Below are 55,426 nucleotides of genomic sequence, written 5' to 3' on the forward strand. Positions count from 1 at the left end.
CCGCCGGTATGTCCGCCTGCGAGGTGAATGGCGTCTGAGGCGAAAAGGGCGGCGATATCGTCGGCGGAATGCGGCTCATCGAGATCGAAGAACAGCCTGAGATCGAGGCCGAGCCTGCCGTAATAGACCTGGCCGGCGAAGAAGAAGCTGCGGTCCGGCTCCGGTCCGGAGCCGACATAGGCGATACGGTTTCCGGTCCCGCGGGCTTTCAACAGGTCCACGAGCCTGAGGTCGATTGCGGAACAGTCGGCGTAGGTCTGGTCGCTGTAGAGGATGAGGTTGAGCAATCTGGCCTCTCCGCGTGGTTTGCACGCCGATCCGCGCATCACTTAATTCAATCTGTTTTGTCGACCAGCAGGCAGGACGTGGTCAAGCTCCGCTTCGCAAGCAACTGGAGCGGGTGGGTTGAAGCCTGCGCGTCGATGTCGGAACCGTTGCCAGGCGGCTCCGCGTCATATAGCGGAGACCACACGTTCAAACTGCAGCAGCGTCGGCCGTTTCAATCCTAGCTTCAAAGTCCTGTGAGCCCGTTATGAATTTCGCCGCCGTCATGTTGGCCGTGCTTGCCATCTGCGCTTTGCTGGCCATAGCCGTCGTCGTCCTTTTCTTTCTCGGGCTGCGCCGCCTCTGGCGACGGACGGGGCCTGATCAGGTGGTTCGCCGACGGCTGATCCTCGCCTTTGGCCTGCTGGCAATCGTGGCACCTTACGTTGCCTCCAAAATTGCCGAGCGAAACCATGTTCTGTCACGCGTTCCCGAGCCGCTTGAAGTCGCGGAAATCGAATACCGCCTGGAAGAACTGTTTGGTGTCGGCTTCATGCCGGGCGACAATGAAACCGGCTTCGTCGTCTATCGCCTGACCGAAGACAGCGCAGATTGGGCACGGAAACAGGGGAGTCGGCTGGGCGATAGGCTTCCGGGAGCAAAGGGAGTGTGGCGGGCAACACCGGTCGAGGACCGCAGCGACGAAGCAACCGTGAGCCTGTGGCATCACTATGACGACAGACCGCAGATGATGGATGCTGAGCGTCCTGAGCGCCATCTTGCCAGCTTGGAGGAGTACCTAGAAAAATACGGATTCTCCATTCCGATTGAAAAAGGGCGGACCGACGAAGCAAACAAGGCGATCCAGTCAGGCGGGTCGTTCTATTCCTACGGAAAGGGTGGCAGCGTCACGGTCGTTGATCCCGCTCGTGGCAAAGTCTACTTCGCCTATGCCGGATGAAGACCCGTGTGGCCTTCGTCTGCCGCCTGACCGGCGGGGCGTCGCACCCGCCTAATCCGCACTCAGCGCCACCGCCGGCTGCAGGCGCGAGGCGTTGCGGGCGGGCAGGAAACCGAAGGCGAGACCGGTGAGGAAGGCGCAGGCGAAGGCGAGCGCGACGGGGCCGAGGGTGAAGGAGACGGGCATGCCGAACTGGCCGGCGAGTGCGCCGGTGCCAAGCCCGAGCAGCACGCCGAGCGTGCCGCCGATCAGCGAGACGACCAGCGCCTCGATGATGAACTGCAACAGGATATCGCGCTGGCGGGCGCCGGTTGCCATGCGCACGCCGATCTCGCGGGTGCGTTCGCTGACCGAGACGAGCATGATGTTCATGACGCCGATGCCGCCGACGAGCAGCGAGATCGCGGCGACCGAGCCCAGGAACAGCTTCAGCGTGTTCGAGGTCTCGGTGAAGGCCTCGCGCACGGAGGACATGTTGGTGATCTGGGTGTCCTGGCGCTTGTGGCGCTGGTCGAGCAGCGCCTGGATCGTCTGCTGGGTGATGTCGATCGCCGAGCCGTCCTTCACCTGCACGGTGATGGTGCGCACGTTGCGCTGGCCGAAGAGGCGGATGCTGCCCGTTGTCAGCGGCACCAGCACGACATCGTCCTGGTCGTTGCCGAAGGAGGTGGCGCCCATCTCGGCCATCACGCCGATCACCTGGAAGGGGATCTTGTTGACGAGCACATATTGGCCGATCGGGTTGTCGCCGTCGGGAAACAGCGTCTTGACGACCGTCTGGCCGAGGACTGCGACCGGTGCATAGGTGTCCATGTCGTTCTGGTTGATGAATTCGCCCTTGGCCATTTTCCAGGATTTTGCCGTGGTGAACTGAGGCACGGTGCCGTTGGCGGTCGTCTGGTAGTCGATATTGCCGTGGCGGAGCGTGACGGAACTCGTCATTTCCGGCACGGCGAAGGCGACGTTCGGCACGTCGAGGATTGCATCGGCGTCGGCCGGAATGAGCGTGACGTTGCTTCCCCCCGCACTGCCGCGGAAATTCGCCATGCTCGGCCGCACCACGAGCAGGTCAGAGCCCATGGACGATATGCGGCTTAACACCGAATTTTGCGCGCCCGTGCCGATCGCCAGCATCGCGACGACAGAGCCGACGCCGATGACGATGCCGAGCAGCGTGAGGATGGTGCGGAAGAGATTGGCCTTCAGGGCCCGAAACGCCATCTTCACCGCTTCGGTGACGTCGGCGATTGCGGCCGAGCCTTCGCTGACATGGCGGGCAAGAGCGGCTGCACCTTCGGCGTTCACACGGGCCTTCTTGGCGCGGTCGGCGACGATGCGGCCGTCATGGATCTCGATCAGCCGGTCGGCCTGTTCGGCGACCTCGCGCGAGTGGGTAATGACGATGACCGTGTGGCCCTGCGCGTTCATGTCACGCAACAGCGCCATCACGTCCGAGCCGCTCTGGCTGTCGAGCGCGCCGGTCGGCTCGTCGGCAAGGATCACCCGGCCGCCGTTCATCAAGGCGCGGGCAATGGAAACGCGTTGCTGCTGGCCGCCGGACAGCTGGTTCGGCCGGTGGTCGAGCCTTTCGCCGAGCTTCAGCGCTTCCAAGAGCGCCTCGGCGCGGTCGTGCCGGTCGCGGGCCGACATGCCGGCATAGACGGCCGGCACCTCGACGTTTTCCTTGGCGCTTGCCGTCGGGATGAGGTTGTAGCTCTGGAAGACGAAGCCGAAGGTGCGGCGGCGCAGCGCCGCCAGCTCGTCGGTATCGAAGTGGGCGACACTCTCGCCGTCGATCAGGTAGTCGCCGCCAGTCGGCTGGTCGAGGCAGCCGAGAATGTTCATCAGCGTCGACTTGCCGGAGCCGGACTGTCCGACGATCGCCACGAACTCACCCGCCTCGATATCGAGCGAAAGGCCATGCAGGACCTCGACGGCGAGATCGCCGTTGAAATAGGTCTTGCTGACGTTGCGGAGCGAGATGAGTGCGGACATGGCCAGTCTCTAACCGATCCTCAGAACATCGGCGGCATGCGCATGCCGCGCGGCAAGCCGGCGTTACGGCCGCTGCCTGTTGTGTTCGATCCTGTGCCGACGACGACGGTCTCTCCCACTTCGAGGCCGCTTTTGATCTCGGCGCTGACGCGGTTGCGGATGCCGACTTCGACGTCGCGGGTCTCAACCGCGCCGGAAGCGGTGACGACGGAGACCTGCGCCCTGCGCCCTTCGCCCCTTGCTTCAGACGTGGCACCGTCGCGCCGGCCGTTACCGTTGCCGCCCGCGTCACCCGTTCCCTTGCCCGGATAGGTGAGGGCGGACGCCGGCACGATCAGCACGTCCTTGGCCGCGTCTCTGACAAAGAACACCTGCGCGCTCATCGACATCATCAGCTCGCCGTCCGGATTGGGCACGTCGAAAAGCGCGTAGTAGAGCACGACGTTGTTGGTGGTGTCGGGCATCGGCTGGATCTGTCGCAGCTTGCCCGAGAAGCGTTTTCCGGGCTGGCCGAGCAAGGTGAAATAGGCGTCCATGCCAACCTTCAGCCTGGTAACATCGGCTTCCGACACCTGCGCCTTGACGGTCATGGTCGAGAGATCGGCAATGGTGACGATGGTCGGCGTCGTCTGGTTGGCGTTCAGCGTCTGGCCGGCCTTGGCCGGATTGGCGACGATGGTGCCTGAAATCGGCGCGTAGATCTTGGTGTAGCCGAGATCGACCTTGTCGCCGGCAAGCGTTGCCTGCTGCTTGCGGATCTGCGCCTCGATGGCGTTGACGTCGGCGCCTGCCGCCGCAAGGTCGGCGACGGCCTGGTCCAGCGTCGATTGCGGCACGCCCTTGGTCACGACCAGATTGCGCTGCCGGTCGATATTGGCCTGTTTCAGCACGAGCTGGGCCTTCTTGGAAATGAGCTGGGCCTGAAAATTGGCAAGCTCCGCCTGGTCGATCTCGATGCGGTTTTCGATGGTTGCCGGGTCGATCTCGGCAACCAGCTGGTTCTCGGTGACCTTATCTCCAATAGCGACGTGCAGTGCCTTCAGCTGGCCGGAGACCTGCGCACCGGCATCGACGGAGTTGACGGCGTCAAGCGTGCCGACGGCGGTGACGGCATTCTCGATATCGCCGCGCGCCACCATGTCGGTTACGACAGCCGCTGAGGCCGGGTTTTCGCCATAACGCGTCCAGCCGTACCAGGCAGCACCGGCGACCGCGAGAACCACCGGCACCCAGAGCCAGCGCCGCGTGCGGCGCCTGCGCTTCACCTTCTGCACCGCACCGGGAATGAAGGTGACATTGGGGGCCGCCTCGTTGCGAGGCGTGGTCTCGGCTCGCGCCGTCTTGATCGCCTTGTTCATCGCTTGCGCCTTGTCCGGCAAATTCCCTTCTCAAAATAGAAGCGAACGGGGCGGGCGAAAAGCATTGAGATCATTATATTTTCGTAATCTTTCTCATCCGCGCCGCGGCAACGGCGCCCACGATGGCGGGCACCCGACGGTTTCGCGCGCCATGACCGGCTTGTCAGCCGCGTGGGGCAACCAAAGCGGCGACGCGACGACGGCGCCGTTGATGCGACGGCCACTGCCGTCGGTTTGGCCGCAGACCCGGCGGTTGCGCGATGACGAAAACCGCCTTCTGGCTGAATTCGTCGCCCGCAGACGACAGATCGCTGTGGTCGTTGCGGTCTGTCGTTTGCGACCAGCCTTCGCTGTTCTCTTGATGTGTGGCGTCAACTGTCTGAGAGGCGACAAACATCGATTATCACCCGTTGTCGGTATTTATTCCGATTTTCTCGTCGTGTTATTCTGGCTGTACACGGTTCGTTGTTAGGATTGGAAGTTGTGCGATGGCCACGAAATCCCGGACGGACGAAGAGAAGAATGTCGTTACCGCCGGAATAGCCGTCCTGTCGGTGCTTCTGGCCATAACATCGCAATTTTCCTGCTCGTGGTGCGGACAGACAATTCAGTTGTTGCCGAATTTGTTAGCAATCGGCCGCATTACGGTGATTTGAAATTGAAGGGCCTGTTTTGCGTCTTCTTTGTCGCTTGGGGTTGTTTTGCTTATTCGCAATTATACTTTCAATTTGACTATCTGAAGAAAAGTTCGAATAGTATTGAAGCAAGTATGACGTTCGTCAATTTTCTCAGGTTGCTTACTGTCTGTCTCATTCTGATGATGACGACGGTGATTTCATTTCTGATGCCGTTTTTATATTTCCTATTGAGCTAGAGCCACGCAAAGCCGCCGTTGGCGGCTCCTGGCCAAGAGCCACAACACCTCAAGACAGAGGCCCAACGGATCCAGCGGCTGCGTCTATCCGCACCGCCGAAATTTCGCCCCCTTGTAAGAATCGTCTTGACGCTCAGATGACGCTTCACTAGAACAATGCGAACCGTACCGTACGGTACTGATCGGGAGCGAGGCGACGTGCAGATGACTGCGGCGATAAGGGAGGCGGATGCCGGGGAGGGGCTGACGGAACGTCAGGGCGCCGTTCTCGAGCAGGCGTTGCGTCTTCTGGTCGACGGCGGCGAAAAGGCGCTGACGACCGCCGGCATCGCGCGGGCCGCCAATTGCTCCAAGGAAAGCCTCTACAAGTGGTTTGGTGATCGCGACGGCCTGATCTCGGCGATGATCGGCTTTCAGGCGAGCAAGGTGCGCACCCAGGACGTTGCCGCCCGCGCGCTCGATGCCGAGAGCCTGCGCGGCAATCTCGTCACCTTCGCCAAGGATCTGCTGGAGGTGCTCGCCGGCGACGTGTCGCTGGCGCTCAATCGCCTGGCGATCGGCCAGGCGAGCCGCGATGGCTCCAAGCTCGGCCACATGCTGCAGGAGCGCGGGCGCCGGCAGATCGGCCGCCGCGCGGCCGCCCTGCTGGAAGCCGGGCGCAAGGCGGGGCTGCTTTCGTTCGATGATGCCGACGAGGCCTATGGCGCGCTCTATGGGCTCGTCGTCTCCGACTGGCATCTGAAGATGCTGCTCGGCGAAGAGGCCGGCGAAATGAAAAAGGGTTTCAGCCGCAAGGCGGAGCAGGCGGTTTCAGCCTTCCTTTCGCTTTACGGCACGAAAAGGTAACGGCCTGCAGCGGTCGCTGCGGCACCAAGAATTGCTGTATGGCTCCGGATCTCCAGGGCGATATAGCGGACACAACTGAAAACAACGGGAAGGACCACAAAAATGCGCGTCTATTACGATCGTGATGCTGACATCAACCTGATCAAGTCGAAGAAGGTCGCCATCGTCGGCTACGGCAGCCAGGGCCGTGCCCATGCGCTGAACCTGAAGGATTCCGGCGCCAAGGAAATCCGCATCGCGCTGAAGCCGGGTTCGGCAACGGCTGCCAAGGTCGAGGCCGATGGTCTCTCGGTTCTCTCGGTTGCGGAAGCCGCCAAGTGGGCCGACCTCATCATGATGGCGACGCCGGACGAACTGCAGGCCGAAATCTACAAGGCCGATATCGCTGGCAACATCCGTGACGGCGCTGCGATCGCCTTTGCCCACGGCCTCAACGTTCACTTCGGCCTGATCGAGCCGAAGGCTTCGCTCGACGTCGTCATGATCGCGCCGAAGGGGCCGGGCCACACGGTTCGCGGCGAATACCAGAAGGGCGGCGGCGTTCCCTGCCTCGTTGCCGTTCACCAGGACGCTTCGGGCAACGCCCTTGACCTCGCGCTCTCCTACGCCTGCGGCGTTGGCGGCGGCCGTTCGGGCATCATCGAAACCAACTTCAAGGAAGAGTGCGAAACCGACCTCTTCGGCGAACAGGTCGTTCTGTGCGGCGGTCTCGTCGAACTCATCCGCGCCGGCTTCGAAACGCTGGTCGAAGGCGGCTATGCTCCGGAAATGGCCTATTTCGAGTGCCTGCACGAAGTGAAGCTGATCGTCGACCTGATCTATGAAGGCGGCATCGCCAACATGAACTACTCGATCTCCAACACGGCCGAGTGGGGCGAATATGTCACCGGTCCGCGCATCATCACCGAAGAAACCAAGGCTGAGATGAAGCGCGTCCTCAAGGACATCCAGACCGGCAAGTTCACCTCCGAGTGGATGCAGGAATACAAGTCGGGTGCCGCCCGCTTCAAGGGCATCCGCCGCGTCAACGACGCCCACCAGATCGAGGAAGTCGGCGCCAAGCTGCGCGGCATGATGCCCTGGATCGGCAAGAACAAGCTGGTCGACAAGGCGAAGAACTAAGCCTTATCGATATCAGGATGGAAGGAAGCCGGGGTTTTGGCCCCGGCTTTTTTCATGCGAATGGCAGCTCGCTTTCACTCATCCTCGTCCTTGTGGCGGGATGTGAGCCGTCGGGTCAAAAGGCCTCTCAGCCCAAGGACTTGGGCTGGCTGGATTTCTGTGACAGGCACAGAAATGAGGGAGATATTGGCTGGCGTCGGTGAGCGGCAAGGAGCGTCAGGCCCTGTGCAGGATAAGAGCGCAGGCGGCCCTTATGTCGTCGATGACTGCGGTGGGCTCCGGTTGGAAATGGTGCTCGTCGCCATCGCGGTATTTGCCGGTGCGTACCAGAAGAGCCGTTCCGATCCCGGCGGCAAGCGCGCCGGCAATATCGCTTTCGGCATCGTCGCCGACCATGACGACGTCCTTGGGTTCAAGGCCCATGCTTGCGGCGGCGGCGAGGAAGAAATTCGCCGCAGGCTTGCCGAAGAGCCGCGCCTTGACGCCACTCGCATATTCGAGCGCCTCGACGAAGGGGCCGGCATCGAGGCTCAGCCCGCCGTCGCGGTGGCGGAAGAAGCGGTTGCGGGCGAGCGCGAGGAAGGGCGCGCCGTTCGAAAGCGCGCGGAACGCGGCATTGAGCCTGTCATAGCTGAAGCGCTCGGCGGCATCGCCGAGCACGACCGCAACGGGACCCTCCGCGCGACAGTCGGCGAAGTCTTCTTCGAGGGCAGGGTGCACCAGCAGATGCGGCTGGTGGCCGTTCCTCTGGAGCCAGGCGCGGACGGCGGCAACCGGCGTGAACACTTCCTCGGCGGCACAATCGAAGCCGAGGCGCTGGAGTTGGGCCAGCAGTTGACGCTTGGCCTGGCGAGTGGTGTTGGTCAGGAAGCGGATTGGAAGGCCGGCGTCGCGAAGGCGCGAAATCGCCGCGACAGCACCCGGCAGCACCGTGTCGCCGTCGTAGAGCACGCCGGAGAGATCGAGCAGCACACCTCTGGCCATGGCAAGAGACTGCATGAGCGAATACTCGTGGTCAACGGCTAGCGGTTACGATCGGTAGCGCGCGCAGCGTGGCGCAGGACGGGGGATGCGGCGGCAGTGCTCGGTAGTGGGCGCGCGGCTTGTCAATTAGTGATTGCGAATATTCTCGCATTCTGACATTCTGGTCGAAGCTGATCTCGCTGCAACTTTTCGGGGACAGGTCAGATGGCGCGCGTATCGATCAAGGATTACGCGGGAACTCACGCTGTGAGTGAGAGTGAGATCGTCTCTCTTCTTCTGAAGTACAACTTGGACCTTCGCCCAAGCGGCCGAGATCAAACGGTCGACGGCGATGCGCTAGACAAGTTGCGTGGACTCGAAAGCGACGCAAAACGAACCCAGAGCCTTCGTTCCGAACTGGACCAGGCGAACTCCGACTTGGTCAAGGAAGAGCGATCAAATTCCTGGATCTCTGCATGGGCTGGTGCCGCCTCCGCGTTCTTCGCCTTTATCGCGGCGGGGCTGTCGATGTGCTCGACAAAGACCGCAGAAGATCAAATGAGGAGTTCGTTGGCAGCCACTGATGCGAAGAACCGATACGAGGTTCAGATCCTGATCGCGAACAAGCTCACGGAAATTGCATCGGTTAGCAATGCGAACGGGCAGGCAGGGGAAACCGAAACGCTAAACAGGCTGTTTGACCTCAACAATGCGTTCGTGATCGCAAATGATTTCCACGAGGATGGCGGCTTCAATGTCGGTTGGGAGCAGTTCATCGAAAGAAATTGCGGCCAACTGAGTAAAGTCAACTATTACCAGGGCACCGTCGATCCGCTCGCGCAAACAAGAGTGATTTGTGAAGCAAATCTGAAAAAACAGCCTGCAGATCCTGTCGGGGGAGTGAAATCACCATGATGGACGTTCGCTTGAGACGGCCAATGCCATTCGTCGCGCTCGTGCTCGGTGTGGCTTTGTACCTTTCAACGGATCTTCGGCCCGCCTCGGCGCAAACCGCGACACCTACGCCGCCACCGCAGAGCCAGGTTGAACTGATCGATCACAATATCAAAAAATTCCAGAAGGAGGCGGGACTCGTCGACGAAGGAAACGAAATCGGAAAAGCGGCGGGCGCCTTGGCGGACGGCAATTGTCAGATAGGTGTGGCCCTGGCAGCCATCGCTAAGGGGAAAGACGCCGATTTCGCTGGGGCGATGAAATCGGCGTCGTCCAGCTACGACATCGCCGTACAATCACTGGAGTCCCTGACAAAGGACAAGCGCTACAAGAAGAAGATCAGCAGCCAGCATGCTTCCTGGTTGATTGATACGGGACTGTTTACAGATCCACCGCGGACGCAGAACGACATTCTGCTTCAGATCCTTAGCCTGACGCAAAAAGCGAAGGAAGCGGCTGACCGCATTGCCAGTGGCAACGGAACCGACGTCGATTTATCCCTTCTCCTCGATATTTCATCGAAAATCCCGCGACTGCTGATGGTCTTCATCAAAGTCGTCGCGGCCGCCTGAAGCGAGGCACGTGTGGCCGGCCGCCGCCGCGGCGACGTGCCGTGGCCCCTACTGCGCGGCGTCTTTCAAGACGCGCAAACGCCACTGTAGCGTTTTAAATTCTGCATGTTCTCGTTCTGAAGTCGGCAAGGATTCAAGGAAACATTCAGTAGGAAGCCTGCCAGGCTTGCAGGCGCTCCACCGTCGTCGTCGCGCCGCCGCAGGCGATGATCAGCACGCGCTCGTATCCGGCCAGCCGATCGGCATGGGCATAGGCGAGCGAAAGGGCGGCCCCGCAGGCGGGCTCGACCAGGACGCGGTGATCGTCGAGGAAGCGCATGCAGGCGCTCGCTGCGTCCGCGTCGCTGACGACGACGCTTTCGACCGGGCGGGTCCGGCTCAGTTCGAAGGCGCGGTCGCTGACCTTGCGGGCGCCGAGCGAAGTGGCGATGCCGCTGACCGAGGCAAGCTCCACCAGCGCGCCGGCCTCGATCGAGGCGGCAAGCGAGGCGGTGCCTTCGGTTTCGACGGCGAAGATCGGAACCTGCTGCAGCCCGTTGCGCCGGAGCCCCTCGGCGACGCCGGCAAAAAGCCCGCCGCCGCCGACCGAAAGCACGACCGCGTCGAAGGCAAGGCCCGATCTGACCACCTCGTCGATGACAGTCGCGTGTCCGGTCCACAGAAGCGGATCGTCGAAGGGATGGATGAAGGCGGTCTCGGCATCGACGGAGGCAAGCGCCTCAGCATTGGCCTCATCCCAGGCGGCTCCGTGCACGATCACTTCGGCACCCTGCTGGCCGATCAGGCTCTTTGCCCGCTCGGTCGTCGTTTCGGGAACGAAGACCGAGACGGGGATCGAGAGGAGGCGGCCGGCATAGGCGACCGCCATGCCGGCATTGCCGCCGGACGACGAGACGAAACGACGCTTGCCGTTTTGCGCGTGGTGCTCGCAGGCAGCGCCGACGCCACGGATCTTGAAGGAGCCCGGCGGCTGCAGCGCTTCCATCTTCAGAAAAATGGAGCGGCCCGAGGCGAGGCTGAGCGGCACGGATTCGATGAGGGGAGTTTCGAGGTGAAGTGGCATGGGATGCCCCGTTGAAAGCGCGATGTTGATGGTTGCCGGCCGGCATAAGGCTGCGGGTGCTAATCCGGAAGCCATCTGCTCCCGATCGCCTCCTTACTGCATGGTTCTTTTGATCGTCGCCGATCAAAGACAAAACCATGCAGCAGCGCAAAGTGCTACAGCGACTTTTGGGCGTCTGACAAGACGCGCGGCGCTGTGGCGCAATGGGAAGGGGTCGTGACGGATGGCCGCGCGATGTTGCGGGGATGGGATGGGGCCGCGGCGCCTGCTACCAGAAAAGGCCGTTCACGGTCATCAGGGCGACGAAGATCAGGGACAGGACGAGCGACGCCTTGATTGCCGCCAGCGTGTAGTCGTATCGCCGAATTCTGAGTGCAAGTGTGTGGAACATCTGTTCCTCCAATCGTGAGGGATTTGAGTTGCCGTCAAGTCCAGGCGGGACACCGCGCCAGCAAAGTGGCCGTGGCGAGAACAACTGCTCCGCCGACACAAGACGCGGCGGCTCTCAGTTGCGTATCAGGTCCGCGCGCTGCCGCGGACGCCATGCTGCCGTCGATAAAGGAAAAAATGGCGGGTTCGGAGCCCTCACGCCGCGCTAAGCCAAATCGGCCAATGTCGAGCTTCAAACAATGCGCCTCAAATGTGCCCGGCACAAGGCGACCTACAAGGGCGACCCACAAGCGCGACCTGCAAGGGCGATCCACGAGCGCGCCACATGTCGAGGAGCGCGTCGGCCTTCGAGGTTCAAAGGGGTTTCTGGCCTTTGCCGCGGCGTGGTGCCGGAGGCGGCTTCCAGGCGGGTCAGGGGAGGCGCCGGGCGCCGGTGTAGCAGGTGATCTCACTGGATCTGCGCGGCGCGCCTCCCTCGTTTTCCCACCGTTCGAGATTGGCGGTCTCAAGTTGCCGAGGGGTACGCGGTCCGTTTCGACCCTGCAGCTCGGCAAGCAGCGTGTCCGCCCTGGTAATGCCGGCCTGGAACCGTCGGACAAGAAAGGTCGCGGCAAGGCGAAGGCTTTCCTGATCATCGAGGTCGACGTGCTGATGAAAGCCTGCACGCCGCAGCACGCCATCCAGCATTGCTAGGTCGGATGGAGCCAAAGGGTGCCGCTGAACGGATGACATGAAACCTCCTTCTGTTGAAGGGAATGTCGTGTGGCCAGCTAAGCCCTTGCCCGATGTCCGGGCTGTCGCGTTCAATGATAGCCGCAATCACGGCCGGCGCGATTTCCGCGACGGCTTGGTTGCGACCACCTCCGCAACCGGTTCGGCGGCGGCGCGCTCAAGGCGCTGCGCCTTGAGCTTCTCGGTCTTCTTGTCACGGGCGATCTTTTCGGCAGCGACGATTGCCCTTGCCGTGTGATCGGTGGCGGCCGCCTTATCGCTCGACGAGGTTTTGGCCGGTTTAAAGGCTGCGTTGGGGTTTGGCGTCATGACCTGTCTCCTGAAACGGGCGGGTGCTGGCCGACCCCGAGATCTGGAGCATCCTGCCCTCAGGTGGGATCACCGTGGGGCAGAGAGATGCTCACAGAATCGAAGTGCTAGAGCGTGCTTATGCGTTCATGAACGCACGGCGCTTTAGCGTGGTCGCACTGCTTTCTTGGGCGCCGGCAGCAGGCCTTCGCGCTGAAGCTTCTTGCGCGTCAGCTTGCGCTGGCGCCGGATTGCTTCTGCCTTTTCGCGCACGCGCTTTTCCGAGGGCTTTTCGTAGCTGCTGCGCGCCTTGAATTCGCGGAACAGGCCTTCACGCTGCATCTTCTTCTTCAAGACGCGCAAAGCCTGCTCGACGTTATTGTCTCTAACGAGTACCTGCAAAACATGTTCTCCTGTTGTCGATCGGGGCGTGCGTTCGCACGCGTGATTATTTACCGGGCCTGGTGCTCAACGGCTTGAGCCAGGGGCCGGTGGGATCCGCCTGAGCCGTGCCCTGTGCCGCGATCTCGGTGTGTTCGAGGTCGGACTCGAGGACGCAGCGTTCGAACGTCTCGCCTTCGACCCGTACACGATAGCGGGCCTCGCCGCGATCCGTGGGCAAACGGCCGGCGATCCTGCCGAAGGGGCTGTTCAAGGCCGACTGCGTGGCGCTTGCCTTCAGCTTGACCTTGTCGCCGATCTCATAGGCCATACGGCGCATGACGAGCTCCAGTATCGAGAAAAGACGGCTGCAAAGACGCAAAAAGGCCGGGTTGTTCCCCCGACCTCTTCTCGTCATTCAAGCGCCTCCCTGCCAGTACATCCGTGGTCAGGGATGGGCGAATGACAAATTATTCCGCTCTGAGATTGTCAGCCGAGCTCTTGCCCGATTTGCGGTCGGCAACAACGTCAAAAGTCACCTTCTGACCCTCAGCGAGCGAGCGCAAGCCGGCGCGTTCCACTGCGGAGATGTGAACAAACACATCCGTGCTGCCGTCGTCAGGTTGAATGAAGCCGAAGCCCTTGGTGCCGTTGAACCACTTTACTGTGCCCGAAGCCATGATGATTTCCTTTCAATCGTGGAGTTTACCAGAAAATATTTCTCTGGCGGTGATCGATATTTGAGAGGAGATCTGGCCGCGCAGAAGCGCTGTGTCAAAGGTCACAAGCAATATTCGATGAACCGATATATAGACGATACTTTTTGAAACTCAATGAAAATATTAGATTATTTGCGCCGGGGCGATCGCGAAAACATCGCCAAAGGCCTGAAATAGCGGGTTTTTCCTCGCTTTATTTTTCTTGCCCTGCGCGCGTTTGAAAGAGGGTTGCGATGTTGTTCGGCGTCGCTTGCGAAAGCGGTCGCCGCTCTTTGACGCGCGGGCAGTCTCGGGATGCCGGTACCTGTTGTGGAGCTGAGTTGGATCGCCGCAGGACATGTCCGATGCGGCGGGCCAAGTCGGAAGACGTCGTGGCGGCGGCGCGCTTGTCATCGGCGCACCGCCCCCGCTTGTCAGGCGGTGGTGAAGGTCTGCGGCGAGACCTGCAAAGCGGCGGCGATGCGCTGCAACTTGGTCGGATCGGTATCCGCGCCGAGCTCGATCTTGGAGATTTCAATTTCCGTCAGGCCCGTCGTGACCGAGAGGTCATCGACCGAGTAGCCGGCGGATTCACGCGAACGCTTTATGGCAGCTCCGATTTTGACGCGGGACAAAGATGCACCCGGAGCTTTGTGTAGGTCTTTCTTAAAGGACATGAAGTGTCTCCTTCGTTGGTCCACCGGCAAGGGACTGCCGGGTGAAGGGGGCCCAAAACTGAAATGCGACTCAGTCAAAAGAGCGCGAACCTAGGGCGCCGCTAATATAGGCGAGAAGTTTGCCGGTGCAAGTTTGCAACGGTTGTAATGAATAAGTCGCAAATTTATCAATAGGTTAGGCTGTGATTTACGGTGTAATTGGCGGCTCGCTCGCCCTTTGGATTGCTGCTCATCCCCCTGCCGGGACCTTCGCCCCGCCATGCGGGGAGAAGGGAGTTTGCGGGGGGCGCATCGCTCCTTTGCGACGTTGCGCGCCGATGAGGCCAAGACCGCTCCCGGGCTCGCTCTCCCCGCTCGCGCGGAGAGGGCTGGGGTGAGGGGCAAAGCTTGCGACGACGCGCGATGTGGGCGCTCAGACGGCTTCCGCCTCACGTAACGTCAGGCCGCAGCATGAGCGCAAAGTGAGCATTGAGGTTCACACCAGCCGCGCCTCGATCAGGAACGGGCCGCGGCGCGACAGGGCCGCGTCGAAGAGCGCGGCAAAGGCCTCGCAGGAGGTGGCGACGGCAGCTTCGACGCCGAAGCCGCGGGCGAGCGAGACCCAGTCGAGCACGGGGTCGTCGAGGTTCAGCATGCGGCGCGCATTGGTTCCGATCTCGTCGACGCCGACATTGCGCATTTCGGCGTGGAGGATGGCGTAGGTGCGGTTGGAAAAGATGACGGTGACGATGTCGAGATTTTCGCGCGCCTGGGTCCACAGGCCCTGAATATTGTACAGGGCGCAGCCATCGGCCTGCAGGCAGATGACTTTCCTGTCGGGGCAGGCGATCGCCGCACCGGTCGAAAGCGGGATGCCTTCGCCGATGGCGCCGCCGGTCTGCATGATGAAGTCGTGGGGTGCGGCGAAGGCCGAAAGCGCGAAGTAGCGGCGGGCCGAGGTGGCCGCCTCGTCGCAGACGATCGCATTTTCCGGGACCTTGTGGGCGACGATGACGGCGATCGCGTCTTCGGTCAGCGTGCCGGAAGGTTCGCCCTCGTCGGCAGGTGCGCCTGGCACGGGCAGCGGCCGCGTTGCGCTGATGCCGAGTTCGTCGCGCAGCGCTTCGAGCGTTGCCTTGAGGTCTTCACCGTGGCTGGCGAGCGTTGCGACCGCGCAGCCTTCCGGCACCAGCCGGCCGGGCTTTCCCGGATAGGCGAAGAAGGCGACCGGTTCCGGTGCGCCGACGAGGATCAGAACCTTGATGTCGCGCAGCGTCTCCAGCGCCATGTCGATCGGGTAGGGGATGCGCCGCGGCGCCACCCGCCCGCGGCCGCGCTGGGTGTGGGCGACGAGCACCTCGTTGAAAAGCTGGATATTGCAGGCCGCCGCGATCCGCCCGGCGATGGCGAGGCTGTCGGCCCTTGCAGCGGCGCCACCCAAGACCATTGCAACGCCTTCCGGGTTCGCTCGGATGAGGCGAGCGACTTCGCGGACCGTCTCGGGGCTCGCGGGCAAGGGGGTTTCGACGAGCACTTTCTGCGCTGGCGCGTCGGTGGAAAGCGCGCCCCAGGCCGCGTCTGCAGGCAGGATCATGGTGGCAACGCCGGGTGGCGTCAGCGAAGCGCGATAGGCGGCGGCTGCCGTCGGCCCGACGTCGGAGGGGTCCTTTACCCGCCGCACCCAGTTGGACATCGGGCGGGCCAGACCCTCGATATCGCTGGTCAGCGGTGCGTCGAGGGCAAGATGGTAGGAGGCATGGTCGCCGACGATGTTGATGACGGGCGTGCGGGCGCGGCGCGCATTGTGCAGATTGGCAAGGCTGTTGGCGAGGCCCGGACCGGTATGCAGCAGGGTGGCGGCCGGGCGGCCGGTCATGCGGGCATAACCATCGGCCGCTCCGGTGACGACGCCTTCGGCGAGGCCGAGAATGCAGCGCATCTGCGGCTTGCGATCAAGGGCGGCGACGAAGTGCATTTCCGACGTGCCGGGATTGGCAAAGCAGACATTCACATCGTTTGCCAAGAGTGTGTCGACGAGGATATCCGCGCCCGTGGTGCGAATTCGTTGGCCGCCTTCTCCCATATGCGTCTCCCCCGATGGCCGTCGGGGCATGATAACTTCAAGTCGACCGGGCGCAAGGCGCCGCCGGCCGGCGCCAGGAGGCGAAATCTTGGGTAGGGTGCCTCAGGTCCGCTGCAAGGCGAGATGGGCGCCGAGCCCGATCAGCACCGTGCCGCCGGCACGCTGCAGCAGGCGCTGCGCCTTGCCTGAGCGGCGCATTCTCGAAACGACGGCGCCGGCGAGAAACACGCAGACGAGATCGGCCGAGGAGAACATCAGGTTGACCACCGTGCCGAGCAGCAGGAACTGCACCCAGACCGGAAAGGCGGCAGACGCATCGGTGAACTGCGGCAGGAAGGCGACGAAGAAAATGGCGGTCTTCGGGTTCAGCACCTCGACGGTGATGCTCTCGAAGAAGGCGCGGCGCGCCGATTTGGCCTCGACCACCGGCAGGCCGCCTTCGCCGCTTGCCTTGGCGCGCATCAGCGTGAAGCCCAGCCAGACGAGATAGGCGGCACCCGCAAGCTTGACGGCCAGATAGAGCGTCGGCACCGCATGGAACAGGATGGAGAGCCCGGCGGCAGCGGCAAGGACATGCACGTAGCCGCCGATGTGAATGCCGAGCGAGGCCATGAGGCCGGCAAAGCGCCCGCGCGCCATGGTCTGGGCTGCGGCATAAAGCATGGCCGGACCCGGGATATAGGCGAAGATCGCGGTCGTCACGAAGAAGGTGAGGAGTATTTCGAGAGATGGCATTGCGGGATGCTCCTCGTCTGGTGACGCGCGGCCTTTTCGAGAATCGTTTTAGGGCCTTGCGCGGGAAAGTTGAAGTAAAATAGTTGCGCGGAACACCGGTGCCTTCGGCAACGAGGCGTTCGGCACTTGCCAGGAGTCAGGCCGGTATTTCTGCAGCCACGAGCCGGTCCACCTCGCGCCCGCTCCCGGCAAGCCCTGCGGCCACACCCTGACGGTCCTCGGTGCTGCGGTTCTGGCTGATCTTGCGCTTGCCGTCGAGGCGGTGGATCGGCAGCCGCAGGCCGGTGATGCCGCGAAGCTGGGCCTTGAGGAAGGCGGGCGGGGCGTCGCTGACGCGCCAGGGCTCGGTGCGTCCGGCTTCGTGCCGGTTCGTCAGGCGGGTGACGACATCGAGAAGCCGGTCCTCGTCGGTGAAGAACTCGGCCTCGCCATAGGCATGCACCGCCGCATAGTTCCAGGTCGGCACCACTTTTCCGTGCTCGCGCTTGGAGGCATACCAGGATGGCGACACATAGGCGTCCGGCCCCATGAAGATTGCCAGGGTGCTGCCGATCGGCGCCGTCGAGCCTTGCGGGTTGGCGCGGGCGAGGTGGCCGTAGAGCGTGCCATGGGGGCCTTCGTCGCGAACAAGCAGCAGCGGCAGCGGGGTGGCGACAAGACCGTCGGCCGTTGCGGTGACCAGGGTCGGAAGCGCCGCCGCATCGATGATCGCGTGTAGCACGCTCAGCGTCTCTTCCTTGAAGGCCGGGGGTGTATACATGGTCTCGCTCCTTGTGCTTGCCCTGTGATAGATGCAAACTGGACTGACACGAATATCCAGTTTCTGCATAAATTAGTGGGCCAGTTGATGGTGGAAGACAACGAGGCGAGACGCGGGGTCACGCGGCGGATTTACGAGGCGCTGAAGGCGCAGATCCTCGACGGCACCTACCGGCCCAAGGACCGGCTGCCTTCGACGCGGGCGCTTGCGGCCGAGCTTGGCGTGTCGCGTACCACCGTCACCACCGCTTACGAGCAGCTTCTCTCCGAAGGATTTCTGGAAAGCCGCCAGGGCGCGCCTTCACGGGTGGCGCTGCTGAGAGAAGACGGCGCCGCGGCGCGCCCGGCGACCGGGCCTTCCGGAGGAGTGTCGCCGGCAGCATCCTTGCGCCTGTCGCGATTTGGGGCGGCTCTCGGTGACGGGCCGAGCTGGGTGCCTGTTTCGCGCGGCCTGATCGCGGACTTTCGCTACGGCGATCTGTCGGCTGCGGATTTCCCGGCCGAGCCCTGGCGGCGGGCGGTCAATGCGGCTCTCAGGCGAAGGCGGCAGCGGCTCGCCTATGACGATCCTGCCGGGTCGGCGGACTTGCGCGCTGCACTTCAGGCCTATCTCTGGCGGGCAAGGGGGCTGCGGTGCGATCCCGGCCAGATCATCATCGTCAACGGTTCGCAGCAGGGGCTGGACCTTGCCGCGCGTGTGCTCGTCGATCCCGGAGACCGCGTCGCGATCGAGGACCCGGGCTATGTGATGGCCCGGCGGGTGTTTTGCGCGGCGGGAGCCGATATGGTTCCGATCGCCGTCGACGAGGAGGGTTTGAGGACGGCGCTGCTCGAAGGCCTTGATGATGTCAGGCTCGCCTATGTCACGCCGTCGCATCAGTTTCCGCTCGGCAGCGTGCTTTCTGCCCGGCGAAGGCAGGAGCTTCTCGCCTGGTCCGGGCGCACCGGGGCCTTTGTGATCGAGGACGATTACGACGGCGAGTATCGTTATGACATCCAGCCGATCCCGCCGCTTCAGACCATGGCGCAGGCGCAGAACGTCATCTATCTCGGCACGATCTCGAAAAGCCTGTCGCCGATGCTGAGGCTCGGCTACCTGGTCGTGCCGCCGTCGCTTCACCTGGCCTTCACAGCCGCCAAGCAGCTCATCGACCGCCATTCCCCCGTTCTCGAGCAGGAGGCGCTGGCGGCGATGATTGCGAGTGGCGCCTATGAGCGCCACATCCGCCGCAGCCGGCGCAGCAATGGCCGCCGCCGCGAGGCGTTGCTGAGCGCCCTCAAGGTGGAGCTTGGCGAGCAGGTGACGATATCGGGCGCCGATGCGGGCCTGCATGTCGTCGTCTGGTTCGAGCGGCTGGAAAAAGAACTGGAAGGCGCGCTGATCGAGCGGGCGCGCGCTGCCGGCATCGGCCTCTATCCGGTTTCGCCGCTCTATGCCGACGCCGGCCAGCGCCCCGACCGGGCTGGCCTCGTGATGGGTTATGCTGGCCTCGAGGTGGCGGAGATCGGCAAGGGGGTGGCGGCGCTTGCCGAAGTCTTGCGTGGCTGGGGCGGCTAACGGGTGCTGCGCGACGCCGTAGTGTGGCGGTGCCATCTCCGCTATAGTCTTTGTCGGTGCCGGGATCGATTTTTGCAAATTGCCGAAGGGCGGCGTGATCAGGAGGCGAGGCCGATGGCAGAACGGAGGGCGCAGCCGTTGCAGCCGGGAGATCCGGCTCCGGACTTCACGCTTGCGAGCGTCAATCGCGACGCTCCGGTTTCGCTTGCGAGCCTCAGTGGCCGTCCGTTTCTGATCGGTCTGTTCCGCGGATTGCATTGTCCCTTCTGCCGCCGTCAGCTCCGGCAGCTTTCCGCCGTCGAGCCGGCACTTCGCGCCGTCGGCGTCGAGACCTTGGCAGTGGTCAATACACCGGTCGAGCGGGCGCGCCTCTATTTCCGCTACCAGCCGACACCGGTCACGCTGCTTTCGGATCCGGAGTGCCGGACGCATCGGGATTTCGGCGTGCCGCGCGCGGTGTTCCTTTCGCCCGATAGCGACGAGCCGCCGCAATGGCCTGATCGCGCAAGGCTGGCGGATTTCGAGGCGACGCGCATCAACCCCACGGGCGAATTGCCGGAACCGGCGCAGCCGATGCGGGCCAATGATATACTCAATGCCATGGACGGCTTCGAACTCAACGAGACGGACAGTCGCATCTACACGGAGCATGGCACACAGCTTGTCGGCCATTTTCTGATCGATGCGGCCGGCATCGTGAGATGGAGCGAGATCGAAGCGCGCTTCGGGCCGGAGGAGCTCGGCGTCTTCCCGGCTTCACGCGAAATCATGCTTGCTGCCGGCAAACTCGCCGGCTAGATCCCGCTCTCAAGTGGAGCCACATGAGGCGGAAAGATGCTCTAGAATCAAAGAGCTAGTGTTGTAACTCTAACGCTTGTTTCGCCCTTGCGACACCGCCGCAGGTGATCTACGCGTTGATCCCGATCGGGAGCGAGATCGCCCCGTTGCTCGCCAATGTGATGCAGTGGCTGAGTACGCGCATTGCGCACATCGCCGATTCGCAACAGGAATTCGACAATGGGCCGGCCGCAAAGGTTGGAGCTCCTCGGACGTGGATGGGGGGCGCCTTGCGGCTCTCGTCGGTGCGATTGTCGCGGGACTGAAATCCTAGGGACCAAGCGGTAAGCTTGGTACCCTTCCTAAAACGAAGACCACATTTGGGAGAGGCCTATGAAAGCGCTTGTCGTGGTTTGCCATCCGGCTGCCGATAGTTTCAATCACGCGCTGGCGGAAGCGGTGCGGGCGGCTTGGACATCCGCGGGGTGTGATGTCGTCTTTCATGATCTCTACGCAGAAGGTTTTGATCCGCTTCTGTCCGCGTCCGAAGCTCGGGGCACGTCGACCGCGGACAAGACAGTCGCAGCGCATATTGCCGAGCTTCGTGCCTGTGATCTGCTCGCTGTCATTCATCCCAATTGCTGGGGCGCACCGCCGGCAATGATGAAGGGCTGGATCGATCGCGTGTTCGCCTCGGAGGCCGCCTACACATTCGCCAAAGGCGTTGACAACGGGGACGATCCGATCGGCCTGTTGCGGACGCGCGCTGCTTTGATCCTGAACACGGGCAACACTCCGGCCGAACGTGAGAAGAATCACTTCGGCGACCCGCTCGATCACATCTGGCGGCGGTGCATTCTCGAATTTTGCGGCGTGAAGCATGTGAGCCGCGCGCTATTTGGTGTCGTCGCCACAAGTTCCCGCGACGAGCGACGAGCGTGGTTGGAACAGGCTGGAAAGAAGGCGCGGGAAATGTGGGAGCTAGCGTTGCGACGCTAACGTTTGTTTCGCCCTTGCAACCTTTTCGAGGATTTGGGCGGCGGACTTTATCCAGACGAAGGGTTTGGGGTCGGCATTGTGGGTTTCGAGGTATTGCATGATGGCGTCTATCAGCTGTGCGACACTTTTGAAGGCTTCGCGGCGGATGCGGTTTCGGGTGATGTCGGCAAAGAAGCGTTCGACCATGTTGAGCCAAGATGCCGAGGTGGGCGTGAAGTGCAAGTGGAAGCGCGGATGCGCCTTGAGCCAGCGGTTCACGGCCGGGGTCTTATGGGTGGCATAGTTGTCAACGATGAGGTGAAGGTTGAGACCGGTGGGGGTCCTTTGATCGATCAGCTTGAGAAAGCGCACGAACTCGCGATGACGATGGCGCGGCATGCAGGTCCCGATGACCTTGCCGTCCAGCATGTTGAGCGCCGCGAACAGGGTGGTGGTGCCGTTGCGCTTGTAGTCGTGGGTCATGGTGCCGGCGCGGCCCTTCTTCATCGGCAGGCCGGGCTGGGTGCGGTCGAGGGCTTGAATCTGGCTCTTTTCATCGACACACAGCACCAGTGCCTTGTCCGGCGCATCAAGATAGAGCCCGACCACATCCTCGACCTTGGCGGCGACGTTCTTGTCGCGCGAGACTTTGAACGTCTTGACAAGATGCGGCTTCAGCCCGTGCGCCCGCCAGATCCGCTGGACGCTACCGTAGGAGATGCCTGCCGCCGCCATGCTGCGCGTGCTCCAGTGGGTCGCGTTCGGCGGTTCCTCGTGCAGCGCCATGCGCACCACCTGCTTGATCTTCTCGGGCGCTAGCGGCTTGACGCGCGTCAAGAGCCCATCCACCCCCTTGACCACATAGCGGCGGCGCCAGCGGCGCACCGTCAGCAGACTTTTGCCGGCCGCCGACGCAATCGCCTCCGCCGTCAATCCATCGCTCGCCAACAGCACAATCCGCGCCCGCCAAACCACCTTCTGGGGCGTCTTCCGGTCCCGGACCAGCCGCTCCAGTCTCCTCGGTCCGGTCCGAATGGACAACCTCTCGAAAGCTCACAACTAGAGCGTCCTTGCTGCATTCGTATGAACGCACGGCGCCCCAGGCGGGCGTGCAGGCAAGGGGCGGCGGTGTTGCGTCGCCGGCTGGAACGGCCGCGCGTTACGGTTAGCCGCTTGCGCCGGGGTTGTGTCCGCGCATAGTGGGCAATCTTACAATGTGGCAGTCTGGCCTTCATGAGAACCCTTCGCATCCATCCCAACTTCACGACGTGTTCGGCGAAGAGCAGCCGCCGGCCTATCTGGCAGCGATCCTGCTCGTTGGGATCGGCGCGGCCGCCGTCTTCGCGCTGTCGGCGGGGCCGATGCTTCAGGAGCTCGCCTGGTGGCGGGCGGCACTGGCGCTTGTCCTCGTCCTCGATATCGCCGCCGGCTGTGTCGCCAACTTCACCCCCTCGACCAATGATTTCTACGCGGCGCGGCCGCGCAATCGCTGGATCTTCATCGCCATCCACGTGCACATAATTGCCGTCGCGCTCATCATCGGCAGCGGGCTTGCTCCTGCGATTGCTGTCTGGGCCTATACGATTGCCGCGGCCACGATCGTCAACTTGCTTGCCGGGCGCGCGCAGCAGACCTTTGTTGGTGGGCTGCTGCTGGCGGTTGGCCTCACCGGCTTGCCGCTTCTGCCTGGCCTGACGCCGGCGATGGTGGCGGTTGCGGGCCTCTTCATGCTGAAGGTGCTCTTCAGCTTCGCGGTCGATCATTATCGAACCGTCTCGCCCCAAGATGGGCACCCGCGCTGATGCTCGGTTCGGCACGAGCTGCCTCCAGGGATCTGGCGGAAGGCGCGTCCACTGCCTCGGGCGCCCCGGTCCGGGGTTCTGACCTTGCTGCCGCGGTCCACGGCATGAGGCTGGGTGCGGTCAATGTTTCCGGAGATTCTAGAGCGCCGTGCGTTCATGTGAACGCACTAGGGACGCTCTAGAAACTCCAGGAAACATGCAGCTTACCCTCCCACACATCGAGATCTTTCTGGCCAAAGCTCAAATAGCCGCCCGTCGCCTCGAGCTGGAGGTTGTCGTTCACCAGCATTCGGAAGCCGGAGCGCAGCGAGAACGACCATGGCGAGGGTGTCACTTCCGACAGGTCGCCGGTCAGGATCTTGCCATCGTTCGGCCGTTCGAACTGGTATTCGGCGCCAAGCTCGGTGAAGACGAGAAACGGCTGCCCGTCCGGCAGGCGGAAGTAGCGGCTGATTTCGGTCGACAGATCGAGAACGCCGTAGTTGTAGCTGTCGCCGGGAAGGGAAACGCTGACCGGTATGTTGAGGATGTTGCCCGAAAGGTCGTAATCGTCGCTGTTGATGTGCGACCAGCTGACCGACACCTTGGGACGGATGAGATAGGCATCGACCTTGTATTGGCCGTGGAGCGAGATTTCGCCGGCAAGACGCTCGGAATCCTGTTCGCCGCTCAACACGCTGAGATCGATATCGTTGTCGTAGCGCCCATAGGTCAGCGATCCGTCGATCGCCCAGTGCTTCGAGAGGCGGTAGGCGGCATAGGGGCCGAAGCTGAAGCCATCGGTATCGATGCCCAATGTGCCGTCGAACGCGTCGGTCGAACTGTCTTCAAGGGCAACGGTCATCCCGACGACAAGGTCGCTGGTGATGCGGCGATCAAGGCCCATGGTCAACGAGCGGGCGAGCGTATCGCTGTCGCGGTCGTAGCGGTTGTCGGATATGTCTGCGAACTGGATGTCCGACCAGAAATTCCAGAGCGAGGGCGCCGGCAGATCGCGGCCCGGCGTCAATGGCACCTGAGAAGATCCGCCGCCGCTGCGGGCGGCAGCGTCTTTGGCGGCGAGATCACGGCAGATCGGCAGGTCGCGCTGCTGCTTGGAATTCACCGATCTCGGATCAATGCAGGTATCGGGCGTCCTGCCGGCGATCACCCGGCCACCCCTGACCGCGGTCGGGGTGCGTGGATTGAAGCCCGGATAGATCGGCTGCGGGCGAACATCGGGTCGGCCATCGGGCAGCGAGAAATCAGGAAAAACGGGCTGCGGTCCGACGTCCGGCCGACCATCGGGCAGCGAGAAATCGGGAAAGACGGGTTGCGGGCCAACGTCCGGCCGGCCATCGGGCAATGAGAAATCAGGAAAGACGGGCTGCGGGCCGACGTCCGGCCGGCCATCGGGCAGTGAGAAATCGGGAAAGACGGGCTGCGGGCCGACGTCCGGCCGGCCATCAGGCAGCGACAAATCGGGGAGGACGGGCTGCGGGCCGACATCCGGCCGGCCATCGGGCCAGTTTATGTCTGGAAAAAGACCATCACGCACCTGGTTCTGCGTGTCGAGCAGGCACGGCTTTCCGCCGGACAGGTCGTAGAGCTTGTGCGTGCCGCCGTTGCCGTTGGAAACGACTGGGGACAACGAGAGATGGAGGCCACGTCTGCTCTTGGTCCAGGTGTCGACCGTTTGGTTGCCTTGCGCCGCTTCGAGGCCGAAGGATCCGGCGCTCGTTCCTGAAAGCCAGACGGAACTGGTGGCCCCTTTCGTATTGCCGAGATAGGCCAGGCCGCCGCTGGAACTGCAATTGGCGGCAACGGCTACGCCTGGCATTGCGAGACTGCCGAGGCCCGTAAGCAGCCCGGCATAGGCTGTGATCGATCGACAGCGGCTAACCATGTTACGCGTGCTCCCCCAAGCTTGCGTCGACCTCGTCGATACGAGGCATGGTCTGCTGCGCCAGCCGCGTCCGGCAGGCGCAACACCCCTTTTCCGAGTGGCACGGCAAAGGGTGAACGATGAATCGTCAACTCCAGCTTGCACATTCCCTCAATGCCGTGGACAGTGCTACCGTCAAATTTCAGTGGAAGCTTGTGGACCGGTACCAGTGTTTTCAAGGGTGTTGGCACCGCAACGGTCGGCACGAGGAGGAGGGGCGGGTGGAGAATTCGACGGGACATGGGGCGGTGCGCATTCCGACATTCGACGACGTGCAGGCGGCTCGCAGCCGGATTGCCGGTGTTGCCCACCGAACGCCGGTACTGACCTCTCGCACGGCCGACGCTGCGACCGGCGCGCGGCTGTTCTTCAAAGCGGAAAACCTGCAGTGCGGCGGCGCCTTCAAGTTTCGCGGCGCCTACAACGCGATCGCCGCCTTAAGGCAAAGCGGATCGCGACAGGGCGTCGTCGCCTTTTCCTCCGGCAACCATGCCCAGGCGATCGCCTATGCCGCGCGCCTGCAGGGCGTGGCCGCGACCATCGTGATGCCTGATGATGCGCCCGAGATGAAGGTGGCGGCGACGCGCGGCTATGGCGCCGACGTCGTGTTTTACGACCGTTACAAGGAGGACCGCTCGGCGATCAGCGCCAAGCTGGCGGCCGAGCGCGGCGCCGTGCTGATCCCGCCCTTCGACCATCCCGATGTGATCGCGGGCCAAGGGACGGCGGTTCTGGAACTGATCGAAGAGGTCGGCGAACTCGATCTGGTCGTCACGCCGCTCGGCGGCGGCGGCCTTCTGGCCGGTAGCGCGCTCAGCGTGAAGGAGCGTTCGCCGGGTGCCGCCATCGTGGGCGTCGAGCCGGAAGCCGGCAATGACGGCCAGCAGTCGCTGCGTCAAGGCAAGATCGTTGCGATCGGCGTGCCGAAGTCGATTGCCGATGGGGCGCTGACCCCCAGCATCGGCCGGTCCAACTTTCCGATCATCCAGCGCGCCGTCGCCGATATCGTCACGGTGAGCGATGCGCAGCTCGTCGAGACCATGCGCTTTTTTGGCGAGCGCATGAAAATCGTCGTGGAGCCGACCGGCTGCCTGGCGGCCGCCGCCGTGCTTGAGGGGGTGCTCGCCTGCGCCGGCAAGCGCGTGGGCATCGTGCTCAGCGGCGGCAATGTCGATCTGGCGACCTATGGCGCGCTGCTGCGGTAGAGAGCGGCGGTCTGAGCAATTCCAGGAAAAGTGTGCAGCGGTTTTTCGTCCGGAATTGCGAACGTTCAAACCACCGCAATTCCAGGAAAAGTGTGCAGCGGTTTTCCGTCCGGGATTGCGAATTTTCAGGCCACCGCAATTCCAGGAAAAGCGTGCACCGGTTTTCCATCCGGAATTGCGAATTTTCAAACCAGAGCAACACGAAAGCGTGAATTGGGAGGGTGAATTTATTGCGTGTATTTTAGTTGGGTTTCGTCATGCCGCTCAACCGCAATCCAGAGGGTTTGCTCATGAGAACGCTCATTCTTGCCATATCCGCACTGGCGCTTACGGCCTCCACCGCCTTTGCTGATCCAATTGCAGACCGTAAGGCTATCATGAAGGAGCGCGGTCGACTGGTCGGCACAGTCGCTCCCATGGTCAAGGGAGAGAAGCCGTTTGACGCTGCCGTTGCCATGACCGCCCTCACGGGCCTTAGCGAGAACGCACAAAAATTCGACGTGGACGTCTTGTTTCCCGCTGGCAGCGAGACCGGAGACACGGCGGCTTTGCCGGCAATTTGGCAAGACATGTCCGGGTTCAAGGCGGCGGCCGAGAAATTCCGGGTGGATGCGGCCGCTGCCGTCGCTGCCAATCCGCAGGATCTCGACGCATTTAAGACGCAGTTCAACGCGGTAACCGCGAATTGCGGCAGCTGTCACGAGAAATTCCGGATGAAGAAAGAATAGCGGGCATAAGAGCCTGTTCCTGTCGCCCGTCGGAAGCGTCAACGGCTTTCCGAGGCTCCCGGTTCGCGAGGGAGAGACGGTGCTTGTTTGGTTCGAATGCCACAAGCATGAAGAAAGCGCGGCCCGCTATCAGGAAGCCTGCATCAGAACGTCCATTGGGCGGAGGAGGTCTACCCGAAGATGGACGGCCAGTGCTGACGCAGGATCGAGGTGGCACGCCTCACGCCGACGTCGCGGTCTCTTTGCGTCTGGGTTGGATCGCGGCCCAACTGACGCGCTCGATACGGCTCGATCCGGCCGGTTGCAAAGCTTCGTCTTTCCGGTTGCCTTAAGCGGCAAAAGTGGCAAACTGAGCCTCGCGCTATGGCGCCAGAATGTCCGCATGATAGGCGGAGGCTACTGTAATATTTGGTTTTTCTGATTGATTTTCCCTCCGGCCGGTTTCCGCCGGAGGCCAGGTATTGGAAGAGATCAGAGGATTACAGTGACCCCTAGGTGCCCTATCGGACGCGCGGCGCTGCCAAGAAAATAGAGTGCTCCCATCGCGCCCGGGCGGGCGCGGCGCTCATACACAACTGGAGGGTATCGTGACGCTTGCAATCAATGACCTCGCACCGGATTTCGAGGTCGGAACGACCGATGGCACGATCCGGTTTCACGACTGGATCGGCGACTCCTGGGCGGTTCTGTTCTCGCATCCGAAAGATTTTACGCCAGTCTGCACGACGGAACTCGGCTACATGGCGCGCATCAAGCCGGAATTCGACCGGCGCGGCGTCAAGATCATCGGACTTTCGGTCGACCCGCTCGATCGCCACGCCGGCTGGGCGGCCGACATCGAGGAAACACAGGGCCATGCGCCGAACTTCCCGATGATCGCTGACGTCGACTACACCGTGTCGAAGCTCTACGGCATGCTGCCGGCCCCGGTCTCGGGTGATCCGACCCAGCGTACGCCCGCCGATAACCAGACGGTGCGCAACGTCTTCGTCATCGGCCCGGACAAGAAGATCAAGCTGATCCTCGTCTATCCGATGACCACCGGCCGCAACTTCGACGAAGTGCTGCGCGTCATCGACTCTCTGCAGCTGACGGCCAAGCACAAGGTGGCGACGCCGGTGAACTGGAAGCAGGGCGACGACGTGATCATCGCCGGTTCGGTCAGCGACGACGATGCCCGCAAGGTCTATCCCGACGGCTGGAAGGCGCCGAAGCCCTATATCCGCATCGTGCCGCAGCCGAAGGGCTGAGGCGTCGCATCGGCAAGGGGTGAGGGCGTGCCCGCCCTCATCCGCGCGGTGAGGGGATGTGCCCCTCATCCGAGCGTGGGCGGCCCCTCATCCGCCTGCCGGCACCTTCTCCCCACAGGCGGGGAGAAGGAATTCCGCTGCACCCGCTCGCCGTCCTCGATGCCTTCGGGTTTGGTTAGAGCGAGCGGAGTGAAAGCCTGGTGCATCCATTCTCCCCCTCAAACGGGAGAGGGAAATTCGAGCGTGCGGCAACGTCCCTTCGCCCCGCTTGCGGGGAGAAGGTGCCGGCAGGCGGATGAGGGGCGGACCGCCACTGTTGCACGACGCCTCGATGCAAGGGAGCCGCCGATGATCTTCCGTCAATTGTTCGACAGCGTGTCCGGCACCTATACTTACCTGATCGCCAGCCGCCAGGGCGGGGAGGCGCTGATCATCGATCCGGTTCTCGAAAAGGTCGAGCGTTATCTGCAGCTCGTGCGCGAACTCGATCTCAGGCTCGTCAAGGCCGTCGACACGCACCTGCATGCCGACCACATCACCGGGCTTGGGGCGCTGCGCGACCAGACCCATTGCATTACCGTCATGGGCGAGCAGACGGCAGCCGACGTCGTTTCCATGCGGGTGGCGGAGGGCGACCGGGTGTCGATCGAGGGCCTGAGCCTCGACGTCATGTATACGCCCGGCCACACCGACGATTCCTATTCCTTCCTGATGGGCGGCGACCTGGGACGGCGGGTCTTTACCGGCGACACGCTGCTCATCCGCGGCACCGGGCGCACGGATTTCCAGAACGGCGACCCGCGCCAGCAGTATGACTCGATCTTCAACAAGCTTCTGAAACTGCCTGACGAGACGCTCGTCTATCCGGCGCACGACTATAAGGGCGACACGGTCTCGACCATCGGCGAGGAGAAACGCTTCAATCCGCGGCTTCGGGTGAAATCGGTCGATGAATATGTCGACCTGATGAACAATCTGAACCTGCCGAACCCGAAGATGATGGACGTGGCGGTGCCGGCCAATGTCCATATCGGGCTGCACCAGGACGAGATCGCGCGGCGCGGCTGGGCGCTTTCGGTAAAGGAGGCACTGGTGCTTTGCGGCCGGGCGAGCATCGCGCTGGTCGACCTGCGCGAGAAGGCCGAGCGGGAAAAACACGGCGTGATCCCCGGTTCGCTGCATGCGCCCTATCCGGATCTTCAGCAGAATATCGCTGCCGGCGGCATGTTGCACGAACTGGCCGAAGCGACGGGAAAACGCATCGTCTTTTACTGCGCCTTCGGCGAGCGCTCGGCGATGGCTGTCGAGGCGGCACAGCAGATGGGCATCGTCAGCGCCTGCCATATCGAGGGCGGCATTGCCGCCTGGAAGAAGGCGGACGGGCCAGTCACGCATTGATGCCGACGCATTGACGCCGGGCGACGGCGCGCCATTTCCTATCCATGCGTTCGACGTGGTCAAAGCGAGCAAAGCAGGGTCGAGATCATGCATAAATTCTCTGTCAGCATCACCAGGGATTTCGAGGCCGATACCGCCGAGGAGGCGGCCTTGCTGATGTATCAGTATCTGACCCGCGAGCCGGCGCCGCTGTCCTACACCGCCACGGACGAGACGAAGAACATCACCCGGCTGACACTCGACCGGGAAAAGGCGGATGAATTCGCCGGCGTCGATCACACGGCGGACCCGGGCAATTGGTAGCCGTGACGGCCGGAACCAATCTCCGGCGAAGCCCCCGATAGCGATCGTTTCACGACGTTGAGTTGCGTCTTTGGCGGCACTGTCGCCAGCCGTGCGGACAGGGGCCCATCGCGCCCAAAAGTGGCGCCAAAACGATCGGTTTCGAAAACCATCGCCATTCTCGATGCGATCAACCGGTCGCAGGCGATCATCGAGTTCGATCTCAATGGCAATATCCTGACTGCCAATGAGAACTTCTGCCAGGCGATCGGCTACGAACTCCATGAGATCGTCGGCCGGCATCACCGCATGTTCGTGCAGCCGGAGGAGGCCGCGTCGGCCGCCTATCGCGAATTCTGGGCGCGCCTTGCGCGCGGCGATTACGAAAGCCAGCAGTATAAGCGCATCGGCAAGGGCGGCCGCGAGATCTGGATCGAGGCATCCTACAATCCGGTGTTTAGGGGTCGGAAGCCCTATAAGGTGGTGAAGTTCGCGACCGACATCACCGCGACGAAGGCGAAGAGCTGCGACGACCAGGGCAAGATCGACGCGCTGTCACGGGCCCAGGCGGTCATCGAATTTACGCCTTCGGGCGAGATCCTCACGGCCAACGAGAATTTCCTCGCGACGATGGGATACGAACTGCGCGAGACCGTCGGGCGGCATCACTCCATGTTCTGCGAGCCGGGTTACGCGCACTCGCCGGATTACGCCACCTTCTGGCAAAACCTGGCGTCCGGGCGCTTCGTCACTGACCAGTTCATGCGGCTCGGCAAGGGCGGCCGCACGGTCTTCATCCAGGCCTCCTACAATCCGATCCTCGACGATGCTGGCCGCGTCCTGAAGGTCGTGAAATTCGCGATCGACGTTTCTGCCCGCGTGCTGGCGGTCAAGGAGATCGGCGCGGGGCTCGGGCGCCTTGCCGAGTGCAACATCCGCATGACGCTGGACGAACCCTTTGTCGGCGAACTCGAGGGGCTTCGGCGCGACTTCAACACGTCCATCGGCATGTTCCAGGAAACGCTTTCGGCCGTGCTCAGCCAGACCCGTGCGCTCAACAGCGACAGCCACGAGATGAAGGATGCTGCCGAACATCTCTCCGACCGCACGCCAGCAGGCAGCGGCGCTGGAGCAGGTTACGGTGACCGTGCGCACGTCGACGGAAAACACCCAGCAGACACGTTCACTGGTGCAGAGCGCGCGCCAGTCCGCGCACGCCTCATCCGACGTTGTGCGTGATGCCGTCACCGCGATGAACCGCATCAAGACGGCGTCCGAAGAGATCAGCCAGATCATCGGCGTGATCGACGAGATCGCGTTCCAGACCAATCTCCTGGCGCTGAATGCCGGAGTAGAGGCGGCGCGCGCGGGGGACGCGGGCAAAGGCTTTGCCGTCGTTGCCCAGGAGGTGCGCGAGCTCGCGCAGCGCTCGGCCAAGGCGGCCAAGGAGATCAAGGCGCTGATCCAGAATTCTGTCTTAGAGGTCGCCGAAGGCGTGCGCCTTGTCGGCGATACCGGCAGTGCGCTGAAGGAGATCGAAAACTACGTCGAAGCGATCGACGCTCGGATCGAGGCGATCGCAACGGCTGCGACCGAGCAGACGGCCGGTCTCGGCGAAATCAATGTCGCGGTCAATGACATCGACGCCACGACGCAGAAGAACGCCAGCATGGTGGATCGCACCGCCGACGTCAGCGTTCGGCTGGCAGAAGGCGCGCAGCGACTGACCGAACTCGTCAACCGCTTCCAGCTCAACCGTCGCGCCGAGCGGCGCAAGGCAGGCACCGACGCAGCGAGCCGCGGCATCGGCGACCGGCGGCGGACAACCGACGCCAGGGCCGCCTGAAGGGAGGCGGGGCCGTGCAGGGCGTCTCGCCCCGCCCCAACCTCTTGCTGAGCAAAATGAAGCGTCGCTTGCGGGCATCCTGACCGCGGCGGGTTCGGTCTGCGGGCAATGTCGCCGAGCGCTCGCGCCGGCACGCAACGTGTGGTGTCGTCTGTCGTTGACGAAGGCCGCCGATCTATGCATCCTGCCCGCCAGCAACGAAGAGCCGCCTGACGGCATAGGGAACCAGGGCGCAAGGCCCAAGCTATCTGACAAATTTGCATGACCGTGGCGCGTCCTGCGCCCGGAACACGACGCATTCCTGATACGCATTCACGACGTCATTCGCATCGATTGTTCGAGGTCGGAGGGGACTGTGAAGGGAAAGTCGAAGTTTCTGCCGGCGGCGCTGGCCGCATGTCTTGCCGTATCCGCGGCCCTGCCGGCCGCTGCTGCCGATCTGGTGATCGCCATGCCGAACTGGCCGTCGGGCCAGGCGACGGCCAATATCCTGAAGGAAGGCATCGCCAGGAAGTTCGGCCTCAATGCCGAGGTCAAGGAACTTGGCACGCTCAATGCCTTCGTCGGCTTCGAGGCGGGCACGGTCGATATCCAGCCGGAAGTCTGGCGCCCGAATTTCGAGGATGTCGTTCGCAAATACGTGACCGATAAGGGTGTCGGGCGGCTGACCGAACGCAGTGTTCCGGCCTGGCAGGGGCTCTGCGCCACACCGGAAGCGGCGAAGTCGATCAAGACGGTCGCCGATCTCAGCGACCCCGAAAAGACCAAGGTTCTCGACACCGACGGCGACGGCAAGGGCGAGATGTGGATCGGTGCCCAGACCTGGCTTTCGACCGGTATCGAGCGGGTGCGGGCGGCCGGTTACGGCTATGGCGAGAGCCTGACGCTGTTCGAGGCGGAAGAGGAAGTGGCGATGGCGGCGGTCGACGCGGCGGTCGCGACCGGGCGGCCGATGGTGTTTTACTGCTACGCGCCGCATCACGTGTTCGAGCTGCACCAGATCATCCGGATCGACGAGCCGCCGCACGATGCCGCGACGTGGAAGATCCTGCCGCCGAACGATCCGCTCTGGGTGTCCAAGTCCAGTGCCTCGACCGCCTGGGAGGCGGCGCATTTCCAGATCGCCTATGCCACCGCCTTCGGCAAGAAGCATCCTGACGTCGCGAAGTTCCTCGAAAAGGTGGATTTCTCGCCCGAGGAAGTGACGAAGATGAGCTACGCGCTTGAGGTCGAGCGGCAGACGCCCGCCGACTTTGCCAAGAAATGGGCCGAGGACAATGCGGCCCGCATCGACGGGTGGGCGAAGCCATGACCGATACGCCTGACACCAAATACCCCGATCGCTCGCGTCCCGGCGCCCGCCGGCTCGGCATCGGCCTGATTGCTGCCGCTCTCTGCCTCGGGCCGCTGGCAGCACTCGCCCAGACGCAGATCTATGACGCCCGCACCAAGAAGTGGGTGGACTACGACAAGAAGAAGGCGCGGCAGTATTTTGCCCGCAACAACCAGGTGCCGGAAGCGTTCCGCCGGCAGGCGGTGCCGTTCCGCACGGCGGAAAAGCCGGGCACGATCATCATCGACGGCAACCAGCATTTTCTCTACCTCGTGCAGCCGGGCGGCCAGGCGATCCGCTATGGCATCGGCGTCGGGCGCGAAGGCTTCGGCTGGGCCGGCATCGTGCGCGTCGGGCGCACGGCGGAGTGGCCGACCTGGACGCCGCCGGCCGAAATGGTGGCGCGTGACCCGAATGCCGCCAAATGGGCGGCCGGCATGCCCGGCGGGCCGGACAATCCGCTCGGCGCGCGGGCGCTTTACCTCTACGAGGGTGACCAGGACACGATCTACCGCATCCACGGCACGGTCGAGCCCTGGACGATCGGGCTCGATGTCTCGTCCGGCTGTATCCGCATGAACAATGACGACATCGTCGACCTGCATTCACGGGTCGAGATCGGCGCCAAGGTGATCGTGCTGATGCAGGGTGCGGCGCTCTACAAGGGTGTTTGACCCAGTCGCTCGAAAGGCGACCAGATGTTTTTCGGCCGGCCGTCGGGGATCGGGGACAAGGGCGGCCACCCGATCCCGCAGGAAACCGATGACAGGCAGACTATTGGAGAGGAGCGGACAGTGGTGAGCAAGGGGATGTTGCGTTCGAAAGGTTTTGTTGCGGCGGCCTTGGCGCTTGCCATGATCGGCGGCTGCCAGTCGCCGCCGAAGCCGGAGGACATGGCGCGCACCAGCCTGCAGACGGCGCCGGCCGATCTGCAGCTGCTCTGCGCGCACGCCGTCGCCGGCACGGCACAGGTTGATAGCACCAAGGTCTTGCCGACAAGTTCGCGGGCGCTTGACGCGACGTCCTACAGCGTCGATCTCGACGCCGGCGGCCGCAAGTTCAACTGCGTCGTCGACTCCGCCGGCAGCGTGAAATCGGTCACGCCGGTGTAGGTCCGTCATCCGGACCCATTCACAGTTTAATTATAATGCTCTAAAATAAGCCCGTAACGCGTTTCGTTCGTTACGGGAGCCGTCTCCTTTGCATCGGGTTCTGCTTCACGCGTTGCCGAGAGTGCCTCCAACTGGTGTGGAGGATGCTTACGATATTGCTATGGGGGCGGGAACATGGAGGGGGACATGGAACTCTCCGACAGCGACACGACGTCGCCTGGCGCCGAAACAAAATCCGGTTCGCGGACGCTTCTGGATCTATTGAAAGAATGGGGCGGGCTGGCAACGCTCGTCATCGCGCTTCTCTATACGTTTCCGTTCTCGCTCGTAGACAGATACTTCAATGCGCAGCGGGAAAGGCAGCTTAGCGAGCGCGATGCTGTGGCAGAGGTGAGACGAGCAATCGCGGATATGGCGGCGCTTCGCGCTGAGAAGGCCAGTCGCTTCGTACAGTCTTCCGACCCCAGATATCAAAATGAAATCGCATCGGCCTACGACATTCGTATCTACAACGTGATCTATACACAGAAGGAGAATTTTAGGTCTTGGTCATCTAACCTTCGCTCATCCGAATTGTACTGGATTGGAAGCAGCCTTACGCTTATCGGCGAGGTTGGTGAGGCGCAATATTATTATGACTCCGCAATATCTGCTGCGGAAAAAGAGAACATTCCAGGGACAGTTGTGACTGTTCGGAGAGAGAAAGGAAACTCCCTGTTCCTCGATAGCCCCAATCAGGACCTGGAGAAGGCAAGGTCGGCTTATCTGGAAGCGATTAAAGTTGTCTCCGGGCAAACCTCCTACAACTCGAGAACTTTCTACGTCAGTCTGGTGTCCGAACTTGTGAGCGGAGAATTGTTGTACGGGAGTTACCAGTGCGGTCGGTCCAACGTTGATATGACCAATTTCATGTTCGGGACGTTGAGTAACGCCGGTGTTCCAGTCAAAGGTCTCTACGATTTGTTCAATCAGAACGTAGAGACCTCGAGACCAAGGGCGGCGCTTGCATCTTCCCCTTGCAACTATTCCATCCCCAGGCACTCGTATTTTAAGTAGACGGCGGCGCCTTCCGCCTTTCCTGAGGCTCTAGTCGCCAAGATTGAACAGCGTAGAGGGATCGGCAACGACCGGCGGCCCATAGAAGGTCAGCCGCACCGCCTCCATGATCAGAAGCGGCGGCGCCATTTCACCGGCGAGCGTGGTGATCCAGTCCTGGAGTTCGTGCACCTTGTCGGCGTTTGCGGCCGAGAGATCCGTCGCCTCGGACGGATCGGCGGCCAAATCGAACAGCTCGACCTTCGAGGGCAGGGCTGCCTTCCACACGAGCTTCCAATCGTCCTTGCGCACCGCTCCTGAGAGCGGATCGACATTGTAGACGAGGTCCTTGCGTGGCGACGGCTTGCCTTCGCTTAAAGTTGGCCAGAGGTTGATGCCGTCGAGCGGCTTGTTCTTGCCAAGCGCTGCGCCGGCGATCGCCGCAAGCGTCGGGTACATGTCGACGACATGAACCATGCCGGTGACTTCCCCCGGCTTGATCCTCTCCGGCCAGTTGGCAAGGGCGACGACGCGGGTGCCGCCCTCGTAGAGCGTGCCCTTGCCGTCGCGATACGCGCCATTGCTTGCCGGCAATCCGCCGCTGAGCTTGCTATCGCCGGCAAAGAGCGAACTCGTTTCGGACGGCGAGATCTTTTCATTCGATATCTCTAATATCTACATCTTCCGGTAGCGCCGTCAATCGAATCAGCCATGGTGACAGAAGCCACATGCGTGCGGAGGGGTTGTTCCCGAGGGCGCTCGCGGCAAGCCCGTACGTTGCATCGATAAATGCGGCCTATAATGATCCTTGTGCAGTGCGAAGCATAAATGTTGCGGCGCAAGAATTGCTTTTCAGTATTTCCTTATTTCTTAGTATATTTCCGGATTCGTCTTTCAACTTCAGGAATTATGTGCTCTCATAGGTTTAGTTGGAAGGAGGAAATGCCATGCTCTCATTCTTCGAGCATTTTGCACTTTTCGACGCCTTGATCGTTGCCGCGATCTGCACGCTGCTGATCCTGAGTTACTTCAGCCGCGAGGCTTGAGGCGGAAAGAGTGAGGGATCAGTGCCGTCGCGAGGAGAGGGGCGGCTGATGTCGCCCGGGCGCGTCGCCAGGGCTTCAGGCCATACCGGTTGCGGTGACATGCAGCCAGCGGGTCGGCTCGCCGTCGTAACCGCCGCCATCGGCCTCATCGATTTGGATCTGCGACCAACCGGCTTGCCCGAAGCAGGCGCTGAGCCACGCCGCTGACGGATAGTTGTAATAGCGGCCGAAACGGTCGTAGCCTTCCATCTCGCCAGCCTTGAAGCTCGCCTGCAACAGGCCGCCCGGCCTCAGGGCGTGGCGGATGCGGGCCAGCACATCGGCGAGCTCTGCGCGCGGCACATGCAGCAGCGACGCCTCTGCCCAGATGCCGTCGAAGCGATCTTGCCAGTCGATCTCCTGAAACCTGATGACCTCGACCTTCCGCCCGATCCGCGCTTCCGCCTCCAGCGCCAGCTCTTTCGAGCCGTCGCAGGCGGTGACGTCGAGGCCACGCTCCAACATCGTGTGGCTGTCGTGCCCGCCGCCGCAGCCGAGATCGAGTACGGCGGCGCCGGGTGCAAGCTTGCGCATGAAGGCGGCTAGCCGGGCGGTCGGCGCAAGGCGTTCACGGCTTGCATAGGTCGTGGCATTGTCGCGGTAGAAGGCGAGGGTGTCGTCGAGGGGCGGGTTTGCCATTCCATTTTTCTCTGCGGCGGAAGTTCTGACCATTGCTGTTCGCGTGGAACCAGTCGACAGCGGCGATCCATGCAGCTTTCAGATAGCGGGACGTGTCGCGAATCTGATCTGGTGGGTCGAGTACGAGATCAACAGGGCGAGCGGGATTTGCATCGTTTGCAAGGCGTTGCCCGAAAGTGCCGGCGTTTACTCCGATTGTTACAAGTAGCCGCCGCAAACCGTTCTTGCCGCCCATGTCATTGCGCCCGATCCGTGCCGATGAGCGGCAGCGCCCGCAGCATGTTTCTGATCGCGATCGCGTCCCATGGCAGGTGTTCGGTGATGCCGAGCCCCACGACCTCTGCCTCGGCTGCCACGTCATTCAGCAGGCGAACGATCTGCGGAATGGTCATACGCCCCTGCGGGATGCCGGCGAAGGCACCGGGGGCGGCGTCCGGTCGCGAAAAGTAGAGCGAACGTAGTGTCGCCGGATCGAGGACGTCGAGGTCGAAATGGATGGCGACATGCCGCGCTCCGGAGGAACGCAGCCAGTCGATCACCGGTTTGCTCGTGTCGATCAGTTCGGACGGTGTCGCCATGTTGAGCCCGAGGCGGTCGACGGTCGCCCGTTCCGCCGGCGACATGTCGTAGAGCCCCGCATACATCACCCTTTCGGCTTTTATCGGCCTTTTGACCCTTCTGGTAAAATCCGCGTCGCCTTCGCCCATCAGCTGGGCGAGCACCATGGTATGCGCATGCGTGCTCTGGTCCGTCGTCCTGATATCCGGATGGGCGTCGACCCAGAGAACCGCGAGATCGCCTTGATAGCGCTCGTTGAGATAGGCAAAGGGCGCAAGGTCCACGGCGCAGTCGCCGCCGAGCACGACGATTTTGTCCGGCGCTTCGCGCTTCAGGATCTCTTCTGCCGCATCGAGCTGGTGGAGGATGGCGCTGCGGGCGACGATGCCCTCCTCCAGAGGAAGTTTGGCGCCGTCCGGTTCCGGCACCTCGACCGTTGCCACCGGTCCGGAGGCGGCCGGCGCCAGAAAGGCGAGCAGCTGCGCACCGAAATGATAGGCTTCCAGCGTTCCGCCCTGCCATTGCGGGATCTGCAGACGTAGGGTTTTTCCGCTCACTGTTCTCTCCTGCCGAAGGTCTCTCCTGCCGAGTTTGGCGACAGACTAGACGAAGATTGCGGCAGGCGGAGAAAAATGTCGGCCGGCATCCGCGAAACCGGCCGATCAACAGGCCAGCCGCTTCCGCGTAAGCGCGATCCCATGGCACGTCGAGCGCATGTTCGGGTGGCACTGAGCCACCCGATGCGATCGATCTGCGATGAACTTCCGGGCGGACGTCCGCCTCGCCGCCGCCACCCAACGATCGGGTGTCAAGGGCACGAATTCAGCTCGATCAGCCAGACGAGACCGGCAATTCTTACGGTCTCACTTGGCGGCCTGGGTGGCGCCAAGCAGGTAGTCTCCGTCCCAATGCCAGATCTGCTTGTCGTCGACCGTGACCTTGACGATCGCCTGGAATCCGGCGAGCGTACCGCTGCCGGCATGGAATGCACAGGTTCCGAGCGGCGGCTTGGCCGTATCGTAGACGACGCAGTATCCGACCGCCGAGTCTCCATTTCCGACAGCGATGACCGCCGCGCTGCTGGAGAAAAGGGGATTGGCGATCACCGGCCCGTAGTAGAGGATCTTGGTGCCCACCGGGATCGCCTCAAGGTTCGATTCCGTAATGGTGCAGAAGCTCGGGGTGTCGCCGGAGAACTGGCTGCACTCCTTCGAGATCTTGAGGGGTTGCGTCGCGGGTGCTGCGGGCGCCGCGGACGCCACGGATGTCAGCGCCAGGATGGCGCCAGCCGACATGGTTAACAGTCTGCTCATGGCCTAGTCCCTCCGGTCGAATGAGGGCCGAAATTCTACTCTTGATCTCCTGCTCCGGCAATTTGCCACTTTGAATTATAAGGGCGCTGGTCTCCGCCGCCGGCCTGTTCCGAAATCGTCGCCGAGGGGCAACGTCACGCCGGTCGAGCCATCCCAAAGGGGGCCGGCGAAAGGCCATCCCGCAAAGCGCCGCTCTGCGAGATGGAAGGGCGACGGCATCATCTCTACTGCTTGCCGGTCGAAAGCTTGTCCATCACCTCGTCAAGATTGAAGCTCGCCGGCTTCTGGCGGATCGGGAACTCCTTGAAGCTTTCCAGCCACTTGCCGACGATCGCCTGCGAGGGCACGAGCAGGAAGGCGCGTTCGGCCATCCAGCGGTCATATTCGAAGGATTCCGGTCCGCGCTCGAAGGGGTCCGCCCGCATGTTGAATATCCAGGGCAAGCGCAGGTTGGTGAACTCACGCTGCCAGACGCCGATGCCGGTGTGTTCCTGGATCTTGAAGTTGAGCTTCCAATCCTGCACCCGGACCGCCACGAGTTCGCCGTCGTCGTTCCAGTAGAGGAACTCGCGGCGGGGACCATCGGCCACTTCGCCGCGGAAGAAGGGCATGAGGTTATAGCCGTCGAGATGGACCTTGAAGGTCTTGCTGCCGGCCTGGTAGCCGGTCAGGCACTTGGCAACGATGTCCGTTTCGCCGGCGGCCGCACAGAAGGTCGGGATCAGGTCGTAGTGCGAGAACATCTCGTTATAGATCGTGTTCGGCTTGATGACGCCCGGCCAGCGGATCAGCATCGGCACGCGGTAACCACCTTCCCAGTTGGTGGCCTTTTCGCCGCGGAAGGGCGTGGTGCCGCCATCCGGCCAACTCATCACCTCGGCGCCGTTGTCGGTGGTGTAGATGACGATGGTGTTTTCAAGGACGCCGAGATCCTCGAGCTTCTTCAGCAGTTCGCCGACATGCCCGTCGTGCTCGACCATGCCGTCGGGATAGAGGCCTTTGCCGGTCTTGCCTTGGGACTCCGCCTTCAGATGCGTGAAGATGTGCATGCGGGTGGAGTTGAAGTAGCAGAACCACGGTTTCTGGGCGTTGTGCTGGCGATCGATGAAATCGAGTGCTGCCGCCAGGAACTCGGTGTCGACCGTTTCCATGCGCTTCTTCGTCAGCGCGCCGGTATCCTCGATCCGCCCGTCGGCATAGGAGTGGATGACGCCGCGCGGGCCGAAGCGCTTGGCGAAATCCGGGTTCTTCGGGTAGTCGGGGTTTTCCGGCTCTTCTTCGGCATTCAGATGGTAGAGATTGCCGAAGAACTCGTCGAAGCCGTGAGCAGTCGGCAGGAACTCGTCCTTGTCGCCGAGGTGGTTCTTGCCGAACTGGCCGGTGGCATAGCCCTGCACCTTCAGGAGCTCGGCAACCGTCGGGTCTTCCGCCTGCAGGCCGAGATCGGCGCCGGGCAGGCCGACCTTGGTGAGGCCTGTGCGGATCGGCGACTGACCGGTGATGAAGGCGGCGCGGCCGGCGGTGCAGCTCTGCTCGGCATACCAGTCGGTGAACATTGCGCCCTCATTGCCGATGCGGTCGATGTTGGGGGTGCGGTAGCCCATCATGCCACGGTGATAGATGCTCGGATTGAACCAGCCGATATCGTCGCCCATGATCATCAGGATGTTGGGTTTGCCGCCCGTGCCGGCGGCGGGTGCCGTCGATTGCTGCGCATGCGCTGCGGGTGCGGAAACCGTGAGCGCTGCCGCCGCAAGCGCGCTGCCGCCGAGCAGGAGGTCGCGGCGGCTGACACTCAAGTGCGGCTCGTCCTGGAGTTGCTCGTTCTGTTCGGGATGTTCGGATACCGGATGCTTGTTCATGGCACATCGCTCCATATCGCCAGAGGGGATCGAGACCTGGGTGCCGGACAATTGCTGCGATCGGGATCGGGCCGAGGGCAAATCATGCGGCACATGAAAGTGCTACAGCTGCCGCTTTGCGTCCGGTCGGGCGCACGGCGCTGTCATGAAAGACAATCGGTGGACGCGTGACTGTGCGCCCGGTCTGGTGAAGGGGCAAGGATGTAACAGTTACGCTCCGCCTTGCATTGCGGCGAGCCGCGTGGCATTCGGCGCAAACTGACGTAGCGTCAGGTGCTGGACGTGACGTGCGCGAATGCCGAAAAGGCCGAAAAGTGCACGGAATTAGGTCAATAATATTGACATAAATTAGCGGTCATGGTCCTGTCGCTTCACCGTCGAGAGCATCCCGCCTTCAAGTGGGATCGCTTGAAGCGGAAAGATGCTCTAGAACGAAAATGTCTGGGCTCCTTCGTGCGTTCACCCGAACGCACGGCGCTCTAAAATGACGCGGGAGGAAGCGGAGAACCGCTTTCCGCATATAATCTCTGAGGAAACGCCCCATGCTGGATTGGGAACACATATTCGCGACGCGCTCGAGCCGGATGCGCGCCTCGGAAATCCGCGAGCTGTTGAAACTGCTCGATCGCCCCGACATCATCTCGTTTGCCGGCGGCATTCCCGATCCTGCGCTGTTTCCGGACGCCGAGTTCAAGGACGCCTATGCGGAGATCTTTTCCGGCCCGGCCGTGAGCGCCGCGCTGCAATATTCGGTGAGCGAAGGCTACAAGCCGCTGCGCGAATGGCTCGCCAAGCAGATGGAAGCCATCGGCATTCCTGCCGGCGTCGATAACATCTTCATCACCTCGGGTTCGCAGCAGGGCCTCGACTATCTCGGCAAGCTGTTCCTGTCGCCGAAGGATACCGCACTTGTCACCTGGCCGACCTATCTCGGCGCGCTGCAGGCCTTCAATGCCTACGAGCCGACCTATGACCAGCTGAACCCCAACGGCAACCGCACGCCGGAAGCCTATCGCCAGGCCGCATCGGAAGCCGGCGGTCGCGTCAAGTTCGCCTATCTCTCGGCGGATTTCGCCAACCCGACCGGGGAGACCGTTGACCGGGCAGGGCGCGAGCGCATGCTTGCGCTCGCCGAAGAGCTCGACATCGCGCTCATCGAGGATGCGGCCTACCAGTCGCTGCGCTATGACGGCGAGCCGGTGCCGCCGATCCTGGCGCTGGAAATCGCGAAGAAGGGCGACATCAACAGCGCCCGCACGATCTATTGCGGCTCGTTCTCCAAGACGCTGGCGCCCGGCCTTCGCGTCGGCTGGGTCTGCGCCTCGGAAAAGGTGATCCGCAAGCTGGTGCTCCTGAAGCAGGCGGCCGATCTTCATTCCTCGACCATCAACCAGATGGCGATCTGCACGGTTGCCGAGCGCGGGTTCGATGAGCAGGTGGCCAAGATCCACAAGGTCTACAAGCAGCGTCGCAACGCCATGCTGGCAGCGCTTTCGAAGTATATGCCCGAGGGTGTTTCCTGGACGAAGCCGGAAGGCGGCATGTTCGTCTGGGTGACGCTGCCGAAGGGCATGGATGGCGCAGCGCTGCTCGCAAAATCGATCGAGACGGCCAAGGTCGCCTTCGTTCCCGGCCGCGCCTTCTTTGCCGATGGCTCGGGTGAAAACACGCTGCGTGTCTCGTTCTCCTGCGCCAACGACAAGATGATCGACGAAGGCATCCGCCGCCTCGGCGACCTCATCCGCGGCGAGGTTTCGCTGGCCGCTTGAGGCTTTGAGCTTTCTTTATCCAGATAGCGCGCCTCCGTGGGCGCGCTATTTTTTGGCGTGTGCTCCCAGCCAAGTGCGGGAATGGCCCGCTGCATCCGGCTGTGCAAGAAAACTGGGGCTAAAAGACCAGCAAGTCCGCCAATTGCAGGGTCGCTCCGAGGCCAACCAGGAGGACGCCGAGCTTTGCCCACCAGCCGAGTTGTTGTGACCTGCGTATTGTCTCGATAAAATTGGCTATCACGACCAATTGCGCGGCTTCTTCCTTGCTTTTCAGGTCTTCCTGATCGAAGTCGACCATCTTGCTGGATGCTTCGTCGAATTTGGTTTGCAAGGTGGCGAGTGCCACCTGGGTCAGTGGTGTCTGTTCCTGCGAAAGCAGTTTGAGGACGCCGCCGAGCAGCGTCGTGAGCGTTCGCACGTTCCGGTAGGCGCCGAGGCTTACCTGTCGGGCCACGCTCTGCAAGTCACCCTGCATGGCGGCGAAACTGGCTGCCTGATCGTTAAGGCGCTTTCCGGAGAGCAGATCGTAGAACAGCGCTGCCAAACCCGCGATCTCGATCGCAAGGCCAGTGGCCCCAACTCCACCTGTGGTGAAATCCATCTCGCGTGCTCCCCCACCTGCGTTGCGACGAACGGTATTCTATAGGGCTCCGGCCAAATCATAAGTTGTCCAAATGGGTGGCTGGATACTACCTTCGGGTTAGTCGAGCACGGGGATATCGGCACTGAGACTTGCTGGCCGCCGGCTGTGCCCGGATTGCACGGGTGGCGGGAGTGCTCTATAGGAAGCCTGTGAAATGGCCGGACCTATCCCGGCCACGTAAGCGTTAACGTCACTCAACGCGTATGATCGAACGGCTTTTGCGGCTTCGATCTGCGCGACTCTGTCCTGCGGATCGAGGTTTTTAAGCCCCCAAAGGACGCACATGGACAATCTTCTCGACTATTCTCATCTTTCGCCGCCTCGGATCGAACGGGTTCGTCATGAGCTCCGGCGTCGCTCGCTCGTCGTTTCCGGTATCGAGCGGGTAACACCCGGCATGCTCAGGATCACGCTGTCGGGCGACGACCTTGCGGATTTCGTCAGCCTCGGCGCCGACGATCATATCAAGGTGTTCGTACCTGGCTCCGACGGCGATGAAGAGCGCCGGGATTACACCCCGCGGCGCTACGACAACGGCGCGCGCATTCTGGCGCTCGATTTCGCGCTGCACGAGGCGGGCCCGGTGACGGCCTGGGCGATGAAGGCTGAGGTCGGCGACCGGCTCGAGATCGGCGGGCCGCGCGGCTCGGCTGTCGTGTCAGGCGATATCAGGCGCTTGCTTTTGATCGGCGACGAAACGGCGCTGCCGGCAATCGGGCGGCGGATCGAGGAGGCGCAAGCCGGCCAGAACATCACCAGCATCGCTGTTGTCACGGGGCCGGACGAACGGCAGACCTTCCGCACGGAGGCGGTGCTTGCCACCCATTGGGCCTATCGTCCGCTAGAACAGGCGAACGATCCGACGGCGCTGCTCTCGGTCGTAAGGTCCGTACCCCTCGAACCCGGCACCTTCGTCTGGATCGCCGCCGAGGCGGCGGTGACGCGGGCGATCCGCGCTCACTTCGTCGAGGAGCGCGGCCTGCCGCTTCCCTGGCTGAAGGCCTCCGGATACTGGGTGAAGGGGAGGGCCGACAGCACGGAGAAGTTCGAATAGGCGGCGAGCAACGGAGGGCCACCGGTTTGAGCGGCCGCGCGGCCCTTCCTCCGCGGCGGCGCCCCCTTGTCACCGGGGCGCGGCTCAGGCGCCACCCAAAGGGCGCAAAGCCCGGAAAAGTGTGAAGCGCTTCCTGCACGCAATTGCGTTGCCTTGGAGAGTCAGGTCATTTCGCATCGTTCGATGCGACGGCGATTTGATTCCGGTGGACCGTGATTGCCCGTTGCTTCCGGCGGTTCATTTCGAGGGGTAGGGCAGGTTTGGACCTCAACGACGAGACAAACGACGAGACAGGGCAATCCGATCAGCCGACGCCGCGCATGTATGCCTGGGCGCGCAATTCCGCCGCCTATCGCCTGCACCGCCAGATGCTGACGGAAAAGCAGCTCTTCGACGCGATCGCGCGCAAAGCCAAGGAGAAATTCGAGGATATCAGCGGCGGCGGCCGTGACTTTCGCCTATGACAACGGTGCGCTCGACGATCGGGCCTATGCCGAGATCAAGACCCGCTCGGGCATGCGCGGCGGCAAGTCCAAACGGGCGATCGCACAGAAGCTCTCTGAGAAGGGTATCGCCAAAGGCCACGTCGTTGCGGCCGTGGCGGAGGCCGACGATCTCTATGCGGCGGTGGTTCTCGCCCGCAAGCGCGCCTTCGGGCCGTTCCGCAAGGCGGAGCTCGACGAGAAGCGCGTGTCAAAGGAACTCTCCGCCTTTGCCCGCGCCGGCTTCAGCTTCGAACTGGGTAAACGTGTGTTCGCGATGGCGTTTGATGAGGCCGAGGAAATCCTGCTTGCGGGGCGCTTGCTCTGAGGCTTCGCTACTGCATGTTTCCTTTAATCGTAGCCGATTAAAGGACAAAACATGCAGCAATTCAAAGCCCTACAGCGACCTTTGCGCGTCTGATAAGACGCGCGGCGCTGTAGGCATTCGTGGCCCGCATCATCGCGTCGCTTGCCCTGGTCGGCCAATGCGCCCGGAAAGCGAGCAGAGGCTGGCGTCTCGTCGACGGCGCGTCAGCGTATCAGACGCGCTTCAACGCCGGATCGTCGAGGGCGGGATTGTAAAACAGCGAGAGCGTCAGGCTGCGGGCGATGCGCTCGGCCGTTGCCATGAACCAGGCCTTGGCCTCAACGTTCGGGGCGATGTCATCGAGTGTCGCGGAGAATAGCTCCAGCCATTTCGGGAAGAGATCCGCCGTCATGTTGGCGACGCCGATATGCGCCTGCACCGGCTTGCCGCCATAGGCGCCGTTGCGGAAGGCAACCGCCGACCAGAAGCTCTTCATCTTGTCCATGTGTTCGGGCCAGCGCCCGGAAAGCCGGGCGTCAAAGACAGGGCCGAGCTCGGGATGCGAAAGCACCCGGCCGTAGAAGGTGTCGACCAGGCGGCTGATGAAAGCGTCATCGATGCCGATCGCCTTCATCTCGGCTTCCGCACGTTCGCGGATCGCCGCGACATCGGCGGCGCGGCCCTGCAAGTCGTTGTCCATCTCGTTTCCTTGGCTTTGGTTGCGACCATATAGGCACTCGCGGTGCTGGCGCCAAAGGCCGGGTGGGCGGTTGCGGCAATCTGTCAGAGGCAGCGGGGGCCGCACCGGCCCGGTTCCTCCCTCACGCGCACCCGACCGGAGGAAAACGAGGGGAGGTGCCGGGTTCGCCAAAGCAGGCGGCGCAAAAGTGCGCAGCGGTTTTGCGACAGCGACAAGCGACAAGCCAAAATCTTAAAGCGCAGGGAGCGGATCTGAGAGATCGCGACGCGCTTCAGGGCGCGCTGTTGCCGCCTTCATCCACCTTCGCGCGCCCGTGGCATGAATGCGCGTCGTTGCAACGGACGCAGGTTTGCTCGTCGTAACTGTTACGTACTTGGACATGCACCTCCCCAGGCGCATCATCCGCGCGGTCCTAAACAAGCAGTTCATTTCTGATCGCCTTAACAAGGAGAGTACGATGAGCATGCGTGACGGTAACAAGGCCATTCCTGCGGTAGCCGATAATGGGGCAACGGACGTCAGTCGCCGCGATCTGCTTTTGAGCGGCACGCTCCTTGCGGCCGCATCGCTGGTGGCGAGCGGCGCTTCGGTGAGCCCGGCCAGGGCCCAGCAATCCTCTTCTTCGAGCGGCAAGCCGCCGAACATTCTCGTCATCTTCGGTGACGATATCGGCATTCCCCAGATCAGCGCCTATACGATGGGCCTGATGGGCTACCGCACGCCCAACATCGACCGTATCGCCGCCGAAGGCGCGATCTTCACCGACAGCTACGGCCAGCAGAGCTGCACCGCGGGCCGTGCCTCCTTCATCCTCGGCCAGGAACCCTTCCGCACCGGGCTCTTGACCATCGGCATGCCCGGTGATCCGCACGGCATCCAGGACTGGATGCCGACGATTGCCGACGTCTTGAAGACCAAGGGCTATTCGACCGGACAATTCGGCAAGAACCATCTGGGCGACCATGACGAGCACTTGCCGACGGCCCACGGCTTCGACGAATTCTTCGGCAACCTCTACCACCTGAACGCCGAGGAGGAGCCGGAGGGCTACTTCTATCCGAAGGATCCGGAGTTCAAGAAGAAGTACGGGCCCCGTGGCGTCATCAAATCGAGCGCCGACGGCAAGATCGAGGATACGGGCGAGCTCAATACCAAGCGCATGGAAACCGTCGACGAGGAGTTCCTGGCGGCCGCCAAGGATTACATCGATCGGCAGGTCAAGGCCGACAAGCCGTTCTTCTGCTGGTTCAATTCGACGCGCATGCACGTCTTCACGCATCTGAAGAAGGAATCGCTCGGCAAGACCGGCAAGGGCATCCATGCGGATGGCATGGTGGAGCATGACGGCCATGTGGGCCAGCTGCTGCAGCAACTTGACGATCTCGGCATCACCGACAACACCATCGTGCTCTACACCACCGACAATGGCGCGGAGATTGCGCTCTGGCCGGATGGTGCCATGACCATGTTCCATGGAGAGAAAGGCACCACCTGGGAAGGTGGCTTTCGCATTCCGATGATGGTGCGCTGGCCGGGCGTGGTAAAGCCGGGCACGCAGATCAACGAACCGGTGACGCTGATGGACTGGATGCCGACCTTTGCGGCGGCGGCAGGCATCGCCGACGTCAAAGAAGAGATGAAGACCGGCTTCAAGGGCACGTCGAAGACCTTCAAGGTGCATCTCGACGGCTATGACCTGACGCCGCTGTTGAAGGGCGAGGCGGAGACGCCACCACGGGACTCCGTCTATTATTTCGACCAGGGTGGCAACTTGAACGCCATCCGCTGGAACGACTGGAAGCTGAGCTTCGCCATTGCCAGCCACGGAAATATCGCGACGGCGACCCGTGAGGTGCCGAGCTGGGCGCTGATCTCCAATCTGCGTATGGATCCTTACGAAAGGGGCATGGAAGAGGGTGGTGGCGCCATGGACTTCCTTGCCCGCAACATCTGGCTGCTGGTGCCGATCCAGGGCAAGATCAAGGAGTTCTTCGCCGATTTCAACGATTACCCGTTCCAGACCGGCAGCGCGCTGAATGCCAGCGGCATCAACTATGGCCTGCTCGCGCAGCAGTCGGCGATGAAGCGGCTGAATGAGCTGGAGCAGTTGTCCCCGCGTTAAACGGAACGCGACCCCGCCGCCGGCGAGTGCTGGCGGCGGCAAGCCCTCGTTGGGGGCGACGTGCACGCCAACAGTCCTGTTCGCGTGCGCCTCCGATGGCTGCAAGCACTGCGGAATGCCGCGCGCAATCGAGAAAGAAACGGGAGAGTGGCATGAGCCTGCGGATTTTGCGTGCCCTTGCGGTGCAGACGGCAGTCCTCGTGGCGTTGCCGACGATGACGATGGCTCAGTCCGTCTTGACGCAAGCTTTACGCACGAGCGAGAGCCAGGAGCCGGCGCTCGTGCATGCCGACCAGCAGACGGCTGCGCAACAGAAGCTCGTGGCGCTCTATGACAAGCTCGGCAAGCGGCCGAACATCGTCTGGCTCGTCGTCGACGACATGGGGTACGGTGATCCGGGCGCCTACGGTGGCGGCGCGGCGATCGGGGCGGCGACACCCAACATGGACAGGCTGGCGCGTGAGGGCCTGAGACTCACCTCGGCCTATTCGCAACCCACCTGCACACCGACCCGCTCGGCGATTCTCACCGGCCGCCTTCCTGTTCGCACCGGCCTTACCCGGCCGATCCTTGCCGGCGACAGGATCACCAAGAACCCCTGGGCCGATGAGATCTCCCTGCCGACACTTCTCGGCGGGGCAGGATACAAGACCGTGCTTTCCGGCAAGTGGCACGTCGGCGAAAGCGAGGGCATGCGTCCGCATGAGGTTGGCTTTGATGAGTTCTACGGCTTCTACGAGGCCGAGAAGGAAATCACCCAAGGGGTCGACAAGCGCCGCTATCCCGATCTCGTGCTCAATCCCGAGCGGCTGGCGATGCTGAAGAAGACCGGCTCAAGCTCGGCGCTGGTGCAGGCGACGAAGGGCGGGCCGGTGACGGAGGTCGAACAGATCGACAGCATCGAGAAGATGGCCGAGGGCGACCGGATGCTGAAGGAGTTCACAGTCAAGAGGATCGGGGAACTTGCTGCCGGCACCGCGCCGTTTTTTCTGGAGCATTGCTTCATGAAGGTGCACGCCGACAACTTCGCCTCGAAAGCCTTCGAGGGGAAGAGCGGAGCCAAATATCCCTACAAGGACGACATGGTGGAGGTCGATGCCTATATCGGCGAAATCGTCGCGGCGCTCGACAAGGCGGGCGTGCTCGACAACACCTTCATCTTCGTCACCTCCGACAACGGTCCGCAACTCGACGGCTGGCCGGACAGCGGATACACGCCTTTTCGCGGCGCCAAGGGCTCGGCCTGGGAAGGGGGTATCCGCATTCCGGCGATCGCCTACTGGAAGGGCATGATCAAGCCCGGCCGCGAGAGCGACGAGCTCTTCGATCTGATGGATCTCTTCAACACCTCGCTCAGCGTCGCCGGCATCAAGGACAAGGTACCCACCGACCGCTACATCGACGGCATCGACCAGACCTCCTTCCTCCTTGCCGACGACGGTCGGTCCAACCGCGAGAAGGTCTTCGTCTGGAACGAGCAGAACCTGATGGCGATGCGGATGTATGAATACAAGATCCACGTCAAGGTGGTCGAGACCAAGGCGCAATGGCTGAACATCGACATGACGACCGTCAGCGACGTCGGCCTCGCGCCCTGGCTCTTCAACCTTTACGTCGACCCCAAGGAGGAATATCCGGTCGGCCACCGGATGAATGCCTTCCTGGCGTCGATGGCCGCCGAGATGAAGGGCCATGCCGCCACCTTCAAGAAGTATCCGCCGAAGAACATCGGGCTCGGACGGTGAGCAGCCGGCAATAGAATCCGAGCGAAGGGCTGATGGAGTTTGCGATCCTGCTGGTCGATGTCAGGCGATCGGTCGCTCCCCTCTTGAATGATGGTCCATGATTGCACGCAGCGGCATCTCGCCCTAGTTTCCCGCGAAACTTGTGGGAAGCGGACCATGCGAATTCGACTTGCTGCCAGCAACGACCATGCGGCGCTCTCAGCCATCGATACCGTTGCTGCGACCGATCCGAAGCGAAGCGAGGAGATCGCCGGCTGGATCGAGGCGGGCTGCTGCCATCTGGCCGAAGTCGATGGCGCGGTTGCCGCCTACGGCGTGCTGACGCACCACTTCTTCGGTCACGCCTTCATAGAGATGCTGATGGTGAGCGCCAGCCATCGCCGCCGGGGTCTCGGCGCGGCATTGATCGAGCATTTCCAGTCGCTGTCGTCGGGCTCGAAACTCTTCAGCTCGACGAACATGTCGAACCGTCCGATGCAGGAGCTGTTGATCCAGACAGGTTTCAAGCCGAGCGGCTATATCGACAATCTCGACGAGAACGATCCGGAGATCGTTTTCTTCAGCGCCCCCAGGCCGACCGAGGCTTGAGGAGACCGGCCGAGAGGACCGAAGCCGGTCTTAAGCGGCCGCGCCAAGCTGTGCGAGGTGGCCGGCAAGATCGGTGCCCCTGCCGGCGGCGTTGATCGTGTCGAAATATTCGTGCCAGCCGGATTGGGCGATGCCGGCGACGAGGGCTTCGAGCGCCGTTGCATCCGGGCAGCGCCAGACGGCGAAGAAGGTCTGCGATGCCGCATGCAGCTTCGACTGGTCGACCTTGCCGAAGGTGATGAGCTCGACGCCGAGCGCCGATAGTCCCGGCATGGCGGAACCGATCGCAGTCAGGAACTGCTGGCGTCCCTGATGGGGAAGGGCGAGCCACGCCGGCTTGGCGCTGTAAAGTTCTGTCAGGTAGTGAGGCATCGTCTGTATCGTCAGTCTGAATATTCGGGTGTCGGACGGTGAACCGTTTCATGCCGCTCTGGTTTCAGAGTCAACAGGACGGCTGTCGTTGGCTGTGGACTGCGATCCCCAACTTTTGAGCGGGAGCGCGCGCAGGCCGCCGCGCGCACGGATCTGGGCAAGAGGCGGGCGCGACGCCGAAGGTTGAGACGTTGCGGGTCTAGCGCCCGATCATTCGCTCCTGCATCTCCTCGCCGATGAAACAATTGTAGCCCTGGCCGTATTGTACCGGCCGCACCGGTGCCGGCGACAGGCGGCTGACCTCCAGCCCCGATATCTCGGTGACGAGCTTGTCAAGGATGGCTTCGGCGAACGCGCTTGTATCGGTGACCTTCACCAGGAAGGCGCCGTCGCCGCCGATCACGCATGCGCGGTAGTAGGCGTCGAGATCGGGAATGGAGGCGCCATCAGAGGCCGCGTGGGTCTTCAGCATGATCGGCAGGCCATCGATGACGATACCGCGGGCGACGGTGGAGTTGCGGGCGACGGGGGCGGGGACGCCCGAGTTGTTGGGGCCGTCGCCGGAGATATCGATGACGCGGCGGCTGGCCGAAAAGGGGCTGAAATCAAACAGGCGTCGGGTGAAGGCGAGCGCGTTGGAGATCGAGGTGAAGGCGATGCGGCGGAGCGGCTGCCGGCGCAGCAGTTCGGAATACTGCGCCGCGGTGCCGCGGCCGTCGATCAGCGTCCAGGGCGTGACCTGCACGGCCGAGCCGCCCCACTCGACATAGGTGACGGCAATGCGGCCGAGCGGGCCGTTTTCGATCGCCTTGATCAGCGCCGGCGCGAGAAAGGCGGCGACATAGCCCTGTCGCTGTAGCCGCTGCTCGTCGATCTCCATGGAATAGGAGACGTCGACGGCGAGCACCAGTTCGAGGTCGACGCGCAACGGCTCGGCGGAAGCGCTTCCGCAGAGAAGGCAGGCGCAGGCAAGAAGGGCCGATCCGAGCGTCATTGCAGCCGATACCGAACGCGAGCGGGAGGATCATGCTACGCGCAATCCGCCTTGGCGCAATGCGGTCAGTCGACCGCCCGTGGATTAAGTCCCCCAGTCAGCGGTGCAGCTTTTGCAGGAGCGGTTCCAAGGCCTCGATCAGCGGTTCGGGCGAAACCGGTTCGCCGCCTTCCGACCAGGCGTTCTGAAACTCGGCGATTTCCAGCCCGACGACCGCGCCTCGGGCGAGAACCGCGCAGGCTGCGCGCAAGTCATTAAGGGAGAGCCCGTCTTCATGCTGGTAATCGGTCGGGACGATGCCGGGGGTGAGCGCGTCGCAGTCGAGGTGGATATAGACGGGCCTGCCGGCGACGGCCTCGGCCAGCCTTTGCGGCAGGTCGGAACCCGGGCGGATATGTGGAATTCGCCTGGTCTTGATCAGGTCGGTCTCGAAGGGATCGAGGTCGCGCTGGCCGACGAGAACGACATTGCCGATCGAGAGCCCGTCGCCAAGGCCGGACTGCCAGAGGCCGCAGGGGCCCGACAGCGCCAGCCCGCCGAGATAGCCGGTGCTGCTGACCTCCGGCGTGTTCAGGTCGCCATGGGCGTCGAACCAGACGACGACGGCGTCGTTGTGGTGCCTGGCGACGGCCGGCAGCGTTGCCAGCGAGACGGCGCAGCGGCTCGTCGCGGCAAGAGAAAACGAGCCCCCCGCGTAAATCGTGTCCAGCCGATCGCGCATGCGCTGGAGTGCCGGCATCGCGGTTTCGAGTTCGACCGTCCAATGGCCGTTCAGCGCCGGCTCCGGCTCACCGATGACGACGGTTTCGAGGCCGAGCCTTTGCGCAAGGTGGGAGGCAACGGACTTGGCGCCGGGAATCGCAAGGTCGTTGTGGTCGCCGGCGCGACCCTGAAAACAGGTGAGGGCAATGGGCATCGATCACTCCAACTTGACTGGGGACCGAACGAAGCACAGCGGCCGTCGATTTGACAAGGCGGAAGCCGAACGGCGCAGGCGGATGCCTCCGTTCGGTCTTCCCTTCATGCCATCGCAGGGCCGCCCTTGCGCTGGCTGCTTTCTATCCGAACACCAGCGAGCGGTGCAGCTGCGCGCCGGCCCAGGCGCCGTCGCCGACGGCAAGCGAAACGGAATGGGGGACGCGGCCGACGTCGCCGCAGGCATAGGCGCCCGGTATGGTCGTTTCCTTGGCGGACGTCACCCGGATCTGCAGGCCCATCGGTGTCTCCTCGATCTCGCAGCCGAAGCGCTCGGCGATGTCGCTTGCGGGTGTCGTGCGGGTGGCGACGAAAAGGCCGGAAAAGGCAAGGCGGCGGCCGTCGGTCAGCACCACGTCGGCATGGCCTTCGAGCCTTGCGACCGGAGTTTCGTTGATGGCGACGCCGCGCCTGAGGAGATCGGCGCGCGCTTCGGCGTCGGGGGTGACAATGCCATTGGTGAAGAAGGTCACCGTGCCCCATTCGGGAATGAGCTGCGCCTGGTGGATCGACATCGGGCTTGCGGCAATGACGGCGATCTCGCCCTCATTCAGTTCGTAGCCGTGGCAATAGGGGCAATGGAAGGCGCTTCTTCCCCAGCGCTCGCTCAGCCCCTCGATCGCGGGCAGGCCGTCCTTGACGCCGGTCGCAAAGAGCAGGCGTCGGCCTTCATAGGAAGCGCCTTCTGCGGTCGTGACGACGAAGGCATCGTTCTCTCCGCTGGCTTTCTCGGCGCGGCCATCGACGAAGGTGAGCGTCGGATAGGTCAGCAGTTGCTTGCGCGCAGTCGCGGCGATCTCGGCCGGATCGATGCCGTCCTGGCCAAGGAAGCCATGGGAGTGGCTGGCGAAGCGGTTGCGGCGGATGCCCTCGTCGATGATCAGTACCCGCCGACGGGCACGCAGGAGCTGGAGGGCGGCGGCCATGCCGGCATAGCTGCCGCCGATGATGATGACGTCCTGTTGCATTGGTAAAGTCCTTTCGGTTGCGCGCAGGCCAGCCCACCGGTTCACGGAACCAGTGCGTCGACCCGAGCTTTGGGCAATGGAGTTCCAGCCGGAAAACCGCGCTACGCGGTTCCGGGATAACCGGATGTGTCGGGATCGATCACGTCATGACGTGACCGATATGCTGTTCTTATTGCGATCGAAGCCGGTGCCGCCTTGCGAAATCCTCGGCGAGGTCGGCGAGCGTCACATGGGCGAAGCGGTCGAGCAGCAGTGCCTCGGCTTCGGCAAAGGCGGTATCGAGCGCGGCATTGACCGCCTGCTCGACGAGGCATTCCGGCATCTCCTGCCGGTTGCCGATGGCAAAGATCGCGGGCTCGCCGAGCGTTTCGTGCAATTGCCTGAGCGTCACGGTCTTGAGGTCGGCGGTAATCGCCCAGCCGCCCGCATGGCCGCGGGCGGACGAGACGATGCCGGCATCACGCAGGAAGCCCATGGTACGGCGCACGACGACCGGATTGGTGCGCATGCACATGGCAAGCTCGTCGGAGGTCAAGGGTTCGCCGCGCTCGGCCATGTGGAGAAGCGCGTGAAGGACGGAGGAAAGGCGGCTGTCTTTTTTCATGTAACTTCAATTATTGCGAATCGTCACGCGATGCAAGGGGTGCTTGGGACGGGAGCGGGGGCAGGGAGTGTGGTGTCCGTGCGCCGTGGGCCCGGGTGCCAGGTGAAGGCGGGAGGCTCAGGCGTGGGTCTGGTTCTGCGCTCTTGCGACGATGACGATACCCAAAAGCGAAACGACCAGGCCGCCGGCCATGGCAAGGGAGAGCGGCTCGGAAAACATGACCCATGCCCAGATCATCGTTACCGGCGGGCTGAGATAAAGGATCGCGGTGACACGGGCAGGGGAGGATTTCCTGAGCGCGAGATAGTAGAGGCTCCAGGCGCCGAAGGTGGCGACGAAGACGAGCCAGAGGATGCCACTGATGAAGCCCGGATCGCGCACGGGGAGCACGCTGCCTTCGTGCCAGGCAAAGAGTGCGAAGATCGCGGCCGCCGATAGACACTGGATGCAAAGGCTCTGGTGGACAGGCATGGCACTGGCCGGACTGCGCTTCTGCAGCAGTGTCGCCAGCGCCAGCGACAGCGTGCCAAGCACCGGCAGGCCATAGGCCGAGAGCGGAACATCGCCCATATCCAGCGACCAGCCGGAGGCGATGAGCACGCCCGCAAGCCCGATGAACGAGCCGAGCCATTGTCGCGCCGTGAGCGCCTGGCCGAGGACCGGCCAGGAGAGGATGGCGACCGCCAGAGGCAGCATGTCGGCGATCAGCGCCACAAGGCCGGTCGGCACGCCATAGGAGATGGCAAGCGCAAAGCCCGCGAGATAGCCGGACATGGCAAGCGCGCCGAAGAGCATCTGCCGGCTTGCGTCCTTCCACCGGATCTTCGGCCCGATCGTCAGTGCGAAGGGCAGGAGCAGCAAGCCGGAGACGAGGCTTCGCCACAACAGGATCAGGAAGATCGGCGCGTGGTCGATCGCGAAGCGGATGCCGACGAAGCCGGCGCTCCAGGAGATGACCAGCGCCGCTTCGACGAGAACGAGGACAAGGATCGTCCGGAACCGGCTGGCCGGGTGATTGGGCAGCGCCGCGTAGTCGCTCATCGTTTCAGGCGTCCTATGTTCGTGGCGTTGCTGCTGCGAAGCCGGGTTCGGACGGAGGCCCGGCATTCCTGGCGCGACGGCTGCCCGGTATCGGCACTGTCAGGATGAACAGCGATCCGACGATCAGGGCCATGCCCACCCAGCCTTCGGCCGGCAGGCGTTCGCCGACGATGACGACAGCAAGGGCGGCGGCGATGACGGGTTCGAGCAGCGACAGCGTGGTCGCCATGGTGGCTGAGACGCGGGCGAGGCCGTAGGCGAAGAGCACGTAGGCTGCGAGAACCGGCACGAGGGCCATATAGAGACCGACGGCCATGTTGGTCCAAGAGGCAAGAAGCGGCGCGCCGGTGAAGGCGAGCACGGGCAACAGGAGCGTGCCGCCGACGCCGAAGATCGAGCCCATGGCGGCGCGCGGCGGGATCCCCGCTTGCATCAGCCGGCGCGCCACCCAGGCATAGAGCGCGTAGAGCAGGCCGGAGAGGAGGCCGAGCACGATGCCGTAAAAGACAGCGGTCGCGTTTTCAGCGCCGGCACCATCATGGCCGGCGCCTTCGGCAAGGCAGAGAAGCACGGCACCGGCAAGACCGGCGGCAGCACCCAGCAGCCACCGGGTCGTCAGCCTCTGGCCGTCGAAGATCCGCTCGATGAGGGAGGCGGCGAGCGGCGCCGAGCCGATCGAGATG

Annotated in this window: 56 protein-coding genes and 2 pseudogenes (2 of these 58 running past the window's edge); 28 read left to right on the forward strand and 30 right to left on the reverse strand. The window is 62.8% G+C overall.

Annotated features, from left to right (window positions below; translation table 11 throughout):
• Positions 1 to 287 carry the 5' end (the start) of a Type 1 glutamine amidotransferase-like domain-containing protein gene (locus BBX50_RS11135; protein WP_244513132.1) on the reverse strand. 415 nt of this gene lie to the left of the window's left edge, so the window shows 287 of its 702 coding nt (coding positions 1–287); the start codon lies at positions 285 to 287; its stop codon lies off the left edge, out of view.
• A gap of 245 nt (positions 288 to 532) precedes the next feature.
• Between BBX50_RS11135 and BBX50_RS11140 the strand changes: the two genes are divergently transcribed.
• Positions 533 to 1,225, forward strand: a complete 693-nt coding sequence (locus BBX50_RS11140; protein ID WP_065775355.1) for a hypothetical protein — start codon at positions 533 to 535, stop codon at positions 1,223 to 1,225.
• A 51-nt stretch (positions 1,226 to 1,276) separates the two neighbouring features.
• Here the strand turns inward: BBX50_RS11140 and BBX50_RS11145 are convergent, their stop codons facing one another.
• Together BBX50_RS11145 and BBX50_RS11150 are read right to left on the reverse strand one after the other, a co-directional pair.
• Positions 1,277 to 3,220 carry a MacB family efflux pump subunit gene (locus BBX50_RS11145; RefSeq protein ID WP_065775356.1) on the reverse strand — a complete coding sequence of 648 codons (1,944 nt, stop codon included), beginning with the start codon at positions 3,218 to 3,220 and terminating at the stop codon, positions 1,277 to 1,279.
• Positions 3,221 to 3,240: 20 nt separating this feature from the next.
• Positions 3,241 to 4,578 carry an efflux RND transporter periplasmic adaptor subunit gene (locus BBX50_RS11150; RefSeq protein WP_065775453.1) on the reverse strand — a complete coding sequence of 446 codons (1,338 nt, stop codon included), beginning with the start codon at positions 4,576 to 4,578 and terminating at the stop codon, positions 3,241 to 3,243.
• On the opposite strand from BBX50_RS11150, the gene BBX50_RS29820 reads away from it, so the two are divergent.
• From BBX50_RS29820 to ilvC, 4 genes are all read left to right on the forward strand, one after another.
• Positions 4,562 to 5,050, forward strand: a complete 489-nt coding sequence (locus BBX50_RS29820; RefSeq protein ID WP_139108448.1) for a hypothetical protein — start codon at positions 4,562 to 4,564, stop codon at positions 5,048 to 5,050. The two genes, BBX50_RS11150 and BBX50_RS29820, sit on opposite strands and share 17 nt — an antisense overlap.
• Before the next feature lie 16 nt (positions 5,051 to 5,066).
• Positions 5,067 to 5,234 carry a hypothetical protein gene (locus tag BBX50_RS30265; RefSeq protein ID WP_161490867.1) on the forward strand — a complete coding sequence of 56 codons (168 nt, stop codon included), beginning with the start codon at positions 5,067 to 5,069 and terminating at the stop codon, positions 5,232 to 5,234.
• 416 nt (positions 5,235 to 5,650) lie between these two features.
• Positions 5,651 to 6,298 (forward strand): TetR/AcrR family transcriptional regulator C-terminal domain-containing protein, encoded by a 648-nt coding sequence (locus BBX50_RS11160; protein WP_065775358.1) that lies wholly within the window; start codon positions 5,651 to 5,653, stop codon positions 6,296 to 6,298.
• A gap of 102 nt (positions 6,299 to 6,400) precedes the next feature.
• Positions 6,401 to 7,420: a ketol-acid reductoisomerase gene (gene ilvC, locus BBX50_RS11165; protein ID WP_065775359.1), complete on the forward strand. Its 1,020-nt coding sequence runs from the start codon at positions 6,401 to 6,403 to the stop codon at positions 7,418 to 7,420.
• 216 nt (positions 7,421 to 7,636) lie between these two features.
• On the opposite strand, the gene BBX50_RS11170 is transcribed toward ilvC, so the two are convergent.
• Complete coding sequence (locus tag BBX50_RS11170) at positions 7,637 to 8,419, reverse strand: TIGR01458 family HAD-type hydrolase (protein WP_244513133.1); 783 nt, start codon at positions 8,417 to 8,419, stop codon at positions 7,637 to 7,639.
• A 189-nt stretch (positions 8,420 to 8,608) separates the two neighbouring features.
• Here BBX50_RS11170 and BBX50_RS11175 point away from each other — a divergent pair, with 189 nt between their 5' ends.
• Positions 8,609 to 9,298 (forward strand): hypothetical protein, encoded by a 690-nt coding sequence (locus BBX50_RS11175; RefSeq protein WP_065775360.1) that lies wholly within the window; start codon positions 8,609 to 8,611, stop codon positions 9,296 to 9,298.
• Between the two features lie 23 nt (positions 9,299 to 9,321).
• Positions 9,322 to 9,909, forward strand: coding sequence for a hypothetical protein (locus BBX50_RS11180; RefSeq protein ID WP_141687214.1), 588 nt, complete (start codon positions 9,322 to 9,324; stop codon positions 9,907 to 9,909).
• 145 nt (positions 9,910 to 10,054) lie between these two features.
• Here BBX50_RS11180 and BBX50_RS11185 read toward each other — a convergent pair whose 3' ends face one another.
• Both BBX50_RS11185 and BBX50_RS30935 read right to left on the reverse strand, forming a co-directional pair.
• Entirely contained in the window at positions 10,055 to 10,972 is a 918-nt protein-coding gene (locus tag BBX50_RS11185; protein ID WP_065775362.1) for a pyridoxal-phosphate dependent enzyme, read from the reverse strand.
• Positions 10,973 to 11,240: 268 nt separating this feature from the next.
• Positions 11,241 to 11,363 carry a hypothetical protein gene (locus BBX50_RS30935; RefSeq protein WP_274533998.1) on the reverse strand — a complete coding sequence of 41 codons (123 nt, stop codon included), beginning with the start codon at positions 11,361 to 11,363 and terminating at the stop codon, positions 11,241 to 11,243.
• A gap of 509 nt (positions 11,364 to 11,872) precedes the next feature.
• Here BBX50_RS30935 and BBX50_RS11190 point away from each other — a divergent pair.
• A complete protein-coding gene (locus BBX50_RS11190) occupies positions 11,873 to 12,055 on the forward strand; it encodes a hypothetical protein (protein ID WP_065775363.1) in 183 nt (60 codons plus the stop codon).
• Positions 12,056 to 12,181: 126 nt separating this feature from the next.
• Here the strand turns inward: BBX50_RS11190 and BBX50_RS11195 are convergent, their stop codons facing one another.
• From BBX50_RS11195 to BBX50_RS11230, 8 genes are all read right to left on the reverse strand, one after another.
• Positions 12,182 to 12,403, reverse strand: coding sequence for a hypothetical protein (locus BBX50_RS11195; protein WP_065775364.1), 222 nt, complete (start codon positions 12,401 to 12,403; stop codon positions 12,182 to 12,184).
• Positions 12,404 to 12,547: 144 nt separating this feature from the next.
• Positions 12,548 to 12,784, reverse strand: a complete 237-nt coding sequence (rpsU, locus tag BBX50_RS11200) for a 30S ribosomal protein S21 (RefSeq protein WP_065775365.1) — start codon at positions 12,782 to 12,784, stop codon at positions 12,548 to 12,550.
• Positions 12,785 to 12,830: 46 nt separating this feature from the next.
• Positions 12,831 to 13,103, reverse strand: coding sequence for a hypothetical protein (locus BBX50_RS11205; protein WP_065775366.1), 273 nt, complete (start codon positions 13,101 to 13,103; stop codon positions 12,831 to 12,833).
• Positions 13,104 to 13,233: 130 nt separating this feature from the next.
• Positions 13,234 to 13,443, reverse strand: coding sequence for a cold-shock protein (locus BBX50_RS11210; RefSeq protein WP_065775367.1), 210 nt, complete (start codon positions 13,441 to 13,443; stop codon positions 13,234 to 13,236).
• Positions 13,444 to 13,895: 452 nt separating this feature from the next.
• Positions 13,896 to 14,138, reverse strand: coding sequence for a helix-turn-helix transcriptional regulator (locus tag BBX50_RS11215; RefSeq protein ID WP_065775368.1), 243 nt, complete (start codon positions 14,136 to 14,138; stop codon positions 13,896 to 13,898).
• A 475-nt stretch (positions 14,139 to 14,613) separates the two neighbouring features.
• The gene (locus BBX50_RS11220) at positions 14,614 to 16,200 is read right to left on the reverse strand and encodes an acetolactate synthase large subunit (protein ID WP_065775369.1); all 1,587 of its coding nucleotides are present in this window, start codon (positions 16,198 to 16,200) and stop codon (positions 14,614 to 14,616) included.
• A 102-nt stretch (positions 16,201 to 16,302) separates the two neighbouring features.
• The gene (locus BBX50_RS11225) at positions 16,303 to 16,935 is read right to left on the reverse strand and encodes a LysE family translocator (RefSeq protein WP_065775370.1); all 633 of its coding nucleotides are present in this window, start codon (positions 16,933 to 16,935) and stop codon (positions 16,303 to 16,305) included.
• A gap of 136 nt (positions 16,936 to 17,071) precedes the next feature.
• The gene (locus BBX50_RS11230; protein WP_065775371.1) at positions 17,072 to 17,695 is read right to left on the reverse strand and encodes an FMN-binding negative transcriptional regulator; all 624 of its coding nucleotides are present in this window, start codon (positions 17,693 to 17,695) and stop codon (positions 17,072 to 17,074) included.
• An 87-nt stretch (positions 17,696 to 17,782) separates the two neighbouring features.
• Here BBX50_RS11230 and BBX50_RS11235 point away from each other — a divergent pair, with 87 nt between their 5' ends.
• From BBX50_RS11235 to BBX50_RS11250, 3 genes are all read left to right on the forward strand, one after another.
• Positions 17,783 to 19,252: a PLP-dependent aminotransferase family protein gene (locus tag BBX50_RS11235; RefSeq protein ID WP_065775372.1), complete on the forward strand. Its 1,470-nt coding sequence runs from the start codon at positions 17,783 to 17,785 to the stop codon at positions 19,250 to 19,252.
• 114 nt (positions 19,253 to 19,366) lie between these two features.
• Positions 19,367 to 20,050: a peroxiredoxin-like family protein gene (locus tag BBX50_RS11240; RefSeq protein WP_065775373.1), complete on the forward strand. Its 684-nt coding sequence runs from the start codon at positions 19,367 to 19,369 to the stop codon at positions 20,048 to 20,050.
• Positions 20,051 to 20,422: 372 nt separating this feature from the next.
• On the forward strand, positions 20,423 to 21,028 hold the full coding sequence (locus tag BBX50_RS11250; protein WP_065775375.1) for an NAD(P)H-dependent oxidoreductase: 606 nt from the start codon (positions 20,423 to 20,425) through the stop codon (positions 21,026 to 21,028).
• Here the strand turns inward: BBX50_RS11250 and BBX50_RS11255 are convergent.
• On the reverse strand, positions 21,011 to 22,048 hold the full coding sequence (locus BBX50_RS11255) for an IS630 family transposase (RefSeq protein ID WP_083213624.1): 1,038 nt from the start codon (positions 22,046 to 22,048) through the stop codon (positions 21,011 to 21,013). The genes BBX50_RS11250 and BBX50_RS11255 overlap by 18 nt on opposite strands.
• A 173-nt stretch (positions 22,049 to 22,221) precedes the next feature.
• Here BBX50_RS11255 and BBX50_RS11260 point away from each other — a divergent pair, with 173 nt between their 5' ends.
• Positions 22,222 to 22,809 carry a hypothetical protein gene (locus BBX50_RS11260; RefSeq protein WP_065775376.1) on the forward strand — a complete coding sequence of 196 codons (588 nt, stop codon included), beginning with the start codon at positions 22,222 to 22,224 and terminating at the stop codon, positions 22,807 to 22,809.
• Positions 22,810 to 22,987: 178 nt separating this feature from the next.
• Here BBX50_RS11260 and BBX50_RS11265 read toward each other — a convergent pair whose 3' ends face one another.
• Complete coding sequence (locus tag BBX50_RS11265; RefSeq protein ID WP_065775377.1) at positions 22,988 to 24,694, reverse strand: autotransporter outer membrane beta-barrel domain-containing protein; 1,707 nt, start codon at positions 24,692 to 24,694, stop codon at positions 22,988 to 22,990.
• Positions 24,695 to 24,954: 260 nt separating this feature from the next.
• Here BBX50_RS11265 and BBX50_RS11270 point away from each other — a divergent pair, with 260 nt between their 5' ends.
• The 10 genes and pseudogenes from BBX50_RS11270 to BBX50_RS11315 all read left to right on the forward strand — a co-directional run bounded on the left by BBX50_RS11270 (position 24,955) and on the right by BBX50_RS11315 (position 34,943).
• A complete protein-coding gene (locus BBX50_RS11270) occupies positions 24,955 to 25,938 on the forward strand; it encodes a threo-3-hydroxy-L-aspartate ammonia-lyase (protein WP_244513134.1) in 984 nt (327 codons plus the stop codon).
• A gap of 290 nt (positions 25,939 to 26,228) precedes the next feature.
• Positions 26,229 to 26,666 (forward strand): cytochrome c, encoded by a 438-nt coding sequence (locus tag BBX50_RS11275; RefSeq protein ID WP_065775457.1) that lies wholly within the window; start codon positions 26,229 to 26,231, stop codon positions 26,664 to 26,666.
• Positions 26,667 to 27,253: 587 nt separating this feature from the next.
• Entirely contained in the window at positions 27,254 to 27,916 is a 663-nt protein-coding gene (locus BBX50_RS11280; RefSeq protein ID WP_065775378.1) for a peroxiredoxin, read from the forward strand.
• A 348-nt stretch (positions 27,917 to 28,264) separates the two neighbouring features.
• A complete protein-coding gene (locus tag BBX50_RS11285; RefSeq protein WP_065775379.1) occupies positions 28,265 to 29,314 on the forward strand; it encodes an MBL fold metallo-hydrolase in 1,050 nt (349 codons plus the stop codon).
• Positions 29,315 to 29,401: 87 nt separating this feature from the next.
• Complete coding sequence (locus BBX50_RS11290; RefSeq protein WP_065775380.1) at positions 29,402 to 29,617, forward strand: hypothetical protein; 216 nt, start codon at positions 29,402 to 29,404, stop codon at positions 29,615 to 29,617.
• Between the two features lie 120 nt (positions 29,618 to 29,737).
• Positions 29,738 to 31,442 (forward strand): annotated as a pseudogene (locus BBX50_RS30940) (PAS domain-containing methyl-accepting chemotaxis protein).
• A gap of 376 nt (positions 31,443 to 31,818) precedes the next feature.
• The gene (locus BBX50_RS11300) at positions 31,819 to 32,754 is read left to right on the forward strand and encodes a glycine betaine ABC transporter substrate-binding protein (protein ID WP_274534003.1); all 936 of its coding nucleotides are present in this window, start codon (positions 31,819 to 31,821) and stop codon (positions 32,752 to 32,754) included.
• Positions 32,751 to 33,449, forward strand: a complete 699-nt coding sequence (locus BBX50_RS11305) for a L,D-transpeptidase (RefSeq protein WP_065775458.1) — start codon at positions 32,751 to 32,753, stop codon at positions 33,447 to 33,449. The genes BBX50_RS11300 and BBX50_RS11305 overlap by 4 nt, the downstream gene beginning before the upstream one ends.
• Positions 33,450 to 33,584: 135 nt before the next feature.
• Positions 33,585 to 33,887 (forward strand): hypothetical protein, encoded by a 303-nt coding sequence (locus BBX50_RS11310; RefSeq protein WP_139108456.1) that lies wholly within the window; start codon positions 33,585 to 33,587, stop codon positions 33,885 to 33,887.
• Between the two features lie 186 nt (positions 33,888 to 34,073).
• Entirely contained in the window at positions 34,074 to 34,943 is an 870-nt protein-coding gene (locus BBX50_RS11315; RefSeq protein ID WP_139108450.1) for a hypothetical protein, read from the forward strand.
• Positions 34,944 to 34,973: 30 nt separating this feature from the next.
• Here the strand turns inward: BBX50_RS11315 and BBX50_RS11320 are convergent, their stop codons facing one another.
• The 5 genes from BBX50_RS11320 to BBX50_RS11340 form a co-directional block, all read right to left on the reverse strand.
• Positions 34,974 to 35,516: a sulfatase/phosphatase domain-containing protein gene (locus BBX50_RS11320; protein WP_244513135.1), complete on the reverse strand. Its 543-nt coding sequence runs from the start codon at positions 35,514 to 35,516 to the stop codon at positions 34,974 to 34,976.
• Positions 35,517 to 36,043: 527 nt separating this feature from the next.
• On the reverse strand, positions 36,044 to 36,646 hold the full coding sequence (locus BBX50_RS11325) for a class I SAM-dependent methyltransferase (protein ID WP_065775383.1): 603 nt from the start codon (positions 36,644 to 36,646) through the stop codon (positions 36,044 to 36,046).
• Between the two features lie 236 nt (positions 36,647 to 36,882).
• Positions 36,883 to 37,761 carry an arginase family protein gene (locus BBX50_RS11330; protein WP_065775384.1) on the reverse strand — a complete coding sequence of 293 codons (879 nt, stop codon included), beginning with the start codon at positions 37,759 to 37,761 and terminating at the stop codon, positions 36,883 to 36,885.
• Between the two features lie 306 nt (positions 37,762 to 38,067).
• Positions 38,068 to 38,517: a hypothetical protein gene (locus BBX50_RS11335; protein WP_065775385.1), complete on the reverse strand. Its 450-nt coding sequence runs from the start codon at positions 38,515 to 38,517 to the stop codon at positions 38,068 to 38,070.
• Between the two features lie 224 nt (positions 38,518 to 38,741).
• Positions 38,742 to 40,379: an arylsulfatase gene (locus tag BBX50_RS11340; RefSeq protein ID WP_083213627.1), complete on the reverse strand. Its 1,638-nt coding sequence runs from the start codon at positions 40,377 to 40,379 to the stop codon at positions 38,742 to 38,744.
• 542 nt (positions 40,380 to 40,921) lie between these two features.
• Between BBX50_RS11340 and BBX50_RS11345 the strand changes: the two genes are divergently transcribed.
• Positions 40,922 to 42,148, forward strand: a complete 1,227-nt coding sequence (locus BBX50_RS11345; RefSeq protein WP_065775386.1) for a PLP-dependent aminotransferase family protein — start codon at positions 40,922 to 40,924, stop codon at positions 42,146 to 42,148.
• A 118-nt stretch (positions 42,149 to 42,266) separates the two neighbouring features.
• On the opposite strand, the gene BBX50_RS11350 is transcribed toward BBX50_RS11345, so the two are convergent.
• Positions 42,267 to 42,749, reverse strand: a complete 483-nt coding sequence (locus BBX50_RS11350; protein ID WP_065775387.1) for a hypothetical protein — start codon at positions 42,747 to 42,749, stop codon at positions 42,267 to 42,269.
• Positions 42,750 to 43,074: 325 nt separating this feature from the next.
• Here BBX50_RS11350 and BBX50_RS11355 point away from each other — a divergent pair, with 325 nt between their 5' ends.
• Both BBX50_RS11355 and recX read left to right on the forward strand, forming a co-directional pair.
• Positions 43,075 to 43,845, forward strand: coding sequence for a siderophore-interacting protein (locus BBX50_RS11355; RefSeq protein WP_065775388.1), 771 nt, complete (start codon positions 43,075 to 43,077; stop codon positions 43,843 to 43,845).
• Positions 43,846 to 44,165: 320 nt separating this feature from the next.
• Positions 44,166 to 44,655: pseudogene (recX, locus tag BBX50_RS11360) on the forward strand (recombination regulator RecX).
• A gap of 211 nt (positions 44,656 to 44,866) precedes the next feature.
• On the opposite strand, the gene BBX50_RS11365 reads toward recX, so the two are convergent.
• Positions 44,867 to 45,334: a truncated hemoglobin gene (locus BBX50_RS11365; protein WP_065775389.1), complete on the reverse strand. Its 468-nt coding sequence runs from the start codon at positions 45,332 to 45,334 to the stop codon at positions 44,867 to 44,869.
• Positions 45,335 to 45,791: 457 nt separating this feature from the next.
• Between BBX50_RS11365 and BBX50_RS11370 the strand changes: the two genes are divergently transcribed.
• From BBX50_RS11370 to BBX50_RS11380, 3 genes are all read left to right on the forward strand, one after another.
• Positions 45,792 to 47,456 (forward strand): arylsulfatase, encoded by a 1,665-nt coding sequence (locus BBX50_RS11370; protein ID WP_244513136.1) that lies wholly within the window; start codon positions 45,792 to 45,794, stop codon positions 47,454 to 47,456.
• 152 nt (positions 47,457 to 47,608) lie between these two features.
• The gene (locus BBX50_RS11375) at positions 47,609 to 49,201 is read left to right on the forward strand and encodes an arylsulfatase (RefSeq protein ID WP_065775390.1); all 1,593 of its coding nucleotides are present in this window, start codon (positions 47,609 to 47,611) and stop codon (positions 49,199 to 49,201) included.
• A gap of 156 nt (positions 49,202 to 49,357) precedes the next feature.
• Complete coding sequence (locus BBX50_RS11380) at positions 49,358 to 49,789, forward strand: GNAT family N-acetyltransferase (RefSeq protein WP_065775391.1); 432 nt, start codon at positions 49,358 to 49,360, stop codon at positions 49,787 to 49,789.
• A gap of 30 nt (positions 49,790 to 49,819) precedes the next feature.
• Here the strand turns inward: BBX50_RS11380 and BBX50_RS11385 are convergent, their stop codons facing one another.
• From BBX50_RS11385 to BBX50_RS11415, 7 genes are all read right to left on the reverse strand, one after another.
• The gene (locus BBX50_RS11385) at positions 49,820 to 50,161 is read right to left on the reverse strand and encodes a DUF6616 family protein (RefSeq protein WP_065775392.1); all 342 of its coding nucleotides are present in this window, start codon (positions 50,159 to 50,161) and stop codon (positions 49,820 to 49,822) included.
• A gap of 199 nt (positions 50,162 to 50,360) precedes the next feature.
• Complete coding sequence (locus BBX50_RS11390) at positions 50,361 to 51,155, reverse strand: DUF1194 domain-containing protein (protein WP_065775393.1); 795 nt, start codon at positions 51,153 to 51,155, stop codon at positions 50,361 to 50,363.
• Between the two features lie 97 nt (positions 51,156 to 51,252).
• A complete protein-coding gene (locus BBX50_RS11395) occupies positions 51,253 to 52,071 on the reverse strand; it encodes an arginase family protein (RefSeq protein ID WP_065775394.1) in 819 nt (272 codons plus the stop codon).
• 142 nt (positions 52,072 to 52,213) lie between these two features.
• Positions 52,214 to 53,098, reverse strand: coding sequence for an NAD(P)/FAD-dependent oxidoreductase (locus BBX50_RS11400; protein ID WP_065775395.1), 885 nt, complete (start codon positions 53,096 to 53,098; stop codon positions 52,214 to 52,216).
• A gap of 169 nt (positions 53,099 to 53,267) precedes the next feature.
• A complete protein-coding gene (locus BBX50_RS11405; RefSeq protein ID WP_065775396.1) occupies positions 53,268 to 53,702 on the reverse strand; it encodes an Rrf2 family transcriptional regulator in 435 nt (144 codons plus the stop codon).
• Positions 53,703 to 53,819: 117 nt separating this feature from the next.
• Complete coding sequence (locus tag BBX50_RS11410; RefSeq protein ID WP_065775397.1) at positions 53,820 to 54,743, reverse strand: DMT family transporter; 924 nt, start codon at positions 54,741 to 54,743, stop codon at positions 53,820 to 53,822.
• A gap of 13 nt (positions 54,744 to 54,756) precedes the next feature.
• A protein-coding gene (locus BBX50_RS11415; RefSeq protein ID WP_065775398.1) for an EamA family transporter crosses the window boundary here: on the reverse strand, positions 54,757 to 55,426 show its 3' portion. The gene runs 320 nt beyond the window's last position; only the last 670 of its 990 coding nucleotides appear in the window; the start codon falls outside the window, past its right edge; its stop codon occupies positions 54,757 to 54,759.

The organism is Ensifer sp. LC11 (genome assembly GCF_001695835.1).
GTDB lineage: Bacteria > Pseudomonadota > Alphaproteobacteria > Rhizobiales > Rhizobiaceae > Ensifer.

Coding starts and splice junctions, on each gene's coding strand:
- BBX50_RS11175 (WP_065775360.1), top strand. CDS start 8,609: ATGGCGCGCGTATCGATCAAGGATTACGCGGGAACTCACGCTGTGAGT.
- BBX50_RS11350 (WP_065775387.1), bottom strand. CDS start 42,749: ATGGATTTCACCACAGGTGGAGTTGGGGCCACTGGCCTTGCGATCGAG.
- BBX50_RS11210 (WP_065775367.1), bottom strand. CDS start 13,443: ATGGCTTCGGGCACAGTAAAGTGGTTCAACGGCACCAAGGGCTTCGGC.
- BBX50_RS11310 (WP_139108456.1), top strand. CDS start 33,585: ATGTTGCGTTCGAAAGGTTTTGTTGCGGCGGCCTTGGCGCTTGCCATG.
- BBX50_RS11385 (WP_065775392.1), bottom strand. CDS start 50,161: ATGCCTCACTACCTGACAGAACTTTACAGCGCCAAGCCGGCGTGGCTC.
- BBX50_RS30265 (WP_161490867.1), top strand. CDS start 5,067: ATGGCCACGAAATCCCGGACGGACGAAGAGAAGAATGTCGTTACCGCC.
- BBX50_RS11260 (WP_065775376.1), top strand. CDS start 22,222: ATGTGGCAGTCTGGCCTTCATGAGAACCCTTCGCATCCATCCCAACTT.
- BBX50_RS11375 (WP_065775390.1), top strand. CDS start 47,609: ATGAGCCTGCGGATTTTGCGTGCCCTTGCGGTGCAGACGGCAGTCCTC.
- BBX50_RS11340 (WP_083213627.1), bottom strand. CDS start 40,379: ATGAACAAGCATCCGGTATCCGAACATCCCGAACAGAACGAGCAACTC.
- BBX50_RS11220 (WP_065775369.1), bottom strand. CDS start 16,200: ATGGGAGAAGGCGGCCAACGAATTCGCACCACGGGCGCGGATATCCTC.
- BBX50_RS11140 (WP_065775355.1), top strand. CDS start 533: ATGAATTTCGCCGCCGTCATGTTGGCCGTGCTTGCCATCTGCGCTTTG.
- BBX50_RS11315 (WP_139108450.1), top strand. CDS start 34,074: ATGGAACTCTCCGACAGCGACACGACGTCGCCTGGCGCCGAAACAAAA.
- BBX50_RS11195 (WP_065775364.1), bottom strand. CDS start 12,403: ATGACGCCAAACCCCAACGCAGCCTTTAAACCGGCCAAAACCTCGTCG.
- BBX50_RS11370 (WP_244513136.1), top strand. CDS start 45,792: ATGAGCATGCGTGACGGTAACAAGGCCATTCCTGCGGTAGCCGATAAT.
- BBX50_RS11380 (WP_065775391.1), top strand. CDS start 49,358: ATGCGAATTCGACTTGCTGCCAGCAACGACCATGCGGCGCTCTCAGCC.
- BBX50_RS11345 (WP_065775386.1), top strand. CDS start 40,922: ATGCTGGATTGGGAACACATATTCGCGACGCGCTCGAGCCGGATGCGC.
- BBX50_RS11205 (WP_065775366.1), bottom strand. CDS start 13,103: ATGCGCCGTATGGCCTATGAGATCGGCGACAAGGTCAAGCTGAAGGCA.
- BBX50_RS11285 (WP_065775379.1), top strand. CDS start 28,265: ATGATCTTCCGTCAATTGTTCGACAGCGTGTCCGGCACCTATACTTAC.
- BBX50_RS11405 (WP_065775396.1), bottom strand. CDS start 53,702: ATGAAAAAAGACAGCCGCCTTTCCTCCGTCCTTCACGCGCTTCTCCAC.
- ilvC (WP_065775359.1), top strand. CDS start 6,401: ATGCGCGTCTATTACGATCGTGATGCTGACATCAACCTGATCAAGTCG.
- BBX50_RS11400 (WP_065775395.1), bottom strand. CDS start 53,098: ATGCAACAGGACGTCATCATCATCGGCGGCAGCTATGCCGGCATGGCC.
- BBX50_RS11150 (WP_065775453.1), bottom strand. CDS start 4,578: ATGAACAAGGCGATCAAGACGGCGCGAGCCGAGACCACGCCTCGCAAC.
- BBX50_RS11290 (WP_065775380.1), top strand. CDS start 29,402: ATGCATAAATTCTCTGTCAGCATCACCAGGGATTTCGAGGCCGATACC.
- BBX50_RS11185 (WP_065775362.1), bottom strand. CDS start 10,972: ATGCCACTTCACCTCGAAACTCCCCTCATCGAATCCGTGCCGCTCAGC.
- BBX50_RS11180 (WP_141687214.1), top strand. CDS start 9,322: ATGCCATTCGTCGCGCTCGTGCTCGGTGTGGCTTTGTACCTTTCAACG.
- BBX50_RS30935 (WP_274533998.1), bottom strand. CDS start 11,363: ATGTTCCACACACTTGCACTCAGAATTCGGCGATACGACTACACGCTG.
- BBX50_RS11225 (WP_065775370.1), bottom strand. CDS start 16,935: ATGCCATCTCTCGAAATACTCCTCACCTTCTTCGTGACGACCGCGATC.
- BBX50_RS11235 (WP_065775372.1), top strand. CDS start 17,783: ATGGTGGAAGACAACGAGGCGAGACGCGGGGTCACGCGGCGGATTTAC.
- BBX50_RS11365 (WP_065775389.1), bottom strand. CDS start 45,334: ATGGACAACGACTTGCAGGGCCGCGCCGCCGATGTCGCGGCGATCCGC.
- BBX50_RS11395 (WP_065775394.1), bottom strand. CDS start 52,071: ATGCCCATTGCCCTCACCTGTTTTCAGGGTCGCGCCGGCGACCACAAC.
- BBX50_RS11390 (WP_065775393.1), bottom strand. CDS start 51,155: ATGACGCTCGGATCGGCCCTTCTTGCCTGCGCCTGCCTTCTCTGCGGA.
- BBX50_RS11410 (WP_065775397.1), bottom strand. CDS start 54,743: ATGAGCGACTACGCGGCGCTGCCCAATCACCCGGCCAGCCGGTTCCGG.
- BBX50_RS11265 (WP_065775377.1), bottom strand. CDS start 24,694: ATGGTTAGCCGCTGTCGATCGATCACAGCCTATGCCGGGCTGCTTACG.
- BBX50_RS11335 (WP_065775385.1), bottom strand. CDS start 38,517: ATGAGCAGACTGTTAACCATGTCGGCTGGCGCCATCCTGGCGCTGACA.
- BBX50_RS11250 (WP_065775375.1), top strand. CDS start 20,423: ATGAAAGCGCTTGTCGTGGTTTGCCATCCGGCTGCCGATAGTTTCAAT.
- BBX50_RS11305 (WP_065775458.1), top strand. CDS start 32,751: ATGACCGATACGCCTGACACCAAATACCCCGATCGCTCGCGTCCCGGC.
- BBX50_RS11240 (WP_065775373.1), top strand. CDS start 19,367: ATGGCAGAACGGAGGGCGCAGCCGTTGCAGCCGGGAGATCCGGCTCCG.
- BBX50_RS11275 (WP_065775457.1), top strand. CDS start 26,229: ATGAGAACGCTCATTCTTGCCATATCCGCACTGGCGCTTACGGCCTCC.
- BBX50_RS11170 (WP_244513133.1), bottom strand. CDS start 8,419: ATGCAGTCTCTTGCCATGGCCAGAGGTGTGCTGCTCGATCTCTCCGGC.
- BBX50_RS11355 (WP_065775388.1), top strand. CDS start 43,075: ATGGACAATCTTCTCGACTATTCTCATCTTTCGCCGCCTCGGATCGAA.
- BBX50_RS11325 (WP_065775383.1), bottom strand. CDS start 36,646: ATGGCAAACCCGCCCCTCGACGACACCCTCGCCTTCTACCGCGACAAT.
- BBX50_RS11230 (WP_065775371.1), bottom strand. CDS start 17,695: ATGTATACACCCCCGGCCTTCAAGGAAGAGACGCTGAGCGTGCTACAC.
- BBX50_RS11145 (WP_065775356.1), bottom strand. CDS start 3,220: ATGTCCGCACTCATCTCGCTCCGCAACGTCAGCAAGACCTATTTCAAC.
- BBX50_RS11215 (WP_065775368.1), bottom strand. CDS start 14,138: ATGTCCTTTAAGAAAGACCTACACAAAGCTCCGGGTGCATCTTTGTCC.